Below are 57,671 nucleotides of genomic sequence, written 5' to 3' on the forward strand. Positions count from 1 at the left end.
CCGTGGGAGAGTAGGTCGTCGCCTTTTTTGAAGCCCCCAGCATTTATTTGCTGGGGGCTTTTTGTTTTTGGGTGTTTTAGGAAGGTATTGGACACTTCACCCCAACTTTTACAGTTGGGGTTGCATTCAGCTTTTTGTTGCTTTAAAAGCTATTTTAAGGCCTTTTTGGTAGCTTTAATATTTCCTCTCTATAGGCAAATAAAAACTTCAACGAATATTCAGTTTAGATAACTCCTTAAATAGGGCTGCCTATTTATATTTTGAAAGTAATTACGGGACGTTTTGCGTGGTTGACCAAATCTTCACTTATCGAACCATTAAAGAAATGGGCGATTCCTTGTCTACCGTGTGTGCTGATTCCAATTAAGTCGGCATTGATTTCCTTGGAGAAATTAAGAATGCCATTTTCTACTGAGGAGTCATTGTAGATGTTCAAGGTGTAATTATCAAATTCGTAATCTTTGATGAAATCCAGGATACGCTGTCTGGCTTCTGATGTTGGTATGAAATTGTTTGCGGTGTTCACCATTAACAAGTGCATTTTTGCATTAAATTCTTTTGCCAAGGTTACCGCTTGCTTGTAGGTTTCTTTGTTGTCATTTTTAAAATCTGAAGCGAAAACAAAATTTTCCACCATGAAGTTGTCATGATTGTTTTTAATTACCAAAACAGGAATGTCTGAAGTACGTACCACTTTTTCTGCATTAGAGCCTATAAACATCTCTTTAATACCTGAAGTACCATGGGATCCCATAATGATTAAATCGGCATTGAATTCATGCCCTTTGTCTACTAAATTGCTAAATGTGCCATCGGTTTGGACGTTTTCATAAACTGTTATGCCTTCTAGGTAATCTTTTGAAAGAAGTTCCTCAAATTTTTGGTGCGCCAATTTCATAAAAAACATGGCTTCCGGGAGCTCACTAGGGGTGTTCATAACGTCAACTTGTTGCAATGGAAGCTCAAGCATATGGAGCAAATAAATTTCGCCATCACGTCGTCGGGCCAATTGGGCTGCGACTTTCAAGGCGTTTTCGGCTTCGGCAGAAAAGTCGGTAGGGACAAGTATTTTTTTCATTGTTAGCATATTAGTTGTTCTTCCTATAAAATTAAGAATAAAATTCGACATGCTATAGGTTGTGAAAATCAATATAAATGTTGTATATTTGCCGCGTTGTATGAGAAAGAATTAACGAGGGGACAAGGGGTCCCCTCTTTTTATACTGAAAATGTTTAAAGACACTGTAAAGGAATTATTGGACAAGGCATTTCAAGAACGCGAGGACTTGTTTTTGATTGATTTTGATATTGTTGGAGACAACAACATCAAGGTTGTGATTGATGGAGATGAGGGGGTTCTTGTTGAAGATTGCATTTTTGTAAGCAGAGCTGTAGAGCATAATTTGGACCGTGAGGAGCAGGATTTCTCACTGGAAGTGACCTCGGCAGGGGCTACTTCTCCTTTTGTGCACAACAGGCAGTACAATAAGAATGTAGGTAGAATTTTGGAAGTTAAAACCAAGGAAGGTCAAAAGTTGGAAGGCACGCTTGCTGATGTAGATTCTGAAGGGATCACCTTGGAATGGAAAGAAAGAGAAGCTAAGGCTGTTGGAAAAGGAAAAGTGACAGTTAAAAAGGAAGCTCAGCTAAAATTTGACGATATTTTAGAGGCAAAAGTTATTATAAAATTTTAATTCATAGAAGTTATGGAAAATGTTGCGTTAATTGATTCTTTTTCAGAATTTAAAGACGACAAATTAATTGATCGTGTAACGTTGATGGCGATTTTGGAGGATGTGTTGAGAAATGCGTTAAAGAAGAAGTATGGTGACGATGACAACTTTGATATAATTATAAACCCAGATAAAGGAGATTTAGAGATTTGGAGAAACCGTGTGGTAGTGGCCGATGAAGATGTTGAGGATCCAAACCAGGAAATTGCCCTTTCTGAAGCTCGTAAAATTGAACCAGACTTTGAAGTAGGGGAAGATGTTGCCGAAGAAGTTAAGTTGATTGACTTAGGAAGACGTTCAATTTTGGCCTTAAGACAAAATCTTATCTCTAAAATTCACGAGCACGATAACACTAATATCTATAAGCAGTTCAAGGAATTGGAAGGTGAAATCTATACGGCTGAAGTTCATCATATCCGTCATAGAGCAATTATTCTTTTGGATGATGAAGGAAATGAGATAATTTTGCCAAAAGAAAAGCAAATTCCATCTGATTTCTTCCGTAAAGGAGAAAACGTTCGTGGAATTATTGAAAGCGTGGAATTGAAAGGTAACAAACCTGCCATTATCATGTCTAGAACGGCGCCTATATTCTTGGAAAAACTGTTTGAACAAGAAATTCCTGAAGTATTTGACGGTTTGATTACTGTTAAAAACGTAGTGAGAATTCCTGGTGAAAAAGCTAAAGTAGCTGTGGATTCTTATGATGATAGAATTGATCCAGTTGGAGCTTGTGTAGGGATGAAAGGATCAAGAATCCATGGTATCGTTAGAGAATTAGGGAACGAAAACATCGATGTAATCAACTATACCAACAACATTCAATTGTTTATCACCAGAGCGTTGAGCCCTGCGAAAGTAACTTCAATTAAAGTGAACGAAGAGACTAAGCATGCTGAAGTTTTGTTGAAACCAGAAGAAGTAAGCAAGGCTATTGGACGTGGTGGGCATAACATACGTTTGGCAGGTCAATTAACAGGTTATGAGATTGATGTGTACAGAGAAGGAGCAGAGGAAGATGTAGAGTTGTCAGAATTCTCAGATGAAATCGAAGGATGGATCATTGAAGAATTCAGCAAAGCTGGATTGGACACTGCTAAGAGTGTCTTGGAAGAAGATGTTCAAGACTTGGTGAAGAGAACAGATTTAGAAGAAGAAACAATTCTTGAAGTAATCAGAATTCTTAAGGAAGAATTTGAAGAATAACAGATATAAGTTTATATTACAGGCAATTTATGGCTCAAACAATTAGATTAAATAAAGTATTACGAGAACTCAATATTTCTATTGACCGTGCAGTTGATTTTTTAGAATCAAAAAACGTGGAAATAGAGAAAAGTCCGAATACGAAAATTTCAGAAGAAGTCTACGCAATCCTTTCCAGTGAATTTCAAACGGATGCCAGTAAAAAAGTGGCATCCAAAGAAGTAAGTGAAGCGAAGCAGAAGGAGAAGGAAGAACTCCGTGAAATTCGTGAACGCGAATTGGAAGAGAAAGCTAGAAAGGCAGAGGAGAGTAGACAGCAAGTGGTTAAGGCTCGTGTGGAACTTACCGGTCCTAAGCAAGTTGGGAAAATAGACTTGGATGGTCCTAAGCAGGAAACACAACCTGAAGAACCTAAACAGGAAGAAGCTCCTAAAAAGGAAGAGGAAGCTCCAAAGGTAGAACAACCAAAAGAGGAAACTCCGAAGGCTGAAACCCCTAAAGTTGAAACTCCAAAAATTGAAGAAGCTCCTAAGGAGGAAGTAAAGGCTGCAACGCCACCTCCGGCACCAACTCCAACGCCAACTCCTACTGAAGCAGTAGCTCCTAAAAAAGAGGAAAAAATATCCAAACCTGAGCCAAAAAAGGATATTCAACCTAAAAAAGAGCCTGTAAAAGAGAAGAAGCAAGTGCAAGCTGATAAGCCAAAAGAATTCCCAGAAGGACGTGTTGAAACCAAATATCAAAAACTTACAGGTCCTAAAATTGCCGGTGAAAAGATAGACTTATCTCAATTTGAGAAGCCTAAAAAGAAAAAAGAAGATAAAAAGCCTGCTGCAGGTACTTCACAACAAGACGCCAATAAGAAGAAAAGACGTCGCATTAGTAAGACTGGAACCGATTCAAGACCTAATAACTTCCAAAATAATAATCGCGGAGGTAACCAAAAACAAGGTGGCGGGTTTAAAGGAAAAGGAAAACGTCCTACTATTGTAAAGGAAGAGCCTAGCGAAGCAGAAGTACAAAAGCAAATTCGTGAAACTCTTGAAAAACTTCAAGGGAAATCAACGAAAGGTAAAGGTGCCAAGTACCGTAGAGAGAAAAGAGAACAACACAGAGAGCAGACTGAGAAGAGCTTAGAGCAACAACAAGCAGAAAGCAAAATCCTTAAAGTAACTGAGTTTGTTACTGCGAGTGAAGTTGCTACAATGATGGATGTTTCTGTTACCCAAATTATCTCTGCATGTATGTCTCTTGGTATGATGGTAACCATGAACCAACGTTTGGACGCGGAAACTTTATCGGTTGTAGCGGACGAATTTGGATACCAAGTAGAATTTGTTACTGCAGATATCGAGGAATCTATCGAAGAAGAAGAAGATAGACCAGAAGACTTGAAGCCACGTGCTCCAATTGTAACAGTAATGGGACACGTTGATCACGGTAAGACCTCCTTATTGGATTACATCCGTGAGGAAAACGTGATTGCAGGAGAGTCTGGAGGGATTACACAGCACATCGGAGCTTATGGTGTAACCTTAGATAGCGGACAAAAAATTGCATTTTTGGATACTCCAGGTCACGAGGCCTTTACGGCAATGCGTGCTCGTGGAGCGCAGATTACAGATATCGCGATTATCGTGATTGCTGCGGATGATGATATCATGCCACAAACCAAAGAGGCTATTGCCCATGCGCAAGCGGCTAACGTGCCAATTGTGTTTGCAATCAATAAAGTTGATAAGCCAACAGCTAACCCAGACAAGATTAAAGAAGGTCTTGCCAATATGAATTTATTGGTGGAAGATTGGGGAGGAAAAATCCAATCGCATGATATTTCTGCTAAAACAGGTCTTGGAGTTAAGGAATTATTGGAAAAAGTATTGCTAGAAGCAGAATTGCTAGAGCTTCAGGCTAACCCGAACAAGAATGCTACCGGTACAGTAGTGGAGGCATTCTTGGATAAAGGTAGAGGATATGTATCAACAATTTTGGTGCAAACTGGTACCTTGAAAATTGGAGATTATGTACTAGCAGGTCGCCATAGTGGTAAGGTAAAGGCAATGCACGATGAAAGAGGTAAGGATGTAGTAGAAGCGGGGCCATCAACGCCAGTATCTATTCTAGGTTTGGATGGTGCGCCACAAGCTGGAGATAAATTCAACGTATTTGAGGACGAAAGAGAAGCTAAACAAATTGCTGCAAAACGTACTCAATTACAGCGTGAGCAGTCTGTAAGAACTCAACGTCATATTACTCTTGATGAAATTGGACGTCGTATTGCTCTTGGAGACTTCCAGGAATTGAACATCATCTTAAAAGGAGACGTGGATGGTTCTGTAGAAGCCTTAACGGATTCGTTCCAAAAATTGTCTACTGAAGAAATTCAAGTGAATATCATCCATAAAGGTGTTGGAGCCATTACAGAAAGTGACGTGTTATTGGCAAGTGCTTCAGATGCGATCATTATAGGATTTAACGTTCGCCCAATGGGTAACGCTAGACAGATTGCTGATAAGGAAGAAATCGACATCAGAATGTACTCTATCATTTATGATGCCATCAATGATCTTAAGGATGCAATGGAAGGTATGTTATCTCCAGAGCTTAAAGAAGAGATTACTGGTACGGCAGAGATCAGAGAACTGTTCAAAGTTTCTAAAGTGGGAACTATTGCAGGATGTATGGTAACCAACGGAAAAATCTTGAGAAATGCAGGTGTGCGTTTAATTAGAGATGGCGTGGTGGTTTACACTGGAGAATTGGCTTCCTTGAAACGTTTCAAAGATGACGTTAAAGAAGTAAGCAAAGGATACGATTGTGGTATGCAGGTTAAAAACTATAACGACATTAGAGAAGGTGACATTATAGAAGCATTCCAAGAAGTAGAAGTGAAGAAAAAATTGAAGTAAAATTCAATTTGAAATTATACAGAAATAAAAAAGCGACCATTTGGTCGCTTTTTTATTATCGTGTGTTTTGAGATTATTTAATCTCGCTTTTTGGTTGGAAGATAAAAGCATTCGGGTAGTTTGCCTTTACTTTTATAAGGGCTTTATCAGCTTCCAAACGGCTTCTAAATGCACCTACCTGAATTTTGTAATGTGGAGTGTCATATTCCATACTTACTGGTATATCCTCATAGGTATCGCGAAACTCTGATCTTGCTTTTTCCGCACCTGCACGGTTACCCGAAAATATTTGAATTTTATACAGCTTAACGGTGTTAACATCCTTTTTGAATTCCAAAAGTTTGGTAATTTCATTGCTCTTGTCCACCGTTACAATTCCTTGTTGCGCGTGTATGTAGGAAACAGCTCCTAAAAATAAGCAGAAACCTAGTAGTGCTTTTTTTGTATTTTTGTGAGTCATGATTCTAAAATAGTTTAAAATGAATGGTTTATTTGGGTGTAAATGATTTAGTATTATGGATTTACTTGCGGCTAAAATATGAAAATATTTTATAGAAACAGGTCGTCTTATACATTATTATATATGGGTAATTTAGCTTATTTAGAATGCGTATAAATTATCAGTTAACACTTCTGTAACATTTTCAGAATCCACTTTAAATGTTACTTTTGTGCGAGATTTTTATAACTGTATTTTTTTCTTTTTTAAATGAAAAAATCATACCAAAGTTTGGAAGATAATTCAACTATTAATATGAAACAGGTGATATACCGTAAATTGACCTCAAAGATTATTCGATTAGGGTTTCTTGTTCTACTCACACTTTCAGCCTCTTTAAGGGCGCAAGAAGGAGACCCTGCAAAGGGGAAATCCTTGTTCAATACTAACTGTGCAGCTTGTCATAATTTAGATAAGCAAATGACAGGGCCGGCCTTGAGACACGTTGAAACTAGATTGGCCGATGAGCAAGGTTTGGACCGTGAGTGGCTTAGTTCTTGGATACGTAACAGTGCAGGATTGATTAAGTCTGGAGATGCGTATGCTAATCAAATTTTTGCAGAATTCAACAATACGCCAATGACGGCGTTCGCTACTTTAAGCGATCAAGATATAGCTGATATCTTAGCATATACAGCAGAGGAAAAAGCTACCCCTAAAACTGAAGTTACTTCAGGTGGAGGAGTGCCTGTTCAAGCTGCTGAGCCGGGTATTTCAAATGAAATTATTTTAGGTGCTTTAGCATTGTTGTTTGCCTTGTTGGCAATGGCTTTGATTTTGGTGAGACAAACCTTAAACAAGTTTGCTGAAGCTAAAGGTGTAGATGTAACTGGTGGAGAAACTAGATTGCCATTATGGAAAGCGTTTGTTAAAAACCAATTCTTGGTTTTGGTAACTGCTATCTTTTTATTGTTGGCTAGTGCTTACTTTGTGTACGGTTACTTAATGCAGGTAGGGGTAGATCAAGGATACCAGCCAGTGCAGCCAATTCACTTCTCGCACAAAATTCACGCAGGTGATAACGGTATCGATTGTAAATACTGTCACTCTTCTGCTCGTGTAAGTAAAACTTCAGGGATTCCATCTCTAAACGTTTGTATGAACTGTCACAAGTCTATTTACGAATATAACGGGGAAACTACCGTAGAACACAGCAAAGAGTTTTACGATGGAGAAATCCAAAAGCTATATGCAGCTGCTGGATGGAGCGATGCGGACCAAAAATATACTGGTGAGTCGCAACCTGTAAAATGGGTGAGAATTCACAATCTACCAGATTTTGCATATTTCAACCACTCGCAACACGTTTCTGTTGGAGGAATCCAATGTCAAACGTGTCACGGACCAGTTGAAGAAATGGAAGTAATGTACCAACATGCTCCTTTAACAATGGGTTGGTGTATCAACTGTCACAGAGAGACAGAGGTGAAAGTTCAGGATAATGAGTACTATGCTAAAATCCATGAGCAATTGTCTAAAAAGTACGGAGTGGAAAAACTTACTGCTGCTCAAATGGGTGGTCTAGAATGTGGTAAGTGTCATTATTAATTTATTAAGAAGTAATTCAATTATATAATATGTCATCAAACAAGAAATACTGGAAAAGTGTTGAAGAGCTTAACGAGAATAGCTCTATTGTTGAGACGCTAAAACAAAACGAATTTGTTGAAGAGATCCCGACTGATGAGTTTTTAGGAGATAAGGCCTCCTTGGAGAGTTCTTCTACAACACGTCGTGATTTCTTAAAATACGTTGGCTTTAGTACAGCTGCTGCTTCATTGGCAGCCTGTGAAGGGCCGGTAATTAAGTCTATCCCTTATGTAGTGCAACCAGAGGAAATCATTCCTGGTGTTGCCAACTACTATGCAACTACCATTGCAGATGGATATGACTTTGCAAGCGTTTTAGTTAAAACCCGTGAAGGTCGTCCAATTAAAATCGAAAACAATGCTTTAGCTGCTGTAAATGGTAGTGCCAATGCAAGAGTGAACGCATCTGTTTTAGGATTGTACGATAGTTTAAGGGTGCAAGGACCAATGAAAGGTGATGCTGCTATCACTTGGAATGAATTTGATGCGCAAACAAATCAAAAACTTAATGAAGTTAAAGCTTCTGGAAAACAAATTGTGTTATTGACTCAAACGTTTGCCAGTCCTTCTACTTCTGCGTTGATTGCTGAGTTTGCTGCCAAGTTTGGAAACGTTAAGCACGTGCAATACGATGCGGTTTCTGAATCTGCTGCATTAGATGCTTACCAAGCTAAATACGGTGAAAGAGGTCTTGCTAACTACGATTTTTCCAAAGCATCAACTATTGTTTCAATAGGTGCGGATTTCTTAGGAGATTGGCAAGGTGGAGGATTTGATTCCGGATATGCAAAAGGACGTGTACCTAACCACGGTAAAATGTCTAGACATATTCAATTTGAATCAAACATGTCGTTAACTGGTGCCAACGCTGACAAGCGTGTACAATTAACACCTACACAACAAAAACAAGCTTTAGCAAAACTTTATACATTAGTGGTTGGTGGCTCTGTATCTGTAGACTTACCAGAAGCCGTTGCTCAAGCAGTTGCAAATGCTGCTTCTCAAATTAAGAGCGCTGGTGCTAATGCTGTAGTTGTAACAGGACTTCAAGATGTAAATGCTCAAACTGTGGTATTGGAAATCAATAGCCACTTGAAGAGTAAAGCATATGATCCTAAAACAACTATCAAAACTAGACAAGGTAACGATAAGGCTGTAGCTGCTTTGGTAGCAGATATGAAAGCTGGTAAAGTTGGAGCTATCATCATGAGTGGTGTAAACCCAATGTATACCTTACCTAATGCTGCTGATTTTGCTGAAGGATTAAAACAAACAGATTTGTCAATTGCATTCTCTTTGAAGAAAGATGAAACTTCTGCATTGGCACAATATATCGCTGCAGCACCTCACTATTTAGAATCTTGGGGGGATGTAGAAATGAAGAAGGGATACTACGGGTTAACACAACCTACTATTCGTCCTTTGTTCGACACAAGACAATTCCAAGAAGCTTTATTGAAGTGGAATGGAAGTGCAACTACTTACCACGACTATATCAAGCAAACTTGGATTACGAGTGTATTAGGAGGAGCTTCTTTCAGTCAAGCATTGCATGATGGTGTGTTTACTACTAACCACAGTGTTGTAGTGGAAACTCCAGAAGGTGCTCACCACGAAGACAAAACTTTCGTTGGTGGTATCATTGAAGATGTTGCTGAAGGATTAGGTCTTAAGAAAGAAGAAGAAGGTACTGTAGAAACTACTACAGCTACTTCTGGAGCTGCCGCAGCAAGAGCTTTGGCAGGTGCCACTTCTCAAGGAATGGAATTGGTATTCTATTCTAAAACTGGAATGGGAGACGGTCAACAGGCCAACAACCCATGGTTGCAAGAGTTTCCAGATCCTATTTCTCGTGTGTCTTGGGATAACTACCTAACGGTATCCAAGGCAGATGCTGAAAGCTTAAACTTGAAAAACGTACACGTAGCTACCGGAGCTTTGGATGGTAGTTATGCCGATGTTACCGTAAACGGAACGACCTTGAAGAATGTTCCTGTGTTGATCCAACCAGGACAGGCTAAAGGAACTGTTGGTTTAGCATTTGGTTACGGTAGAACTGAAGGATTGAAAGAAGAAATGAAGACTGGTGTTAACGCCTTTACTTTATACCAAGATTTCAATACAGTTCAAAATGTAACGGTTGCTGCAGCTGCAGGAATGCATGAGTTTGCATGTATCCAGTTGCACAATACCTTGATGGGACGTGGAGATATTGTTAAGGAAACTACCTTAGAGATTTTCAATACGAAAGATAAATCTTACTGGAATGCTATTCCTATGGTGTCTTTGAACCACGAAGAAACCCCTGTAACATCTCCAGATGTTGATTTATGGGATGAGTTCGATCGTTCTATCGGGCATCACTTTAACCTTTCTATCGACTTGAACGCTTGTACAGGTTGTGGGGCTTGTGTAATTGCATGTCACGCTGAAAACAACGTTCCTGTGGTAGGTAAAGAAGAAGTACGTCGTAGCCGTGATATGCACTGGTTACGTATCGATAGATACTATTCTTCTGAAGACTCTTTCGAAGGGGATAATGAGAAGAAAGACAATATTGCTGGACTTGGAAGTTCATTGACAGGATTTGGAGAAATGGAGCATCCAGCCGACAATCCTCAAGTTGCTTTCCAACCAGTAATGTGTCAGCACTGTAACCACGCACCTTGTGAAACTGTATGTCCTGTTGCGGCAACATCACATGGTCGTCAAGGACAAAACCACATGGCTTATAACCGTTGTGTAGGTACCCGTTACTGTGCAAACAACTGTCCTTATAAAGTACGTCGATTCAACTGGTTCCTTTACAACGGAAACGATGAATTCGATTATCATATGAATGACGATTTAGGTCGTATGGTATTAAACCCAGACGTAGTGGTACGTTCTCGTGGAGTTATGGAAAAATGTTCTATGTGTATCCAAATGACACAAAAAACTGTTCTTGACGCTAAACGTGATGGACGTGTGATTAAGGATGGTGAATTCCAAACAGCATGTTCTGCAGCTTGTAGCAGTGGCGCTATGGTATTTGGAGATATCAATGATAAGGATAGTAAAGTAGCCCACCTTAAAGCGGACAACCGTATGTATCACTTGTTAGAGCACATTGGAACAAAACCAAACGTGATCTACCAAACTAAGGTGAGAAACACAACAGAAGCATAATAAAACAAACTAAGAAATAATTATAAAAGGATTATGGCGTCTCATTACGAAGCACCTATTAGAAGACCTTTAGTTACAGGCGAGAAATCATACCACGATGTAACCGTGGATATCGCCAAGCCAATTGAAGGTAAAGCAAACAAACAATGGTGGATAGTTTTTAGTATTTCACTTGTGGCTTTCCTTTGGGGAATCGGGTGTATTTTATATACAGTATCCACAGGTATCGGTACTTGGGGATTAAACAAAACTGTGGGCTGGGCCTGGGATATTACCAACTTCGTTTGGTGGGTAGGTATTGGTCACGCAGGAACTCTGATCTCTGCAGTATTATTGTTATTCCGTCAAAAATGGAGAATGGCAATTAACCGTTCTGCAGAGGCGATGACTATCTTCTCGGTAGTTCAGGCGGGATTGTTCCCAATTATTCACATGGGACGTCCATGGTTAGGATACTGGGTATTGCCAATCCCAAACCAATTTGGATCGTTATGGGTTAACTTTAACTCTCCGCTTCTTTGGGACGTATTCGCGATTTCAACGTATTTATCGGTATCATTGGTATTCTGGTGGACTGGTTTATTACCTGACTTCGCAATGATCCGTGACCGTGCAGTGAAGCCTTTCCAAAAGAAAATTTATTCATTATTAAGTTTTGGATGGACAGGTAGAGCTAAAGACTGGCAACGTTTTGAGGAAGTATCTTTGGTATTGGCCGGTTTGGCAACGCCACTTGTACTGTCTGTACACACCATCGTATCGTTTGACTTCGCAACATCGGTGATTCCTGGATGGCACACGACCATCTTCCCTCCGTATTTCGTTGCGGGTGCGATTTTCTCTGGATTCGCGATGGTAAATACCCTTCTTATTATTATGAGAAAGGTATGTAACCTTGAAGATTATATTACTGTACAGCACATCGAATTGATGAACATCGTAATCATGATTACGGGATCTATCGTAGGTGTGGCTTATATTACTGAGTTATTTATTGCATGGTACTCTGGAGTGGAGTATGAGCAATATGCCTTCTTGAACAGAGCAACAGGTCCTTACGCTTGGGCTTATTGGATGATGATGTCTTGTAACGTATTCTCTCCACAGTTCATGTGGTTCAAGAAACTTAGAACAAGTATCATGTTCTCTTTCTTTATCTCTATTGTGGTGAACATAGGAATGTGGTTTGAGCGTTTCGTAATTATCGTTACCTCATTGCACAGAGATTACCTTCCGTCTTCTTGGACAATGTTCTCACCTACATTTGTGGACATAGGGATCTTTATCGGAACTATTGGATTCTTCTTTGTATTGTTCTTGTTGTACTCTAGAACATTCCCAGTAATTGCGCAGGCAGAGGTTAAGACGATCATGAAGTCATCTGGTGAGCGTTACAAGAAGATAAGAGAAGCAGGTGAAAGCCTAGTAGGAACAGGAGCAGACGCACGTACTTCTGGAAGTCAAGTTAACAACTCTAAAAACTAATTGCAGCATATGGAATCTTCATCAAAAGTAATTCACGCAATATATACCGACGACGATGTGTTGATGTCGGCAGTGAAGAAGGTAAGAGCTGAGAAACATCATATAGAAGAAGTTTATACGCCATTTCCGGTTCACGGACTAGACAAGGCGATGGGATTGGCACCAACACGTATAGCTATTGCAGCTTTTATTTACGGATGTATTGGTTTAACGGTAGCCATCACAATGATGAACTTCATCATGATCGAGGACTGGCCACAAAACATTGGTGGTAAACCTAGTTTTAGTTATATAGAAAACATGCCTGCATTTGTGCCTATCATGTTTGAGTTGACCGTATTTTTTGCAGCTCACTTAATGGTAATCACGTTTTACCTACGCAGTAGAATGTGGCCATTCAAGAATGCTGAGAACCCTGATCCAAGAACTACAGATGACCATTTCTTAATGGAAATCCCTGTTCACGGTAATGAAGCTGAATTGGAGCAACTACTTAAGGAAACCGGTGCAGTAGAAATTAATATAGTTAACAAAGACGAAGCACATTAATATGAAATGAACAGAGCGTTTTGGAAGTTTCTTAAACGCTTTGTGAGTTGCATCTGAGGACAATAAAAAACAGAAATTTACAGATGAAAGGCTTAATAAAAATAACAGTTTTATCAATTATAGCAGTGGCGTTTGTGTCTTGTAAGAAAGATTCAAGACCAAACTACCAGTTTATGCCAAACATGTACGAGTCGGTAGGATATGAGACCTATTCAGAGTCTGATGCCTTTGCAAACGGAGTGGAAGCTCAAGTTCCTGCAGAAGGAACCGTTGCAAGAGGGTACTTACCATTCGAATTTGACAACACTGCGGAAGGTTATGCCCTAGCAAAAACTAATTTAATGAGTCCTTTGGATTCTACTCAAGTAGATTTGGCTAAAGGAAAAGAACTATACGACATCTACTGCGGAATCTGTCATGGTAATAAAGGTGATGGCCAAGGTAACTTGGTAAAGCGTGAAAAGATATTGGGTATCCCTAGATATGACGATGCTGGACGCGCCATCACAGAAGGTAGTATTTACCATACTATTTACTACGGTAAAAATGCGATGGGTTCATATGCCAATCAGTTAAGTGAGGAAGAGCGTTGGCATGTAGTTGCTTACGTTTTAGACCTAAAAGCGAAATTAGAAAAATAAGATTGATAAAGATTATATAAAGACATGTACACATTCTCAAATAGATTAAAGACATTCTCTATCGCATTAATGATTATCGGGGCGATAGGAGTTGTTATTGGTTTTATGACATCTCATAAATCTTTTGAAGAGGTAGAAGCCATAGTTGCTGCTGAAAGTGCCCACCACGGTGGAGGACATGATGCCGAAGCAGCTCATGTAGCACCTGCAGCTTCACATGACACACATGCAGCTGAAGGACATGCCGGTGAAGAAGTTCACCATGAAGATGCACATAAAAAGCATATAGAGCATGTGCAACACCAAATTGCCAACAGACCTTGGTCTGCACTTTACGTAGCAGCATTCTTCTTTATGATGATTGCACTTGGAGCTTTGGCGTTTTATGCTATCCAGTTTGCGGCTCAAGCAGGTTGGTCTCCAGTATTGTTCAGAGTGATGGAAGGTATAACGGCCTATTTATTACCTGGAGCAATAATCGTAGTATTGATTGGTGTAGCCTCTGGAACTATTGGACATTACAATCTATTTGTATGGATGGATCCTGAAGTTGTAGCTCACGATAAATTGATCCAAGGTAAGGCTGGATGGTTGAACACATGGGGCTTTGCTATTAGAGGATTTATCTTTATTGCGGGATGGTCTTTATACCGTCACTTTGCACGTAAATTTTCTATTGCTCAGGATAATGCCGATGATAACAAAAACTTTAAAAAGTCATTCCGTATTTCTGCAGCGTTCTTAGTATTCTACATCTACACAGAATCTATGATGTCTTGGGATTGGATCATGAGTGTTGACCCACACTGGTTCTCTACATTATTTGGATGGTATGTGTTTGCTAGTATGTTTGTAAGTGCCATTACCGTAATTGCTATGATTACACTTTATCTTAAAAACAAAGGGTTATTACCATTTGTTAATGATAGCCACTTGCATGACTTAGCTAAATTCATGTTCGGTATTTCTATTTTCTGGACGTATTTGTGGTTCTCTCAGTTCATGTTGATTTGGTATTCTAACATTCCAGAAGAGGTAACTTACTTCGTAACTCGTTTAGAGGATTACAAATTGCCATTCTTAGGTATGGTTGCCATGAACTTCTTGTTCCCATTATTATTGTTAATGAACAGTGATTACAAACGTATTCCTTGGTTTGTTGTTATGGCTGGTGTAGTTATCCTTGCAGGTCACTACCTAGATATATTCAACATGATCATGCCAGCAACTGTGGGTGACAGATGGTTTATTGGAATTCCAGAAATTGGTTCAATATTGTTATTTGGTGGATTGTTCATCTTTGTGGTATTTACCGCCTTGACAAAAGCACCTTTATTGGCCAAAGGAAATCCATACATCAAAGAGAGTGAACATTTCCATTATTAATATAACTAAATAAAGAAGAGAAACGACAATGACTGCTTTTTTAACAATTATAATAGTACTATTTATAGCTATTGCAATTTGGCAAATGGTGAAGATATTTGATTTGGCCCAAGTGGGTGCTTCAAATTCTCAAATTGCCGATGATAAGGACAACAAACTTAATGGCTATTTAATGATAGGTTTCTTAGTCTTCATTTATGTTATAACGATCGTTAGTATCGTTAAATGGGGAGACTTACCATTATTGTCCAATTCTGCCTCAGAACACGGACCACAAATCGATAACTTAATGACCATTTCATTGGTGATTATCTTTATCGTACAAACCATTACTCAGTTCTTATTACACTACTTTGCCTTTAAATACAAAGGTGAAAAAGGAAGAAAGGCTTTATTCTATGCCGATAACAACAAATTGGAAGCTATCTGGACTATTATTCCTGTAATTACTTTAGCAGGTTTGATTATCTACGGTTTGTTCACTTGGACAAGCATTATGAATGTAGATGAAGATGCCGATCCTTTAGTAGTTGAATTGTATGCACAACAGTTTAACTGGAAAGCACGTTACGCCGGTCAAGACAATGTATTGGGTATGGCTAACGTAAGATTGATTGATAACGACCGTGCTAACATCCTTGGTTTGGACGAAGCAGATCCAAACGCTCAAGATGATGTTATCACTACAGAATTGCACTTACCTGTTGGAAAACCTGTATTGTTTAAAATGCGTTCTCAGGATGTATTGCACTCTGCCTACATGCCACACTTTAGAGCACAAATGAACTGTGTTCCTGGTATGATTACTCAGTTTGCATTCACTCCAACAATCACGACTGCTGAAATGCGTCAAAACCCTGATATCGTTGATAAAGTAAAAAACATCAACGACATTAGAACAGAGAAAAGTAAAGAGTTAGTTGCTGGTGGAGATGAAGCTTTAGATCCTTATGAATTTGATTATTTGTTATTGTGTAACAAGATTTGTGGAAAATCTCACTATAACATGCAAATGAAGATCATTGTGGAAACACAAGAGGAATATGACGCTTGGATTAAGGAGCAAGCAACTTTTAAGAATACTATAACAGCTAACTAAAAAAGATTAAAACGATATAAGATTATGTCAGCACACGCAGATACTCACGCTCACGACGATCACGGGCATCATCATAAAGAGACTTTTGTAACTAAGTACATCTTTAGTATGGACCATAAGATGATTGCCAAGCAGTACTTGATTACAGGTACTATCATGGGAATTATCGGAATAGTTATGTCGCTTATGTTCCGTATGCAAATTGCATGGCCGGAAGAACCTAATGTGCTTTTTGAAGCATTATTGGGGAAATGGGCACCTAACGGTGTTATGGATGCCGATATTTATTTGGCTTTGGTTACCATTCACGGAACCATCATGGTATTCTTTGTATTAACTGCTGGTTTGAGTGGTACTTTCAGTAACTTGTTAATTCCATTGCAAATTGGAGCAAGAGATATGGCCTCAGGATTCCTTAACATGGTATCTTACTGGTTGTTCTTCTTGTCAAGTGTTATCATGGTATTGTCTTTGTTTGTTGAAGCTGGTCCAGCTGCAGCAGGATGGACTATCTACCCGCCACTTTCTGCATTACCAATGGCACAAGGAGGTTCTGGAGCAGGTATGACACTTTGGTTGGTAGCTATGGCTATTTTCATCGCCTCTTCTTTGTTAGGATCTTTGAACTATGTGGTAACTGTTATCAACTTGCGTACAAAAGGAATGTCTATGACACGTTTACCGTTGACTATTTGGGCGTTCTTTGTAACTGCTATCATCGGTATTATTTCATTCCCGGTATTATTATCTGCAGCTTTGTTATTGATCATGGATAGAAGTTTTGGAACATCATTCTTCTTATCTGATATCTTTATCCAAGGTGAAGTATTGCATTACCAAGGAGGTTCTCCAGTATTGTTTGAGCACTTGTTCTGGTTCTTAGGTCACCCTGAGGTATACATCGTATTGTTACCTGCATTGGGGATTACTTCGGAAATTATCTCTACCAACTCACGTAAGCCTATCTTTGGTTACCGTGCCATGGTAGTGTCAATTTTGGCAATTGCATTCTTATCTACGATCGTATGGGGTCACCACATGTTCGTATCAGGTATGAACCCATTCTTAGGGTCTGTATTTACCTTTACAACATTATTGATTGCAATTCCATCGGCTGTAAAAGCATTCAACTATATCACAACGCTTTGGAAGGGTAACTTACAAATGAACCCTGCTATGTTGTTCTCTATTGGTTTGGTATCTACGTTCATTACTGGAGGTCTTACCGGAATCATCTTAGGGGATAGTGCTTTGGATATTAACGTTCACGATACATACTTCGTAGTGGCTCACTTCCACTTAGTAATGGGTATTTCTGCATTGTATGGTATGTTTGCTGGTATCTACCACTGGTATCCAAAAATGTTCGGACGTATGATGAACAAAAACTTGGGTTATATCCATTTCTGGATTACTGCTATCTGTGCTTATGGAGTATTCTTCCCAATGCACTTTATCGGAATGGCAGGTTTACCAAGACGTTACTATACGAACTCTAACTTCCCATTGTTTGACGATTTAGCAAACGTAAACGTAGTAATTACTGTGTTTGCTTTAATTGGTGGAGCGTTCCAGTTGGTATTCTTGTACAACTTCTTTAGTAGCATGTTCTTTGGTAAGAAAGCTGAACAAAACCCATGGAAATCCAACACCCTTGAATGGACTACTCCGGTAGAGCACGTTCACGGAAACTGGCCAGGTGAAATTCCTCACGTACACCGTTGGGCATACGATTACAGTAAGCCAGGTCACGAGGCGGATTTCGTACCTCAAAACGTTCCATTAATGGACGGAGAAGAAGAATTACAACACTAAGAGAATTCATTTCTTATAAATCATATCAAGCCTTTCTGAGTTTTCAGAAAGGCTTTTTGTTTATCTTTGCTTTTATATGAATGACAATTTAAACCCCTCCAATGAACACTTTTCCCCAGAGGAAATGGATGTTGAAAAGGCCTTGCGCCCCCTGTCCTTTGATGACTTTACAGGACAGGATCAAGTGTTGGAAAACCTCAAGATTTTTGTAAAGGCAGCCAACCTTAGAGGTGATGCTTTAGACCATACCTTGTTTCATGGCCCTCCGGGTCTTGGTAAAACGACCTTGGCCCATATTTTAGCCAATGAACTTGGGGTAAGTATCAAGGTGACTTCTGGTCCCGTTTTGGACAAGCCTGGCGATCTTGCCGGTTTGTTGACCAACTTAGATGAGAGGGATGTATTGTTTATTGATGAAATCCACCGTTTAAGTCCTATTGTGGAAGAGTATCTGTACTCGGCCATGGAGGATTATAAAATTGATATCATGATAGAATCTGGCCCTAATGCCAGAACCGTTCAAATCAACTTAAATCCATTTACTCTTATAGGTGCCACTACAAGATCTGGATTGTTGACATCGCCTATGCGTGCCCGTTTTGGTATTAGCAGTAGACTTCAATATTATTCTACGGAATTGTTATCTACCATTGTTGAACGTAGTGCCAATATCTTAAATGTGCCAATTTCTATGGAAGCGGCTATAGAGATTGCAGGTAGGAGTAGAGGAACACCTCGTATTGCCAACGCATTGCTGCGTAGGGTACGTGATTTTGCGCAAATAAAGGGAAATGGTAGGATTGATATAGAAATTGCCAAATTTAGCTTAAAAGCGCTTAATGTGGATGCCCACGGACTCGATGAAATGGATAATAAGATCTTGACCACCATTATCGATAAGTTTAAAGGCGGACCTGTTGGAATTACCACTTTGGCAACGGCAGTTAGTGAAAGTGGAGAAACTATTGAAGAGGTCTATGAACCATTTTTGATTCAGCAAGGATTTATCATCCGAACTCCAAGAGGGAGAGAAGTCACCGAATTGGCCTATAAACATCTTGGAAGAGTTAAAGGTGGTATTCAAGGGGGATTGTTTTAATAGATTTACATTTCCTCAAATTCATTTTTTATGACTAAATACAAATATCCAAAAAGAGTTTCTTTTATAAATTTTGTGGTCAAGTCATCGGAAATTGCCAAGAATCCAATTCCATTTCATAAGGAAATGTTTGTCGCTAGTGGAGAATCTTTCAGCATCAAAACGCCTTTCAATGCGCCAATTATCTTGACTAAAGATGCAAAGATCGCCAAGCATATTCTTCAAAAGCAGCACAAACTGTATGAGAAGTCCAAACTGCAAACCAAGTTTTTGTCGAAATATCTGGGGTATGGACTTTTAACGTCTACGGGAAGTTATTGGCTCAAGCAACGTCGGCTAATTCAACCGGCATTCCATAAAGATAAATTAAAACAGTTGGTGGCCATTATTGATACCACCATCAATGAACAGGTCAACAGTTTTCCAACGGATAAGATGGAAGAATTATACCCGTTGATGAATACTTTGGCTTTTGAGGTGGTTGCCAAATCGCTTTTTAATTTTTCTTCCAATCAAAATACCCTAAACCGACTTCAGTTCATTATTGCCGAACTTCAAAACTTCATTGTTAAGGAAATACGCCAACCCCATAAACGTTTGTGGTATCACTTAAAAGGGGACATGAAATATCACCAGAAGATGGTTAAAGAGAGTAGGGAGATTATTGAAAATATAATTATCCAACGAAGAGCGTCAAAAGAACAGCATGACGATTTATTGGATATGTTGTTAAAGGCAGAATACGAAGATGGCTCACATATGAGCAACAACCAACTGATTGATGAAATATTAATTTTGTTTGTGGCTGGCCATGAAACTACAGCCAATGCCTTGACCTTTACGTTGTTTTTATTGGCTACAAATCCAAAGGAGCTGGCAAAGGCAAAAGCCAATTCATTGCCTGTCACGGATGCTACCCAAGCTTTTGATGCCCTGCCAAAACTTACATATATCAAACAATGTGTTGAAGAGGGTATGCGCTTGTATCCATCAGCATGGATTACGGATAGAGTAGCTTTGGAAGACGATACCTTAGGAGAATTTCATATCAAAAAAGGAACCTTGTTAGGCGTTTCCATTTTTGAAATGCACCGAAACCCGAAATATTGGGATACTCCAGAAATGTTCAATCCAGATAGGTTTTCAGAGGAAAATAGAAAATCAACAGCTTTTGCTTATATGCCTTTTGGCGCTGGCCCCCGTTTGTGCATCGGTAACAATTTTGCCATGTTTGAAATGATGCTGGCCATTAATGCCATTCTTCAAAAATTTGAAATTTCCACGAACAAAGCCGAAGTGAAAATCAATCCGCTCATTACTTTAAAACCAGTGGATGTTGAAATGTCGTTTTATCCTATTCATTAAAAAGTTTAAGTACGAAGCCATACTAAATTAATGATTGTTGATTTTCAGGTAAATGATTGAAAATTACAATTTATTGAAGATTTTATCATGGGCAATTCTTAATCATGATTGTAATTTTACTCTAGAAAATTGATGGTAAAGGGTAGCGGCTTTATCAATTTTATTTCTTCCTAGGCACAACATTATTACATTATTATTTATCATAATATTGACATTTGGTTTTTTAAGCCGATAATGTTTTTAATCCCTTTTTAAGGTGTAATTGTTAAGAATTATCATCAAAATAAATCATTCAATCAAAAAACGAACAATTATGAAAAAAATCATTATCGGCTTAATGTTTATTGGTCTCGCCAGCCAAACGTATGGGCAATTTGACGTAGGTCTTCACGGCATTCACTTAGCACCAGTTGAAATTAAAACAATCAATTTAAATTATGCTAAAAAGGTTATTGATAGGAACGCCGCTATTGGAATCATCAATTTGCAGAAAGAGGTTGCTAATTTTAATCTTATTGCGTCTGAACTGTATGATGAGGAAAGCAAAGTTTTTCCATTGAAGTTTGAGTATAGACACGGAAAAATATTTGCCACATTTAATCAAGATGGCATAATTTTAAAATCGTTTGAAAAGTTCAAGGATATCGCGTTGCCTTCAGTTGTCCTTAATACAGTAAAGAAATTATATCCAAATTGGTCACTACGAAAAACATCTTACGAGGTATCGTATCAACTAGAGGAAGATGTTGAAAGAATCTATTATGTACAGATTGTAAAGGACAAACAGAAAAAAATCATTAGCCTTGATACCTCGGGAAGAGAATTGTAATTAATAATAAAAATCGCCTTAATCCTAGGCGATTTTTCTTTGTAAATCTATTGTCGAAAATGAATGTTCAATATTTTGTATATTTAGTAATGGCCCCTTTCGGTTTTAAAAGACAATAAAAACTAGGGTATTATGAGGGCCAATAGAGCAACTTTCTTCACACTTTTGTTTCTAATCATTTTCTCGATGGCTAATGGCCAAAATATTCAAAACGATTTTGAAGTAAGCTATTTTGATATTAAAAAAGGGCCTTGGGCCCGGGTTTATGATATGCATAAGGACCACAATAATTTTTTGTGGTTAGCTACTTCTCTGGGTCTATATAGGTTTGACGGTAGAGAATATAAGCGCTACGCAAAGGATTCCCGTAAAGCCAATACACTTCCTAACAATCTTATTTATACTGTTTGCGAGGATAATTACAATCGTCTTTGGGTGGCTGGTTTCGATTTTGACTTGGCTTATTTAGATAGAAGTACTGACACTTTTAACAAAGTATATTTAGATGGCTTTCAGGAAATGGGAGGTCATGTTTTTGACATTATTTTAGGAGCTGAAGACCAATTGCTACTTCTTACTAGAGGGGCTGGCTTAGTGGAGTTTGCTAACTTTGGTAAGCCAAACAATTTATTGAAATATCATTTTAAGGAACTAAGTTTTTTTTCAGCCAAGATAGATGATGAAGGGAAGATTTGGATTGGTACCAATCAAGGAGTTTACTCTATTACAAATCCAAACGATATCGAAGGCACTTTTAAAAAAGAACTGGATTTCGAGGGAGCAATTCATTCCATAGAAATTTATCAGGACAAGATACTCCTGGGAGTTACTACTGGATTTTATATTTACAATCTAGATACTTTAAAGTTGAAGGAAATTGCATTGCCATTTTATCAAAATAGCCCGGGAATTGTGAGAAATGGCATAGCACATGTCAAGGACAATAAATTTTGGATTTCTATAGCTTGTAAAATTTTGGAGTTCGATGCTGGTCCTGAAACGTTTATGGATAATATTACTACTAAAAGTAATAATTTGCCCTTTGCAGGATATGGGACTTTGCTAAATTTTGGAAACAATCAAGTTATATCTGTATTTAGAAAAGGCTTGTATTTGTTTGATTTGAATCCACCTGTTTTTGGGAATATAGGTATTTATGACCTCAATGACGAATCTACAGAATGGGGTTCTGTACTTTCCATATTGGGAGATTCTGGAGATCTTTGGTATGGGAAATTTGAGGGAGGATTGAGTTTAAGGCGCGATGGTAAAGAATACTTTTTTAGTTTAGATGATGTACATGGCAAACAACAAAAAGGCTATCCGCAAGTGGTATGTTTGGCCAAGGATTCCATTCGGAATAGGATATGGTTTGGCGGAAATTTTGGGTTGGGATATATAGATTTGGATTCATTTGATCCGGAATTACCTAAACTCCATATTTTTTCACTTTCAAGTAAAGGAATGTATTATTTTCCTGTTTATAGAATTTCTTGTATTCAAGCAGATTCAAATGGAATGATCTGGGTTGGAACTTCAGGACAGGGTATTTATAATATTCTTGAATTAGAAAATGGAAGTTTCAAAATAAACCATTTAAAGGCGACCTCTCAATCCATAAAAAATAAACTTACCAATTATCCAACGTCCCTTTTAGTAAACGACAAAGATCTTTGGGTAGGTACAGTGGGAGGAGGACTCTTGAATTTGGAGGTGTCCCCAGAATACAAATCGGCCGAAATAGTAGGACATTATACAAAAAGTGAAGATGTGCAGTCTATTTGCTCAGATTTTATTTTGGATATGGGATTAGATGTTCAAGGAGACTTATGGATTTCAACCTTTGGAGGGCTAAGTAAGTATTTGGGAGAAGGTAAGTTTGATTCTTGGATAGATGTACCTAATGTTAGTAATCCTGTTTTTCCAAGTTTATTAAGTGACAATCAAAACAATATTTGGCTTACCACCTATGGGGAAGGGCTCATAAAGTACAATCCCAAAACCGACAATTTCCAACAATATGGGACCACTGAGGGTATTAAGAATTTTGATTGGTCCAGTGGTAAGTTTAAAAGTGATGAGGGGCAATTATATTTTGCAGGAGATTTTGGTGTCACCTATTTCGATCCTGAAAAGGTAGATGCCTTTGTTACGGAGAAAAATATTTATTTGTCCGATATTAAGGGGGGAGTGGACAATGACCAATGGGGGCTTAATAATTTTGAGCAGTCACCTCAATTCAATCTGAGGTATGATGAATTTCCGTTGCAGCTGCATTTTTCCACTTTAGGGTATTCAGCGGAAGAACTCGAAAATCTTTATTATCGCATCATTCCAGGGAATGATGGTTGGAGCAAAATGGTAGGCACCGATTTACAACTCATAGATTTGCCCGCCGGGAAATATTCTTTAGAAGTGAGTGGAAGTAACTTTCAAGGTCTTTGGGATAAGCCTCCATTTATGATGCAATTGGATGTCACTGGGCCTTGGTGGAGTTCAAATTGGGCAAAGGTGGTTTATCTGCTCCTTATTGTTTTCAGTATTTTTTGGTTATATCGATTTTTGCTCTCACGGAAATTGGCTCTGGAAGAATCTAGAAAATTAAAGGAGGTGAATGATTCCATGGCCCATTTTTATTCTGGGATTACTCATGATTTTAGAACACCTATCACGGTAATTTTGGGGATTACAAAATATTTGAAAGAGATAATTCCTAAGACACATACTTCCAATTTAAATTTGATTGAAAAAAATGCTTCCAATTTGGTACATATGGTAGACAATATCATTGAATTGTCAAGAAATGAAAAGGGGGTGATGGACCAGCAAATGATTCAAGGAGATATAGTTCCTTATATACTTTATCTTTCCTCGAGTTACCAAACTTTGGCAGAATTGAAGCATATCAATTTCGAGATAGAAATTAGACAGCAATCTATAGTCATGGATTTTGATAGAAACTATATCAAAAGCATTCTAGGAAACCTATTGTCAAATGCCATAAAGTTTACTCCTAATGGAGGAAAGATATCCTTAGTTGTGACGAGAAAAGCTAATGATTTAAAAATAATAATTACTGACTCTGGGATTGGCGTTCCTTTAGCGGAGCAGAATAAGATTTTCGAAAAATATTACCAATCCAAAAGCGCCAGTAAAATATCAGAGAAGGGCTCTGGAATAGGCTTGTCATTAACAAAACAATATGTTGAAATTTTAAAAGGAACTATTAAATTGGAAAGTTTGCCAGATGTTGGAACAAAAGTAGAGCTATCCATTCCAGTTCATAATTTGGCAGAGTATTCTCAAGACCCTTTGGAGGCTATTGAAATAGTAGAACAACATAAGAATGAGAATTTGAAACAATTTCAGGAGTTGGATAGACAAAAACCAAACATTTTAGTGGTAGAAGACCATGAAGATGTACGTGGTTATTTGCGTTTAATTTTGAATAAGGTATACGATGTAATTACCGCTATAGATGGAGAGGAAGGTGTTGAATTGGCAACTACATATATTCCTGATCTTATCATTTGTGATGTGATGCTACCCGATATAGATGGTTTTCAAGTCACAGAAAACCTAAAAAGTAGCACTAAAACAGATCATATTCCCATTGTTATGCTTACCGCAAAGGCGGGACATGCCAGCAAATTGAATGGATTTCATAAAGGAGCTGATGCTTACCTAACTAAGCCATTTGATGAAAAAGAGCTATTTGCTGTGATAGAAGGCCTTATTAAAACAAGGGAGTGCTTAGAAAGTAAGGCCGCCGGATTAATTCCTTCGCAAAAAAATGGGTATTCTGAAAGTTCGCAACTTAATTTTGTGGAGGAGGTTAACCAAACCTTAATTGACAATTACCAGAATAGCCAGTTTGGGCCTAAGGAATTGGCAGAACATTTGGCCATGAGTGATTCGCAATTATATCGAAAAATTAAGTCGGCTTTTAAGGTCTCCCCTGTCCAATACATACGTTCTTTTAGACTTAAACGGGCCAAGATATTATTAGGGAATACCAATAAATCAATAACGGAAATATCTTATGAAGTCGGTTTTAACGATGCGTCATATTTCTCTAAAGTTTTTAAGAATGAATATGGAGAAACCCCCACAAAATTTCAGTAAATAGTTTTGAAAAGTAGGAGGTTTCATAAAACTAATTGGGCATATTGAATGATTCGTTCTAATAATTGAATGAAATTTCCAATTTTGAAGGGGAAGCAAAATGTATCTTTAAAATAAATTCTCTCTAAAGCCACTTGGTACTGATTGATAGCAATAAGTATAACTTTAAAACGTATCATTATGTTAACCAAATGCCTTTCACTAAAAGCTCCAACTGATTTTTTTAAGAACCCTATCCTCACTGTAACCAAGCTCATTTCTTTTTTGGTGCTACTTGGATTGTTGTTTTCGTGCAGTTCCAATGAATTAACAGATGAGGAGCCTGAATCGGTTTTGTCTACTTCATCTGCAAAATCGGCTTCCAGTCCAGGAACTCCCCAAATGATGTATGAGGGAATTGTGGGTGGAGCAGGAAGTGCTATTGGTCCTGGCGGGGATTTATTTGTCACAGAAACCCAAACAGGAGAAATCTCTCGATTTAATTTAAAGACCTGGGAGAAAACAACATTTGCCAGTGGCTTGCCAACCATGATTCCTGCCGTTGGTATAGGAGGTGCCATGGACATTACTTTTATTGGAGATACTGGATATGTGATAGTGTCTTTAGTAGGATCTTTTTTCGGGGCTCCGACTCCCGATGTGATTGGAATTTACAGGATCGATGGCCCAAATAGTTTTACGGTGATTGCAGACCTTGGAGCATTTTCCGAAGCAAATCCTCCAACTACAAGCTACTTTTTGCCAATGGGCTTGCAATATGCCATCGAAACTTATAAAGGAGGTTTTTTAGTAACCGATGGTCACCATAACCGTGTATTGCAAGTCACCACCGAAGGAGAGATTACAGAAATGCGTGCCTTTCCTAATATCGTTCCCACAGGCTTAGCAGTTTCCGGCAACAAAATTTATATGGCCGAAGCAGGACCTGTTCCTCATGATCCAGAAGATGGCAAGGTGGTTTATTTTACGGAAAATTCCACTTATGCACCGCCGGTAGCTTCAGGAGCTTCTATGTTGGTGGACGTTGAATTCGGTCGAGGCCAAAGTCTGTTTGCGCTTTCCCAAGGGACATGGAATGGTCTTGGAGAGGGATCCGAGGCTTATGAAAATACGGGAGCTTTGGTTAAGGCCAATCAAGATGGAACGTTTAGCGAAATAGCCACAGGTTTAGATAGACCAACATCTCTCGAAATTGTAAAAAATACAGCCTACATTGTAACTCGCGATGGTGAAATTTGGTCCGTTGGGGATATTGCAAGTGGACCTTATGGTAACTAGAATGAGTTAATACGGAAAGACTTTTTAATAATAAATGATATTGCCGACTTAGGTTGGCTTTATTGTTTAGTTTTTTCGCTGTACATTGGCCAAATGAAACTCCTGCAATCCTATACCAAAAGTATTAAAAATGAAGCAAAACGACTTGGTTTTTTGTCCTGTGGCATTAGTAGGGCTGGGTTTTTGGAAGACGAAGCTCCTCGATTGGAACAATGGCTTAACAGTAACATGTATGGTGAAATGCGTTATATGGAAAACCATTTCGATAAGCGCTTGGATCCTACAAAGCTGGTTGAAGGAAGTAAAAGTGTCATTTCCTTACTGTTGAATTATTTTCCCGAAAAAACACAGGAAGATACCTCCTTTAAGTTATCCAAATATGCTTACGGAACCGATTATCATTTTGTCATCAAGGATAAATTAAAACAATTACTTGAGTTTATAAATGAAGAGATTGGCGAAGTCAATGGACGTGCTTTTGTAGATTCTGCTCCAGTCCTTGATAAAGCTTGGGCCGCCAAATCTGGGTTGGGATGGATTGGAAAAAATAGCAATCTCCTCACCAAACAAGTGGGGTCCTTCTATTTTGTTGCAGAACTGATTGTAGACCTTGAGTTGGAATATGACGCGCCAACAACCGATCATTGTGGAAGTTGTACCGCTTGTATCGATGCCTGTCCTACGGAAGCCATTGTCAACCCCTATGTAGTAGATGGCAGCAAATGCATTTCCTATTTCACAATCGAACTGAAAGACAATATTCCTACTGAATTCAAAGGAAAATTTGACCATTGGATGTTTGGCTGCGACGTGTGCCAAGACGTCTGTCCCTGGAACCGATTTTCAAAACCTCACAGTGAGCCGCTTTTCAATCCACATCAAGATTTACTATCCATGACCAAAAAAGATTGGGAAGAAATCACCGAAGAAACTTTCAACAAAGTCTTTAAAAAGTCTGCAGTTAAGCGCACTAAGTTGGCTGGATTAAAAAGAAATATTCAGTTTCTAAAAGATTAGAGTTTCATCTACAGGATTATTACATTTGTAATTCATATTAATCCAAATTTTATATGAGTAAACAAAGCAAACGCCGTGAGGCTTTGGTGTATCATGCCAAGCCAACTCCTGGAAAAATTCAAGTAGTTCCTACAAAAAAATACGCCAGTCAAAGAGATTTGTCCTTGGCCTATTCACCTGGAGTAGCGGAACCATGTTTAGAGATCGCTAAAAAAACAGATAACGTTTATAAATATACCGCCAAAGGAAATTTGGTAGCCGTAATTTCCAATGGAACAGCCGTTTTGGGGCTAGGTAATATTGGCCCAGAAGCTTCCAAGCCCGTAATGGAAGGTAAAGGATTGTTGTTTAAAATATTTGCAGATATCGATGTGTTCGATATTGAGGTAAACACTGAAAATATTGACGAATTTATCCAGACGGTAAAAAACATAGCGCCTACTTTTGGAGGTATCAACCTTGAAGATATCAAAGCGCCAGAAGCTTTTGAAATAGAGCGTCGCCTAAAGGAAGAGTTGGACATTCCAGTGATGCACGATGACCAGCATGGAACGGCAATTATTTCTGCAGCAGCATTAATCAATTCCTTGGAATTGGCAGAGAAAAAAATAGAAGAGGTTAAAATTGTAATCAGTGGAGCTGGAGCAGCTGCTATTTCCTGTTCTAGATTGTATCAGGCCTGTGGAGCCAAACTTGAAAACATGGTGATGTTGGACAGTAAAGGTGTAATCAGAAAAGACCGCTCAAATTTAACTCCTGAAAAGGCCGAATTCGCGACACATAGAGCCATTGATACCCTTGACGAAGCTATGGTAGATGCCGATGTATTTATTGGGCTTTCTACTGCCGATATTGTTTCGCCAGAGATGTTGAAATCAATGTCAAGCGATCCTATTGTGTTTGCGATGGCCAATCCAGATCCTGAAATTGCTTATGATTTAGCCATTGATACACGAGACGATATCATCATGGCCACAGGACGTAGTGACCATCCTAACCAAGTAAACAATGTGCTTGGGTTTCCATTTATTTTTAGAGGAGCTTTGGATGTGCGTGCCACAAAAATAAACGAAGAAATGAAAATGGCAGCCGTAGTGGCTTTGGCAAAATTGGCCAAAGAACCGGTGCCAGAACAAGTAAATATAGCCTATGGTGAAACTCGTTTGGCTTTTGGTAGGGAATATATTATTCCAAAGCCATTCGATCCAAGATTAATTGCAGAAGTACCGCCAGCCGTAGCAAAAGCTGCGATGGATAGTGGTGTTGCCAAAGAACCTATTATCGATTGGGGTAAATATAAAGAATCCCTAATGGAGCGTTTAGGTTCGGATAATAAAGTGGTTCGATTATTATTGAATCGCGCAAAAATGAATCCGAAGCGTGTGGTATTTGCAGAGGCAGATCAACTGGATGTGTTGAAAGCAGCACAAATTGCCCACGAAGAAGGGATTGCCTTTCCAATACTTTTAGGGCGTAGGGAAGAAATTGAAAAGTTAAAGCTAGAGATCGATTTTGATGCGGATGTGCCAATCATCGATCCAAAGTCGGATGAGGAGTTAGGCCGCCTTAACAAATATGCCGAGGTGTATTGGCAACAGCGCAAGCGTAGAGGGGTGACTTTGTATTCTGCACAAAAAGTAATGCGCGAACGCAATTATTTTGCGGCAATGATGGTAAACGAAGGCGATGCCGATGCCCTTATTTCTGGGTATTCACGGAGTTATCCTTCGGTTGTGAAGCCTATGTTGGAACTTATTGGAATGGCCAAAGGTGCTACCCGTGTCGCTACCACCAACTTAATGATGACACGCCGTGGCCCAATGTTTTTGAGTGATACCGCAATTAATATGGATCCATCTTCAAAAGATTTGGCGAAGATTGCCCAAATGACGGCTAAAATTGTGAAAATGTTTGGAATGGAGCCAGTAATGGCCATGATTTCCTATGCCAACTTTGGTTCTTCAAAAAATGAACGTACCACCAAGGTAAGGGATGCCGTAGAGTATCTTCATAAATATTACCCAGATTTAATTGTTGACGGAGAATTGCAAACAGACTTTGCTCTGAACAGTGAAATGTTGCAGGATATATTTCCGTTTTCAAAATTGGCTGGTAAAAAGGTAAATACACTTATTTTTCCGAATCTTGAAGCGGCCAATATCACCTATAAACTTTTGAAGGAGCTTAACCAAGCAGATTCCATTGGGCCTATCATGATGGGGATGCGCAAACCAGTGCACATTTTGCAATTGGAGGCCAGTGTGGATGAGATTGTCAATATGACGGCCATAGCAGTTATTGATGCCCAGCAAAAAGAAAAAAGGGAGCAGGAACTCAAGGCGTCAGAAGAAAAGTAACCTCCTCTCATTGTAAATAATTTTATTACATTTGAGAGGTTTAAATGAGGCTATTTAATGATTACACATATTCAGGGGAAACTTGTTGAAAAGAATCCAACCGATGTCACCATAGATTGTAATGGAGTGGGCTACCTACTCCATATTTCTTTACATACCTATTCGAAAATTCCAGATCAAGAAAATTTGAAGCTGTATACCCATTTGCAGGTAAGGGAGGATGCCCATACCCTTTATGGGTTTTCTTCTATTTCTGAAAGAGAGATTTTTCGTTTGTTGATCTCTGTAAGCGGGATTGGAGCCAATACAGCAAGGACTATGTTATCTTCATTAACTCCCAAACAAGTAAGGGAGGGAATCGCTACTGGAGATGTAGCCTTGATTCAGTCGATCAAGGGAATTGGAGCCAAAACAGCACAACGAGTTATTTTGGACTTGAAAGATAAAATTTTGAAAGTCTATGATATTGATGAACTTTCGGCGCCTCAAAGCAATACCAACAAGGATGAAGCGTTATCAGCATTAGAAGTTCTAGGATTTAATAAGAAGCAGGCTGAAAAGGTGGTAGACAAGATCATTTCAGACCAACCAGATGCGAGTGTGGAAAGCCTTATCAAGGAAGCTTTAAAAAAATTATAATAGAGATTTGAGTACAAATAACCCGATTTATACTATTTCAACCCGATCATACCTGCTTTTTAGTATCGTAATGCTCTTTAGCCTTTTCGGTTTTGCGCAGGAACCAGAAGAACAAGATACCACCAAAACAGGTTTTTCCATGGGAAGGATGACACTTCCCAATCCCAATAGCATTGTTTCAAAATACACCTATGACCCTGTAACAGACCGTTACATCTACACTGAAAAAGTGGGGAAATTCAACATTAATTACCCCATTATATTAACGCCTGCAGAATATTATAAATTGGTGTTGCAGGAACAGCAAAAGGGATATTACAAACAGAAAATTGATGCGGCAGAAGGTAAAAAAGAGGGGAGTGAAGAAGAACAAAAAAATCTCTTGCCAGAATTTTATGTGAATTCTGGCTTTTTTGAATCGGTGTTTGGTGGAAATACTATTGAAGTAGTGCCTCAAGGATCGGTAGAAATGGATTTGGGCGTACTCTACACAAAGCAGGATAACCCAACGTTTTCGCCAAGGAACAGAAGCAACTTTACTTTTGATTTTGACCAAAGGATTAGTTTGAGTTTATTGGGTAAAGTGGGGACAAGACTTCAGGTAACAGCCAATTATGATACCGAGTCTACTTTTGATTTCCAGAACTTGATAAAATTGGAATACACGCCTACCGAGGATGATATCATCAGAAAAATTGAGGTGGGTAATGTGAGCATGCCTTTAAACAGTTCCTTGATTACGGGAGCACAGAGTTTATTTGGGGTAAAAACCGAATTGCAATTTGGGAAAACGACAGTAACCGCTGTATTCTCTGAGCAAAAATCACAATCACAGTCGGTAGTAGCACAAGGAGGAGGTACTTTGGAAGAATTTGAATTCTTTGCAAGGGACTATGATGAAAATCGCCACTTCTTCTTGTCTCAATATTTTAGGGAACACTACGATGAGGCCTTAAATAGATATCCATACATCAACAACAATATTCAAATTACCAGAATTGAAGTTTGGGTAACCAACAGAAGTAATCAAACAGACAATGTTAGGAATATCGTGGCCTTTCAGGATTTGGGAGAGTCGGATGTTATTGGGCTTGCTTCCCCACCAGCTGGATTTGTGAATGTGCCTGGAGGGGCATATCCAGATAACGGAAACAACGATTTCGACCCTTTAAATATTGGAGGTGCGGGGTCTCAGTTAACGGATGCGGTAAGAGATATCACCACGGTTGAACAAGGTATTTTAACACCTGCAAATGAAGGTTTCGATTTTGGTAAATTGGAAAATGCCAAGAAACTTCAGCAGGGGTCTGACTATATTTTGAATACACAATTGGGGTACATTTCCTTAAACCAAAGATTGCTTAATGATGAAGTGTTAGCAGTCGCTTTCCAATATACGGTTGGAAACCAAGTCTACCAAGTTGGTGAATTTGCCAATGATGGAGTGGAAGCTACAGAAGTTAGTCAAGATTCAGGTTCTGAAAATCAAATTGTTAGTAATAAGGGGCTTGTTTTAAAAATGCTTAAGAGTGCCGTTACCAATGTGGAGCAGCCTATTTGGGACTTGATGATGAAAAACATCTACGATACTGGAGCATATCAATTGAGTCAGGAAGATTTTAAACTGAACATTTTTTACACGGAAGCTTCTCCAGTCAACTACATTTTACCTGTGGACGGAACTACTTTCCCTCCATTCCATAACAACACGACAGATCCAACAGACGATACGGCAATAAGTGAAACTCCTTTAATTAGGTTGTTCCACCTAGACCGATTGAATTACAATAATGATCCACAGCTGGATGGGGATGGGTTCTTCGATTTTGTGCCAGGGCTAACCGTATTGACACAAAATGGAAAAATCATCTTCACCAAAGTGGAACCTTTTGGACGTTATCTGTTTGATGTCTTGGATGATGACAACAACCCTAACAACAACGATGCAGATTACGAACAGGATACATACACAAACCCTAACCAGGAGAAATATGTATACGATATTCTCTATAAGCAAACCAAAACGGCGGCCTTGGACGAGTCTGAAAAGAACAAGTTCCAACTTAAAGGACGATTTAAATCCTCTGGAGGTGATGGTATTCCATTAGGGGCTTTTAATGTACCAAGAGGTTCGGTAGTGGTAACTGCTGGGGGACGTGTGCTGGTTGAAGGAATTGACTATACGGTGAACTACCAATTGGGGCGTGTTCAAATTTTGGATGAGGCTTTAAAAGCGTCTAATACGCCAATTAATGTGTCTGTTGAAAACAATGCCGTTTTTGGGCAACAAACAAGACGCTTTGCAGGGGTGAATGTGGAGCATCAATTCAACGAGAATTTTGTCTTGGGAGGAACTTTCTTGAATTTAAGTGAGCGTCCAATTACCCAAAAGGCCAATTACAATACAGAGCCAATTAATAATACTATTTTGGGGCTTAACGGTAACTATTCTACCGAAGTGCCATTTTTAACTAGGATGGTAAACAAGTTACCAAACATAGATACCGATGTGCCATCCAATATGTCGGTTAGGGGAGAGTTCGCCTATTTGTTGCCAGGGGCTCCAAAAGGAACCGATTTCAATAATGAAGCCACTTCATATGTAGATGATTTTGAAGGGACACAAGGTGCCATCGATTTATTGTCGCCGTTGACATGGTACCTGTCTAGTAGACCTGTAGGACTTGGACGTAACTATCCCGGATTTGGAGGTGAAGATGACAATGGGCTACAAAATGGTTTTGACCGTGCCTTTTTGAACTGGTATACCATTGACCCTATTTTCTATAGTACGCAGAGACCTACCGGAATTAACGATGACGATATCTCTAACCTTTATACGAGACGTGTATTTATAGAAGAGGTATTCCCTCAAGTAGATTTGGTACAGGGCCAAAGTACGGTAATCTATACCTTGGATTTGGCTTACTATCCTTCGGAGCGTGGACCATACAACTTTGAAGCTTCTGCTGCCGATGGTGAATTGGATAACCCAATGAATTCTTGGGCGGGGATTACTAGACAGATTACTTCTACCGATTTTGAGCAGGCGAACGTAGAATACATTGAATTCTGGGTTCAGGATCCATTCTTGGACAATCCTTCAAACCCGGGAGGAACTTTAAGTATCAACTTGGGGAATATTTCTGAGGATATTCTTAAGGACGGTAAAAAGCAATTTGAGAATGGCTTGCCAGAAGATGGAAATATAGATTTTCTTCAGAATAACTTGTCTGTAGATAAACCTTACGTAGTGCCGCAGAACCAATCCTTGATCTACACATTTGCCACAACAGGTCAGGAGCGTACCAACCAAGATGTTGGGTATGACGGTTACGACGATATTGAAGAAGCCCAAATGTTGAGTGAGTTGGGTGTAGCTGGAAACTTTGGGGAAGACCCTGCAAAGGATAACTATACTTATTTCCTAAATACGGAAGGAGATATTTTTGAGCGTTATAAAAAGTATAACGGTACCGAAGGGAATTCACCGGAAACCTTTACCGATACCAATAGAGGTTCAACTACCCAGCCAGATGTGGAGGACATCAACAGGGATAATACCATGAACACGATCAATAGTTATTTTGAGTATAACATTGATATTAAGCCTTCCACCTTAAACGAGAACAACGAAAAAATCAACGATATCAAAACCCGTGAAGTAACCTTGCCTAATGGTGAAACTAGAGAAGTGGTTTGGTATCAATTTAGAATTCCTATCAACGCGTCTGATAGAGTTGCCGTAGGGGGAATTACCGATATTAGATCGGTGCGTTTTGCTCGTATGTATTTAAAGGAATTTACCCAACCAACGGTATTGCGTTTCGCAACTTTGGATTTGGTTCGTAGCGATTGGCGTCGTTTTACTGGAGATTTGGATAATGACCCTACCAATGAAAGCCCGAACTTAGAATTCAGTACAGGTGTTGTTGGACTTCAAGAGAATGAAGGGAATTATGTGTTGCCTCCTGGTGTGGAATTGGAAGAGTTGAACAACAACAATAATATCGTTCGTCAAAATGAGCAATCTCTAGTTGTAAAGACTTGTCAATTGGAAGCTACAGATTCCAAAGGGGTATTCAAAAACATTAATATAGACATGCGTCAGTATAAAAAACTGAGAATGTTTATGCATGCTGAAAATGGAGAGTCTGGTACCTTGAATGATAACGATTTGGTCGGATTCATTAGAATGGGTAACGACTTCACCGACAACTTCTATCAAATTGAAGTACCATTGCAGGTGTCTTCTGGAGGAATTTCTGCAACTGCAGTGTGGCCAGAGGAAAACGAAATTAACTTGCCATTGGAGTTATTGCAACAAATCAAGTCTAAAGGAATTTTTGACGGAACCTTAAGCAATGACGATCCAACATTTTATGACGTTATTGATGGTTCGGTAAGTGAAAATCCGGTCCCAGAATTTTCTCAATATACAGCTGGACAACAGCGTATCGCCATTAAAGGTAACCCTAATTTCGGAGACATTAGAGTGTTGATGGTAGGTTTAAAAAACATTACATCAGCCCAAAATGGAGGATCTGGTTATGACGCTTGTGGAGAGGTCTGGTTTAACGAACTCCGTCTATCCGATTTACATAACGAAGGTGGTTGGGCTGCCGTGGTAGGCGTGGATGGTAACGTGGCAGATTTTGCCAATGTAAGTGCTACGGGTAGACAAAGTACTTCTGGTTTTGGTTCGGTAGAGCAAAGACCAAATGAAAGAAGTAGGGAAGATGTTCAGCAGTATAATGTAGTGACCAATGTAAATCTTGGACAATTGTTACCTAAGAAATGGGGTATTCAGGTGCCTTTCAACTATGGGCAGGAAGAGGAATTGATTACACCAAAATACGATCAGTATTATAATGACCTTACTTTGGAATCACGATTGGATGCGGCTACTTCGGAAGAAGAGAAAAAACAGATAAGAGAACAGTCGGAAGATTACACAAGGCGTAAGAGCATTAATTTTATTGGTGTGAAAAAACAAAGGGCAGCCGAGGCGAAACCGCATGTGTATGATCCGGAGAACTTGACTTTCAACTATTCTTATAATAAAGTTGAACACCGCGACTTTGAGATTGAGAATTCCTTAGATCAAAGAGTAAGGGCAGGGGTGAATTACAATTATAATTTTACACCTAAGAAGGTGGAGCCTTTCAAGAAGAATGATTCCTTGTTTACTGGACGATATTGGAAGATTCTTAAGGATTTCAACTTAAATGTAATGCCTACAAGTTTCTCGGTGAATACAGATATCATTCGTCAGTTCAACAAACAGAAATTTAGGGAAGTTGAACTTACTGGAAACAATATTGGGATTGATGAGCTTTACAGAAGAAACTATACCTTCGATTTTCAGTATGCCTTAAATTATGCTGTGACCGATAATTTGAGTTTCAATTTTAATGCTTCCAATAACAATATTGTTAGGAATTACTTTATCGATGATCAAATCAACGGAAGGCAAGATCCAACTTTAAATGTTTGGGATGGCTTCTTTGAATTGGGAGATCCAAACATTCAGAACCAACAGTTCCAGTTGAACTATGAAATTCCGTTGAACAAAATTCCAACCTTGAGTTTCTTGAATGCCACGTATTCCTATACGGGAGATTTCCAATGGCAAAAAGGATCTGATTTGAATACTAATTTTGAGTATACCGATGAAGATGGCGTGACTAGCTATTACGATTTGGGGAACTCTATCCAAAATGCCAATACCCATGCTATCAATTCTTCGCTTAATATGGAGAAGCTTTATAGCTACTTAGGTTTGGTGAAGAAAAAATCTAGGCGTACAACCAGACAGCCGCAAACTAGGGATAAGGATGGTAAGCGTGTGGTAAATGGCGCCGATGCCCGTAACCAATCCAACAAGAAGCAAAGTAAAGTAGTAGGTGCTGCCTTGGATGTAATGACCATGGTGAAAAGAGTTCAGATCAATTATTCTGAAAATAATGGTACCTATTTGCCAGGATATACAAGAACACCTGGATTTATAGGAACCACCAAGCCTACTTTTGGATATACTTTTGGAAGCCAAAGAGACATTAGGGATATGGCGGCCAGAAATGGTTGGTTAACCGTATTCCCTAATTTCAACCAACAGTATACCGAATTGACCAATCAAACTTTGGATTATTCTGCCAATGTGGAATTGATACCAGATTTAAAGATCGATATCACTGGGGGGAGATTGTATTCTGAAAACATGACTGAGAACTTTAGAGTTGAAGATATGGATGCCGATGGAGAATTGGATTATAACTCCTTAATCCAAAATTCCTATGGAAACTTCAACATTACAACCTCACTTATTAAAACTGCCTTTAGTACCAGTGATGAAACTCAGTCGGATGCCTTTAACGATTTTAGAGCAAACCGTATGGTGATTGCCCACAGATTGGCGCAGGAGTTTTATGGTAACAATACGTATGAATTGGATGCAGAAGGCTATCCATTAGGTTTTGGTAAGAACAGTCAGGCAGTATTATTGCCAGCCTTTGTGTCTGCCTATACAGGATCCAATCCAGATAATGTAAAACTATCGGCGTTTAGGGATTTTCCAATTCCAAATTGGCAGTTGAAGTATACCGGGTTTATGAAGATGAAGTGGTTCAAGAAGAACTTCAAACGTTTCTCAATTACCCATGGTTACCGTTCCAGTTATACAATTAACCAGTTCCGCACCAATCTAGATTATGTGGCTGCCGATCCAACCTTGGATTATGATAGTCAGGATCCAGATGTGTTCAACCAGTCGGGGAACTTTAAAAGTAGAACCTTATATAGTAACATCAACTTGGAAGAGCAGTTCAGTCCGCTTGTGCGTATTGATTTTGAAATGAAAAATTCGGTGAAGATTCTTGGAGAAATTAAGAAGGATCGAATTTTGTCTCTGAGTTTCGACAATAACTTGATGACCGAAATTCAAGGAAAGGAATATATTGTGGGACTGGGGTACCGTTTTAAAGATGTGCGTATCCGCTCCAAACTTGCAGGTCCGCAACAAATCATTAAGAGTGATTTGAACATGTCCTTGGATGTGTCGGTAAGGGACAACAAGACTATTATAAGATATTTGGATTTAGACAATAATCAAGTGACCTCTGGACAAACTTTGTGGGGTGTAAAGTATAAGGCCGATTATGCCTTCAGTAAATACTTAACAGGAATTTTCTATTTCGATTATTCGTTCTCAGACTACGCGATTTCAACAGCCTTCCCGCAAACAACCATTAGGTCTGGAATCACGCTGAGGTATAATTTTGGAAATTAATCCAACGAAGCCGCTTTCTATTGAAAAAAATCAGAGAAAATTAGGTGATTCAGGTTTTAAAAAATTATTTTTGTGCCAATTAATTATTACACACAAAATGAATATACCGGCAGATTTAAAGTACACTAAAGACCACGAATGGGTTAAAGTAGAAGGCGATGTTGTAACTGTAGGAATTACAGATTTCGCGCAAGGCGAATTGGGAGATATTGTTTACGTAGAAGTTGAGACATTGGACGAAACTTTGGAGGCAGAAGAAGTTTTTGGAACTGTAGAAGCCGTTAAAACTGTATCTGATTTGTTTTTGCCAGTATCTGGTGAAATCATCGAATTTAACGAAGCCTTGGAAGACGCTCCTGAGTTGGTAAACAGCGATCCTTATGGAGAAGGATGGATGATCAAGGTAAAATGTTCAGACCTTTCGCAATTGGAAGGATTGATGACTGCTGACGATTATAAAGCGCTCATCGGTGCCTAAGCCCATTGCGTTAATACTACTGCTTGCTTATGTGGTAGCATTAACTTCCTTGAGCCTGGTAAACATTCACAAAATGCCAAGTCTGGGCTCATCCTTTGATGATAAGTTGTATCACCTTGGAGCGTATACCGTTTTTATGTTGTTGGGGTTTAATTTTTTTAGGCAAACCCAAGTGAAACATAAAATTTTGATTTCAGGGACAATAATTGTGCTTTATGGCATTATTATTGAGGTATTACAACAAACATTGTCAACTACAAGAACCTTAGATGCCTACGATATGTTGGCCAATTTTATAGGGGTTGTAGTGGGCACAATCATCATAAAGCTTATGGTGAACCTTAAGTTAAATTAAAATAATCGCTTGCTTTTTTAACTATTAATTGGTTATTTTAGCATTCTTAAATGTTTTAAGATATGGAACCGAAAAAAACTACCAAGGCCGACGTAGGCAGAAATAGCTCGATTTATTTCGCAGTGGGCTTGGCTTTAATGTTGTTGCTAACCAATTTGGCAATTAACTACAAAACGTACGACAAGGCTGCAATTGACATAGGTCAGTTGACCATGGACGAGGAATTGGAGGAAGAAATCCCAATTACCGATCAGCTTAAAACACCACCACCACCACCACCACCACCACCAGCAGCCCCTGAAGTTATTGAGGTTGTAGAGGATGAAGTGGAAGTTGAGGAAACCGTAATCGAATCTTCTGAGACTAGTCAGGAGGAAGAAATTGTAGAAGTTGAAGAGGTAGTTGTGGAAGAAGTAGAAGAGGATATCGAGGTTCCTTTTGCTGTTATCGAAAACGTACCAGTTTTCCCTGGATGTGAAAAAGAAAAGGGGAACAATGCTAAAAAAGCATGTATGTCTGAAAAAATCAGCCAATTTGTAAACAAGAAATTCAACACAGATTTGGCTAGTGAACTTGGTCTTTCAGGAAGACAGCGTATCAACGTAATTTTCAAGATTGACAAAAATGGAGAGATTACCAATATTATGGCGAGAGCACCACATCCAGGTTTGGAAAAAGAAGCAAAACGTGTTATTGGCATGCTTCCTAAAATGAAACCAGGTATGCAAAGAGGTAAAGCGGTAACTGTACCGTATTCGTTACCAATCTTGTTCCAAGTTCAGGATTAAGAAGAGATAATTTTATAATATTAAAAATCCCGTCTAAGTTTTAGGCGGGATTTTTGTTTTTGGTATGCTTCTTGTGTTTTGGCATAATATTAACATCTTAAATTCAATATTATGAAAAATCTTAACAAAGAACGTTGTATTGCTGGCCAGAGCAAAACAACCGTTACAAAATCACAAAAGCATGATGTAAATTTACAAAAAAAACTCTACCCTATATTTTCAGATTGGGTTAATTCTATGCCTTTTGGGAGTGTATGGTCTTTTTGAAATGGAATTTGAAACCAAGATTCCTAAGTATGAACAGGCTATGGTTGATGAGGAGGCACCGATTGAATTCGTGATGCAGAAATTTAAAGTTTATGAAGAACCTGTGCCACAAAAAGAGGAGAAGGCAAAAGTGAAATCTAAATTGATTACAGAACCTCCAAAAATAGTTGATGATTTTACTGTTGATCTTCCGGTTCAAAATGTTATAACTTCAAATCAGAACGTAAGTGATAAGATTGTGGATCCGGGAGCTATTGATGTAGTTAAGATTGATAAGGATATTCCTGTTCTTTTGGATTTTATTGAAGATGTTCCAGTATACCCTGGATGTGAAAAAGCTAAAGGAAATGATGCTCGAAAAAAATGTATGTCAGATAAAATTGCCAATTTGGTAAAAAGAAAATTTTCACCAGATATCGCAGGGGAATTAGGGATTCACGGCATGCAAAAGATTTATGTGGAATTTAAGAATTGTAAAACTGGAGAGGTTAAAGATGTCAGGGCTAGATCCCCTCATACAGAATTGGAGCATGAAGCCAAAAGAGTGATTAATAAAATACCTATTATGACTCCTGGAATGCAGCGAAACAAGCCTGTAGATGTTCTGTATTCTTTACCCATTATATTTGAGGTTAGAAATTAAATTGTTGTTGTTTTGTTTGTTCAACCGTTACTCTTTGTGGGGTAACGGTTTTTTAATGGGCTTTTTTTGAAAAAGTAGTATATTTCGGCCATCAAAGGCCGACCGAATTTTATGAAGCGCATCATTCTCTGTTTTTTTATGTTTTTCTGTGTATATGGATTTTCCCAAAATACAGAAAGCTATCAAAAATCCCCTGTTTTTCCTGGATGTGAAACTGAACCCATAGACAATCTCAAAGTTTGTTTCAACAATAAAATCAACCAGTATATTTTCGATAATTTTAGAGTTCCGGAAATAGTACAGGAAGAGAACTATCAAGGGGACATTAAAATTTTATTTGAAGTGGATGCTAAAGGGGCTTTCAAAGTATTGTATGTAGATGCAGTGTATGAAAGTTTAGAGGCTGAAGTGAAACGTGTATTTGGAGAACTTCCGAAAATTGCTCCTGGGACTTACAATGGCAATCCAACCTATTTTCAATATTCCATATCGGTAAAAATTCCTTTGGTCAATCCTCAGGAAATTTCTAATGAGGCTTATGCCCCGGCAGAAACGGTGCATAGCATCGCCGATTTAAATGAAACGGTTTCCAAAGAATATGATAGTATCAATAATGACATTGTACCCTACGAAAAGCTGGAATACAGCAGTCAGTTAAACATTCCTTTTAGGCATACCTATTATGCCCGTTTCGATGGACAAATGAATGTCTTGGGAACTAACAGCCATACGGCAGCTAAGCCTTTTGTGTATGCTGAGGTAGCTCCGTATTATGATTTTAAGGCTGAAAAGGAATTCATGGCCAAAGGAAGTGATGGCTGGTGGGGTAGAAAACTATGGGATGAGCATTTGGTTCAGGTACAGGGAAAGGACTATTGGTTTGTCATCGATCCTATTTTTGACCTACAAGTTGGAAAGGATACTGAGGCCGATTTCAATTCAACCTATAACAATACACGTGGATTGATTGTGCAAGGAGGTTTAGGGAAGACTTTAAACTTTTCAACTTCAGTGTATGAAAGTCAAGGGCGGTTTGCGCAATATTTTAATGATTATGCCGAAAGCTTAAAAGCTTTTGGTCCGGATCCCGCTATTGTTCCAGGAAGAGGTATTGGAAAGTCGTTTAAGGATGGTGGTTATGATTACCCTGTGGCCGAAGCTTACTTGTCCTATGCACCTGCAAAGTTTATTAATGTACAGTTTGGGCACGGAAAGAATTTTATAGGAGATGGGTATCGCTCCCTTTTTCAAGGGGATGCAGCAAGTCCGCATACCTTTTTTAAGTTGAATACCAAATTTTGGAAAATAAAGTATACCAATACTTGGATGTGGTTAAGGGATGTGCGTCCAGAGATTATTGAGGACAAATCCTTTTTGACCAAATACATGGCCAACCACTATTTGAGTTGGAATGTTTCCAAAAGATTGAACCTTGGTTTTTTTGAGTCTGTTTTGTGGACCGATACCAATGGACGTGGATTTGATATCAACTATCTTAACCCAATTATCTTTTTCAGGGCACTTGAATTCGAATCTGGTCAAGGAGCGGGAAATGCTATTGTAGGGGCTTCGGCAAAATATAAATGGAACAATAAGGTGAATCTTTACAGCCAGTTTATTCTGGACGAATTCTCCTTAGGAGCTGTGAAAGGCGGAAACAAAAGTTGGAAAAACAAGTTTGGTTATCAAATTGGGGTGAAATATTTCAACGCCTTCAAAGTAGATAATTTGTTACTGCAGTTGGAGTATAACAGAGTAAGACCTTATACATATTCCCACGATACCGTGGTGTTAAACTATGGCCATAACAACCAATCGATGGCCCACCTTTGGGGAGCCAATTTTAGTGAGCTTGTCATCATAGGTCGTTATAACTACAGACGTTGGTTTGCCGATGCGAAATTCATTATTGGAAAGCGTGGGTTCGATTACAATACCGAGGAAGACAGTTTTAGCTACGGAGCCGATATCTATCGTAATTACAATGAGCGTCCATTTGATACAGGTGTGGAAGTAGGGCAGGGGATTACAACCAATAGTTTCAATGCTGAATTGCAAACAGGATACATTATCAATCCAGTGAGTAATTTGAAGTTGTTCACCAATATTAGTTTTAGAAACTTCAATCCAGAAACCAATTCGGCGGATTTGGCCAATAGGGATACCTTTTGGTTTAGCTTAGGCGTGAGAACAGATTTGTTCAATTGGTATTACGATTTCTAAAATAAAATTGCTGTCCTAAAACCTTCCGATTACCCATTCTAAAGGCTTCAAAATAAACCAAAGAACGGCATTGTCCAATAAGAATTAATAAAGTATCTTTGCCCACGCAAAAATTACAGCGACAAATTTTACGGGTTTGAGTATTAAAAATTCTTCAGTTTCAATAAGTTCAGTATTTTCTGATTTTAAGGAAATCACTAAAATAAGACTTTCGGTTAGTGTTGTTTTTTCTTCCATAGCGGGGTACTTGTTGGGTGCCGAAAGTATAGAATTGACCACTTTGATACTTCTTGCCTTTGGCGGGTATTTTATGGTGGGAGCTTCCAATGCATTCAACCAGATTATTGAGCGCGATTTGGACGCCAAGATGGACCGTACCAAAAACAGACCGATTCCTGCGGGCCGTATGTCGGTAAACACGGGGTTTGCAATTGCGGTGTTGTTTACCATTTTGGGGATCATCACCTTATACATTATTAATCCAAGAACGGCCATGTATGGGGCCATTTCCATTTTTTTATACACCAGTGTTTACACGCCTTTAAAAACCAAAACACCATTGTCGGTTTTTGTTGGGGCCATTCCAGGAGCCATTCCGTTTATGTTGGGGTGGGTAGCTGCTAGAAATCACTTTGGAATTGAGCCAGGTACTTTATTTGCCTTGCAATTCTTTTGGCAGTTTCCACACTTTTGGGCTATTGGTTGGTTCTTGTTTGACGATTACAAAAAGGGAGGCTTTTTTATGTTGCCAACAGGAAAGCGCGATAAAGGAACTGCAGTGCAGATCATCATGTATTCCATCTGGACTATTTTGGTGTCGATCATTCCGGTGTTTGGATTTACAGGCGATTTAAAACTTTCGGTGGTAGCGGCAATTATTGTATTTCTGTTAGGAGGTCTAATGTTGTATTATGCCTTGGATCTATTTAAGAAAAGAACCGCCCAAGCTGCCAGACAGTTGATGTTGGCCAGTGTATCATACATTACTTTATTACAGATAGTATACGTTATAGACAAATTTTTGAGATAAATGGATTTAACCGAAGGAACCTTTCAAGAGAAAAACGCAAGAGCTAAAAAAATGATGCTATGGTTTGGTATCATTTCATTATTTATGTCTTTTGCAGGATTAACCAGTGCTGTAATTGTGAGTAAAAGTCGCCCCGATTGGCTGAATGATTTTCAGTTGCCAAGCGCTTTTATAGTGAGCACGGTGGTTATCGTGTTAAGTAGTATCTCTTTTATTTTAGCAAAGCGTGCCTTAAAACAGGACAATAGAAGTCTCGCGACTCTGTTTTTATGTTTGACATTTGTATTGGGTGTGGTGTTCATTTACAGTCAATTTTTAGGTTTTTCCCAAATTATTGGCTTGGGGTATAATTTTACAGGTCCTACCAGCAATGTTACCATGAGCTTTGTGTACATCATTGCCGCAGCTCATATTGCGCACGTAGTGGCTGGCTTACTTTCAATTTTGGTGGTAATTTATAACCATTTTAAACAGAAGTATTCTTCAAAGGAAATGCTAGGGGTAGAACTATCTGCAACTTTCTGGCATTTTGTAGATATCTTATGGATATTTCTATTTTTATTTTTAAATTATATAGGATAGTATATATTTGACTTTTATCCCGTTTTAGGAATTCCCTTTCTTTATCAAGCATTTGTTTTGAAAATATGAAAGCGAAGTTTCGTTAGATGGATAAAATGATTATTTTTGTGCAAATTTTAACAAAATAAACGCTTAATATGAATACTACAGTAGTGAATACTGGTACAGAAGGCAAAACTTGGGGAGGTGGAAATGAGCCTCTTAAGGCAAGTTATGGTAAAATGATGATGTGGTTTTTCATCGTTTCGGATGCTTTAACTTTTTCTGGATTTTTGGCAGCTTATGGATTTTCAAGATTCAAATTCATCGGAACTTGGCCTATAGCGGATGAGGTTTTTACCCACGTTCCGTTTTTACACGGGCAAGAATTGCCTATGATTTACGTTGCTTTCATGACCTTTGTTTTGATTATGTCTTCCGTGACTATGGTATTGGCTGTAGATGCAGGTCACCACATGAAGAAGTCTAAAGTGACTTTCTATATGTTCTTGACCATTATTGGTGGTTTGATCTTCGTTGGATCTCAAGCTTGGGAATGGGCTACCTTTATTCAAGGAGACTACGGTGCTGTGCAAACTAAAGGGGGAAACATTCTTCAATTTGTAAATGCTGAAGGAGAGCGTGTAGCATTGCGTGACTTTGTTGTGGCAGAACACTCTGAGCGTACAACTCATGAAAACAAAAACGGACTTTGGTTTGTTGGAGAATCTTCTTTACCTACCTATACTGTAGAAGAAGTAGTAAAAGGATTGGAGTCTCACAGTGATATTTTGGTAAGAACCCAAACACTTGATGAACACGGGCACAAGACAGTGTTGACAAGAGAGGAGTCTTTAAAAGCGCTTAAAACTAATGGTAAAATGGTGGTTGAAGGTGCTAACTTGCACGTAAATGAGTACGGATCACCGTTATTTGCTGATTTCTTCTTCTTTATTACTGGATTCCACGGTTTTCACGTATTCTCAGGAGTGGTACTTAACATCATTATTTTCTTCAATGTTATATTGGGAACTTATGAGAGAAGAGGAAGCTACGAAATGGTAGAGAAAGTTGGACTTTACTGGCACTTTGTAGATTTAGTTTGGGTATTTGTATTTACATTCTTCTACCTAGTTTAATTTAGATAAAATAGTTACAATGGCACACGCACATAAATTAGAGATTTTAAGAGGATTAGTTAAGTTTAAATCCAACACTCAAAAAATTTGGGGAGTATTGGTGTTACTTTCCATTATTACAGCTGTTGAAGTTGTTTTAGGTATCTATAAGCCAGAAATGTTTATGGGGAAAGTAATCGGGATGAAATTACTAAACTGGATTTTCATCATCTTGACACTTGTTAAGGCTTATTACATTACTTGGGACTTCATGCACATGAGAGATGAAACTTCAGGTTTGAGAAGAGCTGTGGTATGGACAGGGGTATTCTTGATTTGCTACTTAGCGTTCATTCTTTTAACCGAAGGTGATTATATTCAAGGTGTATATTCATCAGGGTATATCAAAAGTGATTTTTAAGAACGTTGCTTAACGTTAAATAGATACAAAAAAGGCGGTTATTCAACCGTCTTTTTTATTTTTGCACCCATGAAAAACAATCAAGTAAAGCGTAATCTGGTCTTAGGAATTCTCTTCTTGCTGCCAGTAATGTTTGTTCTGGTTTTATCGCTTTCAAACGATAATTACAATACTTTGGAAATCGTTCATGAGAATGTTCTGGATTTACCGCAAAGAAGCGATTCCGACATCCAATTGAAGGATCATTTAACAGTTTTGGGATTCTTTGGAAAGCATCCAAAGGAACAATCTACGCCAGCCTTAAACCTTAAGGAATTAATCTATGATAAATTCAAGGGATTTAAGAAGTTTCAAATTGTCATATTGGTAACGCCAGAGGCCAAAACTGAAGCAGAGGAATTGTTCAAGGAAATAGCCAGTTATGAAGACATGCGCTTTTGGCATTTTGTAACACTTGATGAAACCAGTATCCAAACTGTTTTCCAAAGTTTGAAATCGGATATGCAATTGAATGAAAACCTTTCTACGGAGCAAGTATTCATTGTAGATACCGATTTGAAACAACGTGGAAGGACTGACGATCGTGAAGATTGGGAAAAGAAAAAGAATTTAGCACCTTACCCGTTATACTCATACAGTGCCATTGAAGTTGCTGAGTTGAAAAATAAGTTAAGTGCCGAAGATTTACGAATTTTGTTTACAGAATACCGCGAGCGCCGAAAGGGGAACTACGATTCTACCCAAAGACGTGCAAACGATTTAAAAGAACATAGCGATGAGCAATAAAACAAACTATTCATACGTAGGGATTGCCTTTATCATTTTGGTTTTTGGTATCATTTTTGTTCCAAAAATTGTCGATAGGATTACAAATGAAGATATCACTAGAAACGAAAGTAGAAGTGATCAGGCCAATACCAAAGAGAAAGAGGTTGCAACTTCCGAATTGGCTTTTTTGAACATTAATGGGGAGCCTAAAAAAGTGCCAGATTTCAGTTTTGTCGATCAAAATGGAAATCAAATAACCAATAAGGATTATGAAGGAAAGGTGTATGTAGTGGAATTTTTCTTTACAACATGCCCATCCATATGTCCAAAAATGAACAAAAACTTGGTTCAGATTCAAAATGAATTCAAGGAATTTGCTGATTTTGGCGTAGCATCTTTTACCATCAATCCAGGGCACGATACTACAGAAGTTTTGAAGGTGTATGCCGATAATTATGGTATTACCAATCCTAACTGGCATTTAATGACAGGCGATAAGGATGCTATTTACGAGTTGGCGAATATTGGCTTCAACCTGTATACCGGGGAAAATGAAGAAGTAGCCGGTGGTTTTGAACATTCAGGGAATTTTGCCTTAATCGACAAAAATGGATTTATCCGTTCAAGAGTGGTTGCTGGAAATCCTTTGATTTTTTACAACGGGATAATTTCTGAAGCAGAACAAAAAGACGATGAAGGCCAAGAGCAGCAAATTACAATGCTTAAGGAAGACATTGCACAATTATTGCAGGAGTAAATAAATATAGCTATCAATTACGAAATAAATATGAGTAATCAACAAGTCTTGGAAGAGAAAAAATATAATAAGTGGATTGTTATTTTATCCGTAGCAATTCCGTTGGCTGTGGCGGCCCTTTTTGGTGTGAACCTACGAAAAATGGGCTTTGATGTTGAGCCTCTAACCTTTTTGCCTCCTATTTATGCAGCTATCAATGCCGTAACCGCTTTGGTTTTGGTATTGGCATTTTTGGCCATTAAAAATAAAAAGGTAAGCTTGCATGAAGGTTTAATGAAGTTTGCCATTATTCTTTCCGTACTGTTTTTGGTTATGTATGTAGCCTACCATATGACAAGTGATTCTACAAAATTTGGAGGGGAAGGAGCTATAGCTTATATCTACTATTTCATTTTGATAACCCATATTATTCTTTCAATAGTGATCATCCCTTTTGTGTTGATTACCTATGTTCGAGCTATTACCAATAATATTGAAAGGCATAAGAAAATAGCAAAAATCACGTTTCCTATGTGGATATATGTGGCTATTACTGGAGTTGTAGTATATATTATGATTTCACCTTATTACGCATAGTTATGAAGTCTAGATGGACCATCCTCTGTATCGCTTTTTTGTTGTCATTGAACTCTTTTGCACAATGTGCCATGTGTCGCGCTGTTTTGGAGAGTGAAGAGGGGCAATCGGCTGCAGAAGGTGTGAATAATGGGATTGTGTATCTAATGGCCATTCCGTATATTTTGATAGGAGGAATTGGAGTTATTATCTATTACAAGTTCTTTCGGGCAGAAAAATCAAAATAGTTCCATTTTACTGTAACATTTTTTAATCATTTCAGTCTTAATAGTATACCTAGTTAAGTAATTCTTAACAGTTTGTTAGTATAAAAGGTTTTAACTTTTATGTAACATTGTATAGGCTATAACTATCTATTTATGATTGAAATAAAGAATATTCACAAGTCTTACCATATGGGGAGCAATAGTCTCCATGTGTTGAAGGGAATTAACTTTAATGTAAAAGAAGGTGAGCTTGTTTCTATTATGGGCTCTTCTGGTTCTGGCAAGTCTACCTTATTAAATATTTTGGGCATGCTGGACGAAGCCGATTCCGGTGAATATGTTTTAGATGGTTTCCCTATTCAAAATCTCAACGAAAAAATAGCCGCAAAATACAGAAATGAATTCTTAGGCTTTATTTTTCAATCTTTCAACTTAATAAATTACAAAAGTGCTTTAGATAATGTGGCTTTGCCTTTATACTATCAAGGTATCAAGCGTAAGGAACGCATTGATAAGGCGAGGCATTATCTGGAAAAGGTGGGATTAGGGCCTTGGTCCAATCATTTGCCAAGTGAACTTTCAGGAGGGCAAAAGCAAAGGGTAGCCATTGCTAGAGCCTTGGCAAGTGACCCAAAGGTACTGTTGGCCGATGAGCCTACTGGAGCATTGGACACCGCGACTTCTTATGAAGTGATGGAATTGATCCAGGGAATTAACGATGAAGGCAAAACTATTTTGGTGGTGACCCATGAACATGATATTGCCAATATGACCAAGCGTATCGTGAATCTTAAGGATGGGGTAATTATTGATGATAGTTTAGTAGAACAAGTAAGGGCTTCTCAATATGTTTGATATTGAACGATGGCAGGAAATCTTTGAAACGCTACGAAAAAATAAACTTCGAACGTTTTTAACCGGGCTTTCGGTGGCCTCCGGTATTTTTATTCTTGTCATTTTGTTAGGCTTCAGTAAAGGCATCGAAAATGGAGTGACTTCACAATTTCAGCGGGATGCCACAAACATGATAACCGTTTGGACCAATAGAACTACAAAGGAATACAAAGGCCTTAACCCTGGTCGCTATGTCCAACTAAAGAACGGTGATTTTGATATGGTTTCTACCAAGTATAAGGATTACTTGGAGTACGAGTCATCGCTCCATGGAATGTGGGGGGTAACCATGACCTATGGAAACCAAACAGGAAGTTATCGGATAAGAGGAGTGATGCCCGACCATCAGTTTATTGAAAATGCAGATATTTTAAAAGGACGGTTTTTAAATCAGGCAGACCTTGATGAAGCCAAAAAGGTGGCCGTTATAGGGAACAAACTGAAACGGGACTTGTTTAAGGATGAGGATGCTATAGACAAGAACATCCTAATGTATGGCATGAATTTTAAGGTGATTGGTGTGTTTTCTGATCCAGGAGGAGATAGGGAAGAAGACCAGGCTTATATACCAATATCTACGTCTCAAAAGGTGTTTAACATTGGGGACAATATTCGAAACATGTTGTTCACAGTGGAGATGTCCGATAATTTCTCCGATGCGGTTACCTTATCGCAAAATATTTCCACAGAAATTGAATCTCAAATCAAGCAAATGCATACAGTAGCTCCAGATGATACTGGGGCGGTTAGAGTTTATAACACGCTTGAGGAAGCTAAAAAAATATATAAGCTTATTGATACTATCAAGGCGGTGTTTTGGTTTGTAGGGATTGGAACAATTATCGCAGGAATTGTGGGTGTTGGAAACATCATGCTCATTATTGTAAAAGAGCGTACCAAAGAGATTGGAATTAGAAAAGCCTTAGGCGCCTTGCCATGGTCCATAATCGGCATGATCATTCAGGAAGCTGTTTTTGTAACCATGTTTTCAGGATTATTTGGTTTGATATCTGGATTGGCATTATTGGAAGCCGTCGGCCCTCAAGTAGAAAGTGATTTTATAAAATATCCGCAAGTTGATTTCAACATTGCCATAACCACAGTGTTTATTTTAGTATTTGCAGGAGCATTGGCTGGATTTATTCCGGCATATAGAGCTGCAAAAATTAAGCCTATCGAGGCATTAAGGGACGAATAATATGTTTAATAAAGATCGTTGGGACGAAATATTACAGGCACTTGCCACCAATAAATTCAGAACCTTTTTAACGGCTTTCGGGGTTTTTTGGGGGATCTTTATATTGGTATTGTTGCTGGCTCTAACCAATGGACTAAAAAATGGGGTCACCGCCGATTTTGGCGACTTTGCCACTAATTCCATGTTTATGTGGACCCAAAGAACTTCCATCCCTTACAAGGGAATGCCCAAAGGACGAAACTTCAGTTATAAATTGGACGATGTAGAAGCGATCAAGGCTCAGGTGCCCAATCTAAAATATGTGTCTCCCAGAAATCAATTGGGGGGATTCATGGGGTCCAACAATGTTACAAGAGGAACCAAAACAGGAGCCTTTGAAATTTATGGCGATTATCCGGAGTATATTAATCAGCAGCCCATGGACATTCTACAAGGAAGGTTCATTAGCTATTCCGATATCAATACCAAACGTAAGGTGTGTGTCATTGGGACGGATGTTGTGAAAGGACTTTATGACAAAGGGGAGGAGGTTATGGGCTCTTATATCAAGATTAATGGTGTAAACTTTATGGTAGTTGGCACTTTTAAGATGAGCAACAGCCAAGGAGATCGCGAACAGGATGCCAATACCGTATACATTCCATTTACAACATTTGGAAATGCTTTCAATAGAGGGGATAATGTGGGGTGGATGGCTATTACAGCAGTTGATGATGTAACCATTACTTCTGTAAAACAACAAATATTCGATTTAATGAAATCGAGGCATAAAGTAGCTCCTGAGGATGATCGAGCCATTGGTCACTTTGATTTATCCGAACAGTTTGAACGTGTTAATGGCCTATTTACAATTTTAACCATTGTGGGATATTTTGTGGGGGCTTTGGTACTCATGTCTGGAATTATTGGAATCAGTAACATCATGCTCATTGTGGTTAAGGAACGAACCAAGGAGATAGGTGTGCGCAGAGCTTTGGGGGCAAGTCCATGGACAATTAAAGGACAAATCCTACAGGAAAGTTTGTTGTTGACCATTCTGTCTGGAATGGTGGGGATTTCCTTTTCCGCTTTCATGATTTGGCTACTGAATTACCTATTGGACAGTGGTGGCCCTGTAGAGAATTTTGCGAATCCAAGTGTAAACATGACCGTGGTGTTTACAGCATTGATCATATTGGTGGTATCTGGCTTGTTGGCAGGGTTGATACCTGCAAATAGCGCGACAAAAATGAAACCCGTTGATGCCTTGCGAATAGAATAAAAATGAAATACATCCTAACAAACCAAATTTAAATAGCAATACAGATGAGAAGGACAAAAACCGTAATTATTCTTGCCTTTATAGTTGTTGCATTTTCTGCAGCATTATATTATTTATGGCAAAAAAATCAGGAAGATCCTATAAAGTATACTACTGAGGTGCCTAGCGAACAAACCATTGTTGTGAAAACGGTGGCTACGGGTAGTATTGTGCCAAAGGAAGAAGTTCTAATAAAGCCAAATATTTCTGGAGTTATAGAAGAGATTTTTATAGAAGCAGGAGAATATGTAAAGTCGGGTGATTTGATAGCCCAAATTCGCGTCATTCCAAATGTGTCTTCTTTAACAAGTGCCAAAAACAGCATTGCAACTAACCAAACCGCATTGCAAACGGCACAAATTAATTTAGAAACCCAACAGGCAAATTACGATAGACAGAAAGCTTTGTTTGATAAAGGGGTGATTTCAGCTAATGATTTTGAAAGTATCAAAAATACTTATTTGCAAACGAAACAAAGTGTAGAGCAGGCCAGGATCAATTTAAACTCCGCTAAACAGAATTACGATATTATCAAAACAGGAACTACCAGTGGTTTGGGAAATATTGCGCAAACTCAGGTAAGAGCGACGGTTTCTGGGATGGTATTGGATGTGCCTGTGAAAGTGGGGAATCAAGTTATTGAAGCCAACAACTTTAACGAAGGGACCTCCATAGCTTCTTTGGCAGATGTCAAGAAAATGATATTTGAAGGAAAGGTTGATGAGAGCGAAGTTGGAAAAATTAAAGAAGGTTTGCCGTTGGAAATTACCGTTGGGGCTATCGAAAATAAAGAGTTTGATGCGGTCTTGGATTATATAGCTCCTAAAGGTGTGGAGGAAAATGGCGCCATTCAATTTGAAATAAAAGGAACACTTACCAAAATGGACACCACTTTCATTAGAGCTGGTTTGAGTGCCAACGCGGCCATTATTTTGGATAAGGCAGAAAAGGTGTTGGCCATTAAGGAAGCCTTGGTGCAATATGATAAAGAAACAAAATTACCTTACGTAGAAATTGAAACAGGAGACCAAAAGTTTGAGCGTAAAGATGTGGAGTTGGGCATTAGTGATGGTATATATGTTGAAGTAAAAAATGGTGTGACAAAAGATGATAAAATTAAGGTGTGGAATCAGCTACAGGGAGCGCCTCAATATGCTCAAAATTAATTCATGAATTTTGTAACACTTTAACATTTCCTCAGACTTATATATCGATTATGAAAACACAATTTTTCCTATTAATAGCACTTGTCTCCTTTGCATCCCAAGCCCAAGAAAAAAAGTGGACATTGATTGAATGTGTGGATTATGCTTTAGAGCATAATATTTCAATTCAACAATCCGAATTGGATTTGGAAGTCGCAGAAATAAACAAAAAAGATGCCTTTGGTAATTTTCTTCCAAGTTTAAATGCTTCCGCGTCGCATTCCTGGAATATTGGTCTTAACCAGAATATTACAACGGGTATTTTAGAAAACCTGACTACGCAATTTACCTCCTTTGGAGTATCCTCTTCGTTTGATATTTACGCAGGTTTGCAGAATCAGCGACAAATGCATCGTTCTAAGTTGGCAATTTTGGCTGGTGAGTACCAATTGGATAAAATGAAGGATGATATTTCTTTGTTTGTGGCCAATGCATTTTTGCAAATTTTATTCAATAAGGAGCAACTTAAAGTACTTCAGGCCCAAAACGTAATTACCCAAGAAAATTTACAGCGTACCCAAGAAATGGTAAACGCCGGGACTTTACCGGAAGGCGACCTTTTGGAGATCAAGGCTACAGATGCCACTCAAAAGCAGGAAATCATAGCAGCAGAAAATACACTGTTTATTTCCAAACTGAGTTTGGCGCAACTACTGCAGATAAAGGACTACCAGAATTTTGACATTGTTGATGAAAGTTATGATATCTTTGCAGAAGATATCCTATCGGAAAGTGCTTCTGACATTGTGGACAAGGCTAAAGAAGTGGTAAATGATGTGAAAATTGCCGAAACCAATACCGAAGTGGCCGAGTATGATTTGAAAATTTCTAGAGGGGCTTATCAGCCATCCTTGTCAGGATACTATGGGTATGATACCAGAGCATCGTATAGTGATATCATTGTTGGTTCAGAATTGGATCCCAATAATCCTTCAAGAATAATAGGCGTTGTGGAAGGGACTGGCCAAAATGTGTTGACGCCAAATTATGTGTCGGTTATTGGAGGTCCAAGAGATTTGTTTGACCAATTCAGTATTAATGATGGTCATAATTTAGGGTTGAGGTTGAACATTCCAATTTTTAATGGCTTTGCCGTAAGAAATAATGTGCAGCGCCAAATGGTAAATCTTGAAAGGGCCAAATACCAACAGGAACAGGCGGAATTGGATTTGGAAGCCAATGTATACCAAGCTTACAATGATGCCAAGAACGCTAAAAAGGCTTACGAGGCAGCACTTCAAACAGAGGAAGCAAGACAGTTGGCTTTTGAGTATTCTAAGGAACGTTACAATGTGGGATTGTCTAACGCTTTTGATTTTAACCAATCGCGTACCCAATATGAAAATTCGCAATCTGAAGTTATTAGAACAAAATACGATTACATATTTAAACTCAAAGTTCTGGAGTTCTATTTTGGAATTCCAATCACCCAAATTAATTAGATTTTATGAGTAAAAAAGGACTCATTGCTCTTCTCGCAATCATAGCTTTGGCCGTAGTTTTAATTTTAGGAAAAAAACTTGGCTGGTTTGGTAAGCAAGGGAATTTTAAAGTAGTAGAAACTCAAAAAATTGCCTTAATGGATATTGTGGAAACCGTTTCGGCAACAGGAAAAATCCAACCAGAAATAGAAGTGAAATTATCCAGTGAGGTTTCCGGAGAAATTATTGAGTTACCAATTGTAGAAGGTCAGCAAGTTAAAAAAGGCGACCTTTTGGTGCGTGTCAATCCAGATATTTATCAGTCTAATTTAAACCGATCGCAGGCAACCCTGCAAAATTCAAGAGCCGGTTTAAGTCAGGCAGAAGCGTCTTTGAAAGAGGCAAAGGCCAATTACGATAGAAACAAAGTGCTTTTCGAAAAAGGCATCATTTCAAAGTCCGATTGGGATAAGGCCATTTCAACATATGAAGTTGCTCAAGCCAGTAAGGAGTCAGCCTTTTTCAATGTGCAAAGTGCAGCCGCTACAGTGAATGAGTCGAGAGACAATTTAAATAGAACTACGATTTATGCCCCTATGAGCGGTACCATTTCAAGATTGGATGTAGAATTGGGAGAGCGTGTTGTTGGAACCCAACAAATGGCCGGTACCGAAATTATGAGAGTGGCCAATTTAAGCAATATGGAGGTTGAGGTTGATGTGAATGAAAATGATATTGTTAAAGTGCAAATTGGGGACTCTGCAATTGTGGAAGTAGATGCTTATCTGAAGAAGGAGTTTAGAGGCCTTGTTACTGAAATAGCCAATTCGGCTGAAGGTGATTTGACCGCAGACCAAGTGACCAATTTTAAGGTGAAGGTGAGAATTTTGGAAGAATCCTATAGTGATCTAACGGAAGGGAAGCCTGAGCATTATTCCCCTTTTAGACCAGGGATGACGGCCACGGTAGACATTATTACCACTACCAAAAATAAGGTTGTTGGGGTGCCAATTAGTGCTATTGTAATCAAAACGGATACAAGTTCAACGAAAGGTCCGGGTGCTCCAAAAATGGGAAGCAGTATTCTAGATGAAAAGTTTGAATGTGTTTTTGTTAGAAACAACGATGAGGCTAAGTTGAAAGTTGTAAAAACCGGTATTCAGGATGATTCTAATATTGAAATAGTTTCGGGACTTACAGAGGGAGAAGAAATCATTACCGGGCCATATAATATTGTTTCCAAAACATTAAAGCCTGGAGATAAAATTGAAATACAAACAGGAGAAGGTAAGCCTGTAGAAGAATAGTTTACCATAGAATTATGGCGTTGATTTTAAGTATAGAGACTACAACCACCAATTGTTCGGTGGCAATTTCCAAGAATGGGGAAACGTTGGTTTTAAAGGAAGATAATGGAGAAGGATATTCTCATGCCGAATCGCTGCACGTGTTTATTGATGAGGTAGTGAAATCTGCCAATATAAAACCTGCAGAATTGGATGCTATTGCAATCAGTAAAGGGCCTGGGTCTTATACTGGTTTGAGAATTGGGGTTTCTGCCGCTAAAGGCTTATGTTTTTCTTTGGATAAACCATTGATTTCGGTGTCTACTTTGGAAGCTTTGGCGAGGCAGGTAAACGCTGATGAAGGTGTTGTAATTCCAATGTTAGATGCCCGAAGATTAGAAGTGTATTCAGCTATTTTAGATAAAGATTACCAAGTTATTCGAGAAGTACAAGCCGAAATTTTGAATGCCGATTCCTATGCTGAATATTTGGAACAAGGACCTGTCTATTTTGTAGGGAATGGAGTTGCCAAAACAAAAGAATTGATTGCTCATCCAAACGCTGTTTTTGTGGAAGGGAAGTTGCCTTCTGCAAAAGAAATGGGAGCATTGGCTTATGATAAGCTCAAAAAAAACGACATCGAAGATGTCGCTTATTTTGAGCCTTTTTATTTGAAGGACTTTATCGCTTTAAAGCCCAAATCTTAAGTTTAGCCTTCTTTATGAATTTCCACACTGTGTGGGTAAGGAATTTCAATACCGGCAGCATCAAGCGCCTCTTTGGTGCTTTCCATAATGTCAAAGTATACTGTCCAGTAATCGTCGGTTTTACACCAAGGTCTTACAGCAAAATTCACCGAGCTATCCGCTAATTCCAAAACGGTAACAGATGGCGCCGGGTCTTTTAAAACCTTAGGGTGCGAAGTTAATTGCTTCATCAAGACTTCTTTGGTGGCTTTAATATCTGCATCATAGCTCACACCAAAAATTAAATCCACACGTCTTGTGCCTAAAGAAGTGTAATTGATGATGTTTCCATTGGATAAGGAACCATTCGGAATAATGATTTCCTTGTTAGAAAGCCCTGTTAGTTTGGTGGTGAAGATTTCAATTTCCTTTACAACTCCCATTTCACCTTGGGCTTCAATTAAATCGCCAATTTTGATTGGTTTGAAAATCATGATCAAAACTCCTCCAGCAAAATTTGCAAGCGATCCTTGAAGCGCCAAACCAACGGCCAAACCAGCCGCAGCTATAATGGCCGCAAAAGAAGTGGTTTCAACTCCAACGGTGCCTAAAACAACAATTATCAGAACTATTTTTAAGGCCCAATTCAGGAGGTTTAAAAGAAATTTCTTAAGACTGATGTCATAATCTCCCTTGTCCAAAATTTTCTTTGTGGTGTTGAATAATACTTTAATGACCCACGATCCAATAATCCAAATCGCGATGGCTCCAAGTACTTTTGGACCAAAATTTATAATTAAGTCATACCCCTTGTCTACCCATTTTTGTAGTTCCATGTTCATGTGTTTTAAATTAGTAATCAAATGTATGGATAATCCTTTAAAACAGAAAGCGTTAATCTACGCGTAACGGAAATTTAAAATTTACAGGAATGACCAGGTTCTTTACTTTGAAATCATTTTCAGGGCTTTGTCCGTTTCTGTTACGGGAAGTTGACAAGTATTGTTTTCGCAAACATAAACCATTGTTTTGTCTTTCAAATAGCGGTTTTTTAATAAAGGTGATTCTTTTGACGTAATGCTGCCGGCTATGAGTTTGTTTGGAATGTAAATTTCGTTGATTTCAGATAGTTTTTCATGTGCCTTTTTACCCACAACAACAACTTCATAATAGGGATTTGTATAATTGAGCATTAAGTCCAGCCAATTTGAAAATCCAGAACCATAAGTTGTCATTTCTTCTTGAACATTATTCAACATGGTGGTCACTGTTTTATGGTAATAGTCGTTATCGAAATAATGTGATAATTTGAATAGATTTTTGGCCATCACCGAATTGGATGATGGAATCACATTGTCACGATATTCTATATTTCGGGTCACCAAACTGGAATCTTCGTTAGAGGTGAAAAAGA

General features: G+C 38.6%; 43 protein-coding genes and 1 pseudogene (1 of these 44 running past the window's edge). 40 read left to right on the top strand and 4 right to left on the bottom strand.

The window, feature by feature from the left end; translation table 11 throughout:
* Positions 1-253: 253 nt before the first annotated feature.
* Positions 254-1,078, bottom strand: a complete 825-nt coding sequence (locus BKM32_RS06335) for a universal stress protein (RefSeq protein WP_076663074.1) — start codon at positions 1,076-1,078, stop codon at positions 254-256.
* 151 nt (positions 1,079-1,229) lie between these two features.
* On the opposite strand from BKM32_RS06335, the gene rimP reads away from it, so the two are divergent.
* Genes rimP through infB form a run of 3 tightly spaced genes read left to right on the top strand, consistent with a single transcriptional unit; the run spans position 1,230 to position 5,848 of the window.
* Complete coding sequence (rimP, locus tag BKM32_RS06340; RefSeq protein WP_076663075.1) at positions 1,230-1,694, top strand: ribosome assembly cofactor RimP; 465 nt, start codon at positions 1,230-1,232, stop codon at positions 1,692-1,694.
* Positions 1,695-1,706: 12 nt separating this feature from the next.
* Complete coding sequence (nusA, locus tag BKM32_RS06345) at positions 1,707-2,939, top strand: transcription termination factor NusA (RefSeq protein WP_076663076.1); 1,233 nt, start codon at positions 1,707-1,709, stop codon at positions 2,937-2,939.
* A gap of 29 nt (positions 2,940-2,968) precedes the next feature.
* A complete protein-coding gene (infB, locus tag BKM32_RS06350; RefSeq protein WP_076663077.1) occupies positions 2,969-5,848 on the top strand; it encodes a translation initiation factor IF-2 in 2,880 nt (959 codons plus the stop codon).
* A gap of 73 nt (positions 5,849-5,921) precedes the next feature.
* Here the strand turns inward: infB and BKM32_RS06355 are convergent, their stop codons facing one another.
* Positions 5,922-6,308 carry an SPOR domain-containing protein gene (locus BKM32_RS06355; protein ID WP_053978106.1) on the bottom strand — a complete coding sequence of 129 codons (387 nt, stop codon included), beginning with the start codon at positions 6,306-6,308 and terminating at the stop codon, positions 5,922-5,924.
* 294 nt (positions 6,309-6,602) lie between these two features.
* On the opposite strand from BKM32_RS06355, the gene BKM32_RS06360 reads away from it, so the two are divergent.
* From BKM32_RS06360 to tsaB, 37 genes and pseudogenes are all read left to right on the top strand, one after another.
* On the top strand, positions 6,603-7,895 hold the full coding sequence (locus tag BKM32_RS06360; protein ID WP_076663311.1) for a cytochrome c3 family protein: 1,293 nt from the start codon (positions 6,603-6,605) through the stop codon (positions 7,893-7,895).
* A 29-nt stretch (positions 7,896-7,924) separates the two neighbouring features.
* Entirely contained in the window at positions 7,925-11,104 is a 3,180-nt protein-coding gene (locus BKM32_RS06365) for a TAT-variant-translocated molybdopterin oxidoreductase (RefSeq protein WP_076663078.1), read from the top strand.
* A gap of 33 nt (positions 11,105-11,137) precedes the next feature.
* Positions 11,138-12,559 (top strand): annotated as a pseudogene (gene nrfD / locus BKM32_RS06370) (NrfD/PsrC family molybdoenzyme membrane anchor subunit); the annotation flags it as partial.
* A 39-nt stretch (positions 12,560-12,598) separates the two neighbouring features.
* The gene (locus BKM32_RS06375) at positions 12,599-13,138 is read left to right on the top strand and encodes a DUF3341 domain-containing protein (RefSeq protein ID WP_053992935.1); all 540 of its coding nucleotides are present in this window, start codon (positions 12,599-12,601) and stop codon (positions 13,136-13,138) included.
* A gap of 83 nt (positions 13,139-13,221) precedes the next feature.
* Complete coding sequence (locus BKM32_RS06380) at positions 13,222-13,779, top strand: cytochrome c (RefSeq protein WP_076663079.1); 558 nt, start codon at positions 13,222-13,224, stop codon at positions 13,777-13,779.
* 24 nt (positions 13,780-13,803) lie between these two features.
* A complete protein-coding gene (locus tag BKM32_RS06385) occupies positions 13,804-15,165 on the top strand; it encodes a quinol:cytochrome C oxidoreductase (protein WP_076663080.1) in 1,362 nt (453 codons plus the stop codon).
* A gap of 28 nt (positions 15,166-15,193) precedes the next feature.
* A complete protein-coding gene (locus tag BKM32_RS06390) occupies positions 15,194-16,264 on the top strand; it encodes a cytochrome c oxidase subunit II (protein ID WP_053978112.1) in 1,071 nt (356 codons plus the stop codon).
* 24 nt (positions 16,265-16,288) lie between these two features.
* The gene (locus BKM32_RS06395; protein ID WP_053978113.1) at positions 16,289-18,079 is read left to right on the top strand and encodes a cbb3-type cytochrome c oxidase subunit I; all 1,791 of its coding nucleotides are present in this window, start codon (positions 16,289-16,291) and stop codon (positions 18,077-18,079) included.
* A gap of 76 nt (positions 18,080-18,155) precedes the next feature.
* A complete protein-coding gene (gene ruvB, locus BKM32_RS06400; RefSeq protein ID WP_053978114.1) occupies positions 18,156-19,178 on the top strand; it encodes a Holliday junction branch migration DNA helicase RuvB in 1,023 nt (340 codons plus the stop codon).
* 30 nt (positions 19,179-19,208) lie between these two features.
* Positions 19,209-20,543, top strand: coding sequence for a cytochrome P450 (locus BKM32_RS06405; protein ID WP_076663081.1), 1,335 nt, complete (start codon positions 19,209-19,211; stop codon positions 20,541-20,543).
* Positions 20,544-20,856: 313 nt separating this feature from the next.
* Positions 20,857-21,372: a hypothetical protein gene (locus BKM32_RS06410; RefSeq protein WP_123812080.1), complete on the top strand. Its 516-nt coding sequence runs from the start codon at positions 20,857-20,859 to the stop codon at positions 21,370-21,372.
* Between the two features lie 132 nt (positions 21,373-21,504).
* The gene (locus BKM32_RS06415; protein WP_083702116.1) at positions 21,505-25,497 is read left to right on the top strand and encodes a response regulator; all 3,993 of its coding nucleotides are present in this window, start codon (positions 21,505-21,507) and stop codon (positions 25,495-25,497) included.
* Between the two features lie 180 nt (positions 25,498-25,677).
* Entirely contained in the window at positions 25,678-26,775 is a 1,098-nt protein-coding gene (locus tag BKM32_RS06420; protein ID WP_076663084.1) for a ScyD/ScyE family protein, read from the top strand.
* 93 nt (positions 26,776-26,868) lie between these two features.
* Positions 26,869-27,792: a tRNA epoxyqueuosine(34) reductase QueG gene (queG, locus tag BKM32_RS06425; RefSeq protein WP_076663085.1), complete on the top strand. Its 924-nt coding sequence runs from the start codon at positions 26,869-26,871 to the stop codon at positions 27,790-27,792.
* Between the two features lie 53 nt (positions 27,793-27,845).
* Positions 27,846-30,149, top strand: a complete 2,304-nt coding sequence (locus BKM32_RS06430) for an NADP-dependent malic enzyme (protein ID WP_076663086.1) — start codon at positions 27,846-27,848, stop codon at positions 30,147-30,149.
* Positions 30,150-30,206: 57 nt separating this feature from the next.
* Positions 30,207-30,788: a Holliday junction branch migration protein RuvA gene (gene ruvA, locus BKM32_RS06435; protein ID WP_053978119.1), complete on the top strand. Its 582-nt coding sequence runs from the start codon at positions 30,207-30,209 to the stop codon at positions 30,786-30,788.
* A gap of 7 nt (positions 30,789-30,795) precedes the next feature.
* Positions 30,796-38,076, top strand: a complete 7,281-nt coding sequence (gene sprA / locus BKM32_RS06440) for a cell surface protein SprA (RefSeq protein ID WP_076663087.1) — start codon at positions 30,796-30,798, stop codon at positions 38,074-38,076.
* A gap of 97 nt (positions 38,077-38,173) precedes the next feature.
* The gene (gcvH, locus tag BKM32_RS06445; protein ID WP_053978121.1) at positions 38,174-38,554 is read left to right on the top strand and encodes a glycine cleavage system protein GcvH; all 381 of its coding nucleotides are present in this window, start codon (positions 38,174-38,176) and stop codon (positions 38,552-38,554) included.
* A 73-nt stretch (positions 38,555-38,627) separates the two neighbouring features.
* A complete protein-coding gene (locus BKM32_RS06450) occupies positions 38,628-38,909 on the top strand; it encodes a VanZ family protein (RefSeq protein ID WP_053978122.1) in 282 nt (93 codons plus the stop codon).
* Between the two features lie 62 nt (positions 38,910-38,971).
* Complete coding sequence (locus tag BKM32_RS06455; protein ID WP_076663089.1) at positions 38,972-39,697, top strand: energy transducer TonB; 726 nt, start codon at positions 38,972-38,974, stop codon at positions 39,695-39,697.
* Positions 39,698-39,965: 268 nt separating this feature from the next.
* A complete protein-coding gene (locus tag BKM32_RS06460; protein ID WP_076663090.1) occupies positions 39,966-40,607 on the top strand; it encodes an energy transducer TonB in 642 nt (213 codons plus the stop codon).
* Between the two features lie 111 nt (positions 40,608-40,718).
* The gene (locus BKM32_RS06465; RefSeq protein ID WP_076663091.1) at positions 40,719-42,830 is read left to right on the top strand and encodes a gliding motility protein RemB; all 2,112 of its coding nucleotides are present in this window, start codon (positions 40,719-40,721) and stop codon (positions 42,828-42,830) included.
* Positions 42,831-42,972: 142 nt separating this feature from the next.
* Positions 42,973-43,860, top strand: a complete 888-nt coding sequence (gene cyoE, locus BKM32_RS06470; RefSeq protein ID WP_053978251.1) for a heme o synthase — start codon at positions 42,973-42,975, stop codon at positions 43,858-43,860.
* Entirely contained in the window at positions 43,861-44,442 is a 582-nt protein-coding gene (locus BKM32_RS06475; RefSeq protein ID WP_053978126.1) for a cytochrome c oxidase subunit 3, read from the top strand.
* Positions 44,443-44,579: 137 nt separating this feature from the next.
* Positions 44,580-45,560 carry a cytochrome c oxidase subunit 3 gene (locus BKM32_RS06480; protein ID WP_053978127.1) on the top strand — a complete coding sequence of 327 codons (981 nt, stop codon included), beginning with the start codon at positions 44,580-44,582 and terminating at the stop codon, positions 45,558-45,560.
* 19 nt (positions 45,561-45,579) lie between these two features.
* Positions 45,580-45,960 carry a cytochrome C oxidase subunit IV family protein gene (locus BKM32_RS06485; RefSeq protein ID WP_053978128.1) on the top strand — a complete coding sequence of 127 codons (381 nt, stop codon included), beginning with the start codon at positions 45,580-45,582 and terminating at the stop codon, positions 45,958-45,960.
* Between the two features lie 69 nt (positions 45,961-46,029).
* Positions 46,030-46,746 carry a hypothetical protein gene (locus BKM32_RS06490; protein WP_076663092.1) on the top strand — a complete coding sequence of 239 codons (717 nt, stop codon included), beginning with the start codon at positions 46,030-46,032 and terminating at the stop codon, positions 46,744-46,746.
* Complete coding sequence (locus BKM32_RS06495) at positions 46,736-47,485, top strand: SCO family protein (protein ID WP_076663094.1); 750 nt, start codon at positions 46,736-46,738, stop codon at positions 47,483-47,485. Before BKM32_RS06490 ends, BKM32_RS06495 begins: the two co-directional genes overlap by 11 nt.
* A gap of 30 nt (positions 47,486-47,515) precedes the next feature.
* Positions 47,516-48,061 carry a DUF420 domain-containing protein gene (locus BKM32_RS06500; RefSeq protein ID WP_076663095.1) on the top strand — a complete coding sequence of 182 codons (546 nt, stop codon included), beginning with the start codon at positions 47,516-47,518 and terminating at the stop codon, positions 48,059-48,061.
* Between the two features lie 2 nt (positions 48,062-48,063).
* Positions 48,064-48,288 carry a hypothetical protein gene (locus BKM32_RS06505; protein WP_076663096.1) on the top strand — a complete coding sequence of 75 codons (225 nt, stop codon included), beginning with the start codon at positions 48,064-48,066 and terminating at the stop codon, positions 48,286-48,288.
* A gap of 132 nt (positions 48,289-48,420) precedes the next feature.
* On the top strand, positions 48,421-49,122 hold the full coding sequence (locus tag BKM32_RS06510; RefSeq protein ID WP_053978133.1) for an ABC transporter ATP-binding protein: 702 nt from the start codon (positions 48,421-48,423) through the stop codon (positions 49,120-49,122).
* Positions 49,115-50,359: an ABC transporter permease gene (locus BKM32_RS06515; RefSeq protein WP_076663097.1), complete on the top strand. Its 1,245-nt coding sequence runs from the start codon at positions 49,115-49,117 to the stop codon at positions 50,357-50,359. Before BKM32_RS06510 ends, BKM32_RS06515 begins: the two co-directional genes overlap by 8 nt.
* Position 50,360: 1 nt before the next feature.
* Positions 50,361-51,620 carry an ABC transporter permease gene (locus BKM32_RS06520; protein WP_076663098.1) on the top strand — a complete coding sequence of 420 codons (1,260 nt, stop codon included), beginning with the start codon at positions 50,361-50,363 and terminating at the stop codon, positions 51,618-51,620.
* Between the two features lie 44 nt (positions 51,621-51,664).
* Positions 51,665-52,825 (top strand): efflux RND transporter periplasmic adaptor subunit, encoded by a 1,161-nt coding sequence (locus BKM32_RS06525; protein ID WP_076663100.1) that lies wholly within the window; start codon positions 51,665-51,667, stop codon positions 52,823-52,825.
* Positions 52,826-52,875: 50 nt separating this feature from the next.
* Positions 52,876-54,306 (top strand): TolC family protein, encoded by a 1,431-nt coding sequence (locus BKM32_RS06530; RefSeq protein ID WP_076663101.1) that lies wholly within the window; start codon positions 52,876-52,878, stop codon positions 54,304-54,306.
* A gap of 5 nt (positions 54,307-54,311) precedes the next feature.
* The gene (locus BKM32_RS06535; RefSeq protein WP_076663103.1) at positions 54,312-55,592 is read left to right on the top strand and encodes an efflux RND transporter periplasmic adaptor subunit; all 1,281 of its coding nucleotides are present in this window, start codon (positions 54,312-54,314) and stop codon (positions 55,590-55,592) included.
* Positions 55,593-55,606: 14 nt separating this feature from the next.
* Complete coding sequence (tsaB, locus tag BKM32_RS06540; protein WP_076663105.1) at positions 55,607-56,278, top strand: tRNA (adenosine(37)-N6)-threonylcarbamoyltransferase complex dimerization subunit type 1 TsaB; 672 nt, start codon at positions 55,607-55,609, stop codon at positions 56,276-56,278.
* A gap of 2 nt (positions 56,279-56,280) precedes the next feature.
* Here tsaB and BKM32_RS06545 read toward each other — a convergent pair whose 3' ends face one another.
* On the bottom strand, positions 56,281-57,093 hold the full coding sequence (locus BKM32_RS06545) for a mechanosensitive ion channel family protein (RefSeq protein WP_076663312.1): 813 nt from the start codon (positions 57,091-57,093) through the stop codon (positions 56,281-56,283).
* A 108-nt stretch (positions 57,094-57,201) separates the two neighbouring features.
* Positions 57,202-57,671, bottom strand: partial view of a thioredoxin domain-containing protein gene (locus tag BKM32_RS06550; protein ID WP_076663313.1) — the final stretch only. The gene runs 1,567 nt beyond the window's last position; 470 of the gene's 2,037 nt are visible here — the last part of the coding sequence; the start codon falls outside the window, past its right edge; it ends in the stop codon at positions 57,202-57,204.

This window comes from Mangrovimonas sp. DI 80, assembly GCF_001975575.1.
Lineage (GTDB): Bacteria > Bacteroidota > Bacteroidia > Flavobacteriales > Flavobacteriaceae > Mangrovimonas_A > Mangrovimonas_A xylaniphaga.

Bases quoted from the DNA above. Each gene is read 5' to 3' on its own strand.
- BKM32_RS06335 (WP_076663074.1), bottom strand. From the start codon at position 1,078: ATGAAAAAAATACTTGTCCCTACCGACTTTTCTGCCGAAGCCGAAAAC.
- rimP (WP_076663075.1), top strand. From the start codon at position 1,230: ATGTTTAAAGACACTGTAAAGGAATTATTGGACAAGGCATTTCAAGAA.
- nusA (WP_076663076.1), top strand. From the start codon at position 1,707: ATGGAAAATGTTGCGTTAATTGATTCTTTTTCAGAATTTAAAGACGAC.
- infB (WP_076663077.1), top strand. From the start codon at position 2,969: ATGGCTCAAACAATTAGATTAAATAAAGTATTACGAGAACTCAATATT.
- BKM32_RS06355 (WP_053978106.1), bottom strand. From the start codon at position 6,308: ATGACTCACAAAAATACAAAAAAAGCACTACTAGGTTTCTGCTTATTT.
- BKM32_RS06360 (WP_076663311.1), top strand. From the start codon at position 6,603: ATGAAACAGGTGATATACCGTAAATTGACCTCAAAGATTATTCGATTA.
- BKM32_RS06365 (WP_076663078.1), top strand. From the start codon at position 7,925: ATGTCATCAAACAAGAAATACTGGAAAAGTGTTGAAGAGCTTAACGAG.
- BKM32_RS06375 (WP_053992935.1), top strand. From the start codon at position 12,599: ATGGAATCTTCATCAAAAGTAATTCACGCAATATATACCGACGACGAT.
- BKM32_RS06380 (WP_076663079.1), top strand. From the start codon at position 13,222: ATGAAAGGCTTAATAAAAATAACAGTTTTATCAATTATAGCAGTGGCG.
- BKM32_RS06385 (WP_076663080.1), top strand. From the start codon at position 13,804: ATGTACACATTCTCAAATAGATTAAAGACATTCTCTATCGCATTAATG.
- BKM32_RS06390 (WP_053978112.1), top strand. From the start codon at position 15,194: ATGACTGCTTTTTTAACAATTATAATAGTACTATTTATAGCTATTGCA.
- BKM32_RS06395 (WP_053978113.1), top strand. From the start codon at position 16,289: ATGTCAGCACACGCAGATACTCACGCTCACGACGATCACGGGCATCAT.
- ruvB (WP_053978114.1), top strand. From the start codon at position 18,156: ATGAATGACAATTTAAACCCCTCCAATGAACACTTTTCCCCAGAGGAA.
- BKM32_RS06405 (WP_076663081.1), top strand. From the start codon at position 19,209: ATGACTAAATACAAATATCCAAAAAGAGTTTCTTTTATAAATTTTGTG.
- BKM32_RS06410 (WP_123812080.1), top strand. From the start codon at position 20,857: ATGAAAAAAATCATTATCGGCTTAATGTTTATTGGTCTCGCCAGCCAA.
- BKM32_RS06415 (WP_083702116.1), top strand. From the start codon at position 21,505: ATGAGGGCCAATAGAGCAACTTTCTTCACACTTTTGTTTCTAATCATT.
- BKM32_RS06420 (WP_076663084.1), top strand. From the start codon at position 25,678: ATGTTAACCAAATGCCTTTCACTAAAAGCTCCAACTGATTTTTTTAAG.
- queG (WP_076663085.1), top strand. From the start codon at position 26,869: ATGAAACTCCTGCAATCCTATACCAAAAGTATTAAAAATGAAGCAAAA.
- BKM32_RS06430 (WP_076663086.1), top strand. From the start codon at position 27,846: ATGAGTAAACAAAGCAAACGCCGTGAGGCTTTGGTGTATCATGCCAAG.
- ruvA (WP_053978119.1), top strand. From the start codon at position 30,207: ATGATTACACATATTCAGGGGAAACTTGTTGAAAAGAATCCAACCGAT.
- gcvH (WP_053978121.1), top strand. From the start codon at position 38,174: ATGAATATACCGGCAGATTTAAAGTACACTAAAGACCACGAATGGGTT.
- BKM32_RS06450 (WP_053978122.1), top strand. From the start codon at position 38,628: ATGCCAAGTCTGGGCTCATCCTTTGATGATAAGTTGTATCACCTTGGA.
- BKM32_RS06455 (WP_076663089.1), top strand. From the start codon at position 38,972: ATGGAACCGAAAAAAACTACCAAGGCCGACGTAGGCAGAAATAGCTCG.
- BKM32_RS06460 (WP_076663090.1), top strand. From the start codon at position 39,966: ATGGAATTTGAAACCAAGATTCCTAAGTATGAACAGGCTATGGTTGAT.
- BKM32_RS06465 (WP_076663091.1), top strand. From the start codon at position 40,719: ATGAAGCGCATCATTCTCTGTTTTTTTATGTTTTTCTGTGTATATGGA.
- BKM32_RS06475 (WP_053978126.1), top strand. From the start codon at position 43,861: ATGGATTTAACCGAAGGAACCTTTCAAGAGAAAAACGCAAGAGCTAAA.
- BKM32_RS06480 (WP_053978127.1), top strand. From the start codon at position 44,580: ATGAATACTACAGTAGTGAATACTGGTACAGAAGGCAAAACTTGGGGA.
- BKM32_RS06485 (WP_053978128.1), top strand. From the start codon at position 45,580: ATGGCACACGCACATAAATTAGAGATTTTAAGAGGATTAGTTAAGTTT.
- BKM32_RS06490 (WP_076663092.1), top strand. From the start codon at position 46,030: ATGAAAAACAATCAAGTAAAGCGTAATCTGGTCTTAGGAATTCTCTTC.
- BKM32_RS06495 (WP_076663094.1), top strand. From the start codon at position 46,736: ATGAGCAATAAAACAAACTATTCATACGTAGGGATTGCCTTTATCATT.
- BKM32_RS06500 (WP_076663095.1), top strand. From the start codon at position 47,516: ATGAGTAATCAACAAGTCTTGGAAGAGAAAAAATATAATAAGTGGATT.
- BKM32_RS06505 (WP_076663096.1), top strand. From the start codon at position 48,064: ATGAAGTCTAGATGGACCATCCTCTGTATCGCTTTTTTGTTGTCATTG.
- BKM32_RS06510 (WP_053978133.1), top strand. From the start codon at position 48,421: ATGATTGAAATAAAGAATATTCACAAGTCTTACCATATGGGGAGCAAT.
- BKM32_RS06515 (WP_076663097.1), top strand. From the start codon at position 49,115: ATGTTTGATATTGAACGATGGCAGGAAATCTTTGAAACGCTACGAAAA.
- BKM32_RS06520 (WP_076663098.1), top strand. From the start codon at position 50,361: ATGTTTAATAAAGATCGTTGGGACGAAATATTACAGGCACTTGCCACC.
- BKM32_RS06525 (WP_076663100.1), top strand. From the start codon at position 51,665: ATGAGAAGGACAAAAACCGTAATTATTCTTGCCTTTATAGTTGTTGCA.
- BKM32_RS06530 (WP_076663101.1), top strand. From the start codon at position 52,876: ATGAAAACACAATTTTTCCTATTAATAGCACTTGTCTCCTTTGCATCC.
- BKM32_RS06535 (WP_076663103.1), top strand. From the start codon at position 54,312: ATGAGTAAAAAAGGACTCATTGCTCTTCTCGCAATCATAGCTTTGGCC.
- tsaB (WP_076663105.1), top strand. From the start codon at position 55,607: ATGGCGTTGATTTTAAGTATAGAGACTACAACCACCAATTGTTCGGTG.
- BKM32_RS06545 (WP_076663312.1), bottom strand. From the start codon at position 57,093: ATGGAACTACAAAAATGGGTAGACAAGGGGTATGACTTAATTATAAAT.